Origin of the sequence: Salimicrobium flavidum, assembly GCF_900156645.1 — a bacterium.
GTDB classification, from domain to species: Bacteria; Bacillota; Bacilli; order Bacillales; family Halobacillaceae; genus Salimicrobium; species Salimicrobium flavidum.
On the sequence record NZ_FTOC01000011.1, the window covers coordinates 1 to 57,671 of the forward strand.

At 48.0% G+C, this 57,671-nt stretch carries 51 protein-coding genes and 2 riboswitches (1 of these 53 running past the window's edge); of the genes, 12 read left to right on the top strand and 39 right to left on the bottom strand.

Annotated features, from left to right (window positions below; translation table 11 throughout):
- Positions 1-239 precede the first annotated feature (239 nt).
- On the bottom strand, positions 240-404 hold the full coding sequence (locus BW944_RS12630; protein WP_084193756.1) for an IS3 family transposase: 165 nt from the start codon (positions 402-404) through the stop codon (positions 240-242).
- 169 nt (positions 405-573) lie between these two features.
- On the opposite strand from BW944_RS12630, the gene BW944_RS12635 reads away from it, so the two are divergent.
- The 3 genes from BW944_RS12635 to BW944_RS12645 all read left to right on the top strand — a co-directional run bounded on the left by BW944_RS12635 (position 574) and on the right by BW944_RS12645 (position 1,773).
- On the top strand, positions 574-837 hold the full coding sequence (locus BW944_RS12635; RefSeq protein ID WP_076560253.1) for an AbrB/MazE/SpoVT family DNA-binding domain-containing protein: 264 nt from the start codon (positions 574-576) through the stop codon (positions 835-837).
- Complete coding sequence (locus BW944_RS12640; protein ID WP_076560255.1) at positions 838-1,239, top strand: type II toxin-antitoxin system death-on-curing family toxin; 402 nt, start codon at positions 838-840, stop codon at positions 1,237-1,239. It begins immediately after the preceding gene.
- A gap of 138 nt (positions 1,240-1,377) precedes the next feature.
- Positions 1,378-1,773: a (deoxy)nucleoside triphosphate pyrophosphohydrolase gene (locus tag BW944_RS12645; protein ID WP_076560257.1), complete on the top strand. Its 396-nt coding sequence runs from the start codon at positions 1,378-1,380 to the stop codon at positions 1,771-1,773.
- Here BW944_RS12645 and BW944_RS12650 read toward each other — a convergent pair.
- On the bottom strand, positions 1,757-4,567 hold the full coding sequence (locus BW944_RS12650) for a DEAD/DEAH box helicase (RefSeq protein ID WP_076560259.1): 2,811 nt from the start codon (positions 4,565-4,567) through the stop codon (positions 1,757-1,759). The genes BW944_RS12645 and BW944_RS12650 overlap by 17 nt on opposite strands.
- A gap of 200 nt (positions 4,568-4,767) precedes the next feature.
- On the opposite strand from BW944_RS12650, the gene BW944_RS12655 reads away from it, so the two are divergent.
- From BW944_RS12655 to BW944_RS12665, 3 genes are all read left to right on the top strand, one after another.
- Positions 4,768-5,415, top strand: a complete 648-nt coding sequence (locus BW944_RS12655) for a peroxiredoxin-like family protein (protein WP_084193752.1) — start codon at positions 4,768-4,770, stop codon at positions 5,413-5,415.
- A gap of 232 nt (positions 5,416-5,647) precedes the next feature.
- Positions 5,648-6,283 carry an FMN-dependent NADH-azoreductase gene (locus BW944_RS12660; protein WP_076560261.1) on the top strand — a complete coding sequence of 212 codons (636 nt, stop codon included), beginning with the start codon at positions 5,648-5,650 and terminating at the stop codon, positions 6,281-6,283.
- Between the two features lie 269 nt (positions 6,284-6,552).
- A riboswitch (SAM riboswitch) is annotated at positions 6,553-6,659 on the top strand.
- Between the two features lie 60 nt (positions 6,660-6,719).
- Positions 6,720-6,820, top strand: a riboswitch (SAM riboswitch).
- A gap of 167 nt (positions 6,821-6,987) precedes the next feature.
- Positions 6,988-8,319: a sodium:solute symporter family protein gene (locus BW944_RS12665; RefSeq protein WP_084193753.1), complete on the top strand. Its 1,332-nt coding sequence runs from the start codon at positions 6,988-6,990 to the stop codon at positions 8,317-8,319.
- A 60-nt stretch (positions 8,320-8,379) separates the two neighbouring features.
- On the opposite strand, the gene BW944_RS12670 is transcribed toward BW944_RS12665, so the two are convergent.
- Together BW944_RS12670 and BW944_RS12675 are read right to left on the bottom strand one after the other, a co-directional pair.
- The gene (locus BW944_RS12670) at positions 8,380-9,180 is read right to left on the bottom strand and encodes an FxLYD domain-containing protein (RefSeq protein ID WP_076560263.1); all 801 of its coding nucleotides are present in this window, start codon (positions 9,178-9,180) and stop codon (positions 8,380-8,382) included.
- A gap of 13 nt (positions 9,181-9,193) precedes the next feature.
- Positions 9,194-9,535 carry a hypothetical protein gene (locus BW944_RS12675; protein ID WP_076560265.1) on the bottom strand — a complete coding sequence of 114 codons (342 nt, stop codon included), beginning with the start codon at positions 9,533-9,535 and terminating at the stop codon, positions 9,194-9,196.
- Positions 9,536-9,943: 408 nt separating this feature from the next.
- Here BW944_RS12675 and BW944_RS12680 point away from each other — a divergent pair, with 408 nt between their 5' ends.
- Entirely contained in the window at positions 9,944-11,482 is a 1,539-nt protein-coding gene (locus tag BW944_RS12680; protein WP_076560267.1) for a DUF4870 domain-containing protein, read from the top strand.
- A gap of 552 nt (positions 11,483-12,034) precedes the next feature.
- On the opposite strand, the gene BW944_RS12685 is transcribed toward BW944_RS12680, so the two are convergent.
- Positions 12,035-12,862, bottom strand: coding sequence for an ABC transporter permease (locus BW944_RS12685; protein ID WP_076560269.1), 828 nt, complete (start codon positions 12,860-12,862; stop codon positions 12,035-12,037).
- Between the two features lie 11 nt (positions 12,863-12,873).
- Positions 12,874-13,809 carry an ATP-binding cassette domain-containing protein gene (locus tag BW944_RS12690; protein ID WP_076560272.1) on the bottom strand — a complete coding sequence of 312 codons (936 nt, stop codon included), beginning with the start codon at positions 13,807-13,809 and terminating at the stop codon, positions 12,874-12,876.
- Between the two features lie 98 nt (positions 13,810-13,907).
- Between BW944_RS12690 and BW944_RS12695 the strand changes: the two genes are divergently transcribed.
- Complete coding sequence (locus tag BW944_RS12695) at positions 13,908-14,348, top strand: MarR family winged helix-turn-helix transcriptional regulator (protein WP_076560274.1); 441 nt, start codon at positions 13,908-13,910, stop codon at positions 14,346-14,348.
- A 225-nt stretch (positions 14,349-14,573) separates the two neighbouring features.
- Here BW944_RS12695 and BW944_RS12700 read toward each other — a convergent pair whose 3' ends face one another.
- The 13 genes from BW944_RS12700 to BW944_RS12755 form a co-directional block, all read right to left on the bottom strand.
- Positions 14,574-15,899, bottom strand: coding sequence for a M20/M25/M40 family metallo-hydrolase (locus tag BW944_RS12700; protein WP_076560276.1), 1,326 nt, complete (start codon positions 15,897-15,899; stop codon positions 14,574-14,576).
- Positions 15,900-15,960: 61 nt separating this feature from the next.
- Entirely contained in the window at positions 15,961-16,989 is a 1,029-nt protein-coding gene (locus BW944_RS12705; RefSeq protein WP_076560279.1) for a tetratricopeptide repeat protein, read from the bottom strand.
- Positions 16,990-17,131: 142 nt separating this feature from the next.
- A complete protein-coding gene (locus BW944_RS12710; RefSeq protein ID WP_076560281.1) occupies positions 17,132-17,398 on the bottom strand; it encodes a Txe/YoeB family addiction module toxin in 267 nt (88 codons plus the stop codon).
- Complete coding sequence (locus BW944_RS12715; RefSeq protein WP_076560283.1) at positions 17,391-17,639, bottom strand: type II toxin-antitoxin system Phd/YefM family antitoxin; 249 nt, start codon at positions 17,637-17,639, stop codon at positions 17,391-17,393. Before BW944_RS12715 ends, BW944_RS12710 begins: the two co-directional genes overlap by 8 nt.
- A 295-nt stretch (positions 17,640-17,934) precedes the next feature.
- The gene (gene thpD, locus BW944_RS12720; RefSeq protein ID WP_076560285.1) at positions 17,935-18,870 is read right to left on the bottom strand and encodes an ectoine hydroxylase; all 936 of its coding nucleotides are present in this window, start codon (positions 18,868-18,870) and stop codon (positions 17,935-17,937) included.
- 368 nt (positions 18,871-19,238) lie between these two features.
- Positions 19,239-19,655 (bottom strand): RDD family protein, encoded by a 417-nt coding sequence (locus BW944_RS12725; RefSeq protein ID WP_076560287.1) that lies wholly within the window; start codon positions 19,653-19,655, stop codon positions 19,239-19,241.
- A 267-nt stretch (positions 19,656-19,922) separates the two neighbouring features.
- Positions 19,923-21,074 (bottom strand): type III PLP-dependent enzyme, encoded by a 1,152-nt coding sequence (locus BW944_RS12730; RefSeq protein WP_076560289.1) that lies wholly within the window; start codon positions 21,072-21,074, stop codon positions 19,923-19,925.
- Positions 21,071-22,891: an IucA/IucC family protein gene (locus tag BW944_RS12735; RefSeq protein ID WP_234983181.1), complete on the bottom strand. Its 1,821-nt coding sequence runs from the start codon at positions 22,889-22,891 to the stop codon at positions 21,071-21,073. The genes BW944_RS12730 and BW944_RS12735 overlap by 4 nt, the downstream gene beginning before the upstream one ends.
- Entirely contained in the window at positions 22,857-24,629 is a 1,773-nt protein-coding gene (locus BW944_RS12740; protein WP_076560290.1) for an IucA/IucC family protein, read from the bottom strand. Before BW944_RS12740 ends, BW944_RS12735 begins: the two co-directional genes overlap by 35 nt.
- A 721-nt stretch (positions 24,630-25,350) precedes the next feature.
- Positions 25,351-26,286: an NADP-dependent oxidoreductase gene (locus BW944_RS12745; RefSeq protein WP_076560292.1), complete on the bottom strand. Its 936-nt coding sequence runs from the start codon at positions 26,284-26,286 to the stop codon at positions 25,351-25,353.
- 77 nt (positions 26,287-26,363) lie between these two features.
- The gene (locus BW944_RS12750; RefSeq protein WP_076560294.1) at positions 26,364-27,005 is read right to left on the bottom strand and encodes an O-methyltransferase; all 642 of its coding nucleotides are present in this window, start codon (positions 27,003-27,005) and stop codon (positions 26,364-26,366) included.
- A complete protein-coding gene (locus tag BW944_RS15085; RefSeq protein ID WP_159438264.1) occupies positions 27,006-27,143 on the bottom strand; it encodes a hypothetical protein in 138 nt (45 codons plus the stop codon).
- Positions 27,133-27,498, bottom strand: a complete 366-nt coding sequence (locus tag BW944_RS12755; protein ID WP_076560297.1) for an RDD family protein — start codon at positions 27,496-27,498, stop codon at positions 27,133-27,135. The genes BW944_RS15085 and BW944_RS12755 overlap by 11 nt, the downstream gene beginning before the upstream one ends.
- A gap of 150 nt (positions 27,499-27,648) precedes the next feature.
- On the opposite strand from BW944_RS12755, the gene BW944_RS12760 reads away from it, so the two are divergent.
- A complete protein-coding gene (locus BW944_RS12760; protein ID WP_076560299.1) occupies positions 27,649-28,539 on the top strand; it encodes a fructose bisphosphate aldolase in 891 nt (296 codons plus the stop codon).
- A gap of 181 nt (positions 28,540-28,720) precedes the next feature.
- On the opposite strand, the gene BW944_RS12765 is transcribed toward BW944_RS12760, so the two are convergent.
- On the bottom strand, positions 28,721-29,482 hold the full coding sequence (locus BW944_RS12765; RefSeq protein WP_076560301.1) for an SDR family NAD(P)-dependent oxidoreductase: 762 nt from the start codon (positions 29,480-29,482) through the stop codon (positions 28,721-28,723).
- A gap of 174 nt (positions 29,483-29,656) precedes the next feature.
- Between BW944_RS12765 and BW944_RS12770 the strand changes: the two genes are divergently transcribed.
- The gene (locus tag BW944_RS12770) at positions 29,657-30,253 is read left to right on the top strand and encodes a TetR/AcrR family transcriptional regulator (RefSeq protein WP_076560303.1); all 597 of its coding nucleotides are present in this window, start codon (positions 29,657-29,659) and stop codon (positions 30,251-30,253) included.
- 213 nt (positions 30,254-30,466) lie between these two features.
- On the opposite strand, the gene BW944_RS12775 is transcribed toward BW944_RS12770, so the two are convergent.
- The 15 genes from BW944_RS12775 to BW944_RS12845 all read right to left on the bottom strand — a co-directional run bounded on the left by BW944_RS12775 (position 30,467) and on the right by BW944_RS12845 (position 50,182).
- A complete protein-coding gene (locus BW944_RS12775; RefSeq protein WP_076560352.1) occupies positions 30,467-31,984 on the bottom strand; it encodes a malate:quinone oxidoreductase in 1,518 nt (505 codons plus the stop codon).
- A gap of 238 nt (positions 31,985-32,222) precedes the next feature.
- The gene (locus tag BW944_RS12780; protein ID WP_076560305.1) at positions 32,223-33,506 is read right to left on the bottom strand and encodes a GntP family permease; all 1,284 of its coding nucleotides are present in this window, start codon (positions 33,504-33,506) and stop codon (positions 32,223-32,225) included.
- Positions 33,507-33,632: 126 nt separating this feature from the next.
- Positions 33,633-34,808, bottom strand: coding sequence for a thiolase family protein (locus tag BW944_RS12785; protein ID WP_076560308.1), 1,176 nt, complete (start codon positions 34,806-34,808; stop codon positions 33,633-33,635).
- 18 nt (positions 34,809-34,826) lie between these two features.
- Positions 34,827-35,600 (bottom strand): 3-hydroxybutyrate dehydrogenase, encoded by a 774-nt coding sequence (locus BW944_RS12790; protein ID WP_076560310.1) that lies wholly within the window; start codon positions 35,598-35,600, stop codon positions 34,827-34,829.
- 15 nt (positions 35,601-35,615) lie between these two features.
- The gene (locus BW944_RS12795; protein WP_076560312.1) at positions 35,616-36,290 is read right to left on the bottom strand and encodes a 3-oxoacid CoA-transferase subunit B; all 675 of its coding nucleotides are present in this window, start codon (positions 36,288-36,290) and stop codon (positions 35,616-35,618) included.
- A 15-nt stretch (positions 36,291-36,305) separates the two neighbouring features.
- Positions 36,306-37,001 carry a CoA transferase subunit A gene (locus BW944_RS12800; RefSeq protein WP_076560314.1) on the bottom strand — a complete coding sequence of 232 codons (696 nt, stop codon included), beginning with the start codon at positions 36,999-37,001 and terminating at the stop codon, positions 36,306-36,308.
- A gap of 190 nt (positions 37,002-37,191) precedes the next feature.
- Entirely contained in the window at positions 37,192-38,550 is a 1,359-nt protein-coding gene (locus BW944_RS12805) for a sigma-54 interaction domain-containing protein (RefSeq protein ID WP_084193755.1), read from the bottom strand.
- A gap of 170 nt (positions 38,551-38,720) precedes the next feature.
- The gene (locus BW944_RS12810) at positions 38,721-38,939 is read right to left on the bottom strand and encodes a YkvS family protein (protein ID WP_076560316.1); all 219 of its coding nucleotides are present in this window, start codon (positions 38,937-38,939) and stop codon (positions 38,721-38,723) included.
- A gap of 416 nt (positions 38,940-39,355) precedes the next feature.
- Positions 39,356-41,275, bottom strand: coding sequence for a glycoside hydrolase family 13 protein (locus tag BW944_RS12815; RefSeq protein ID WP_076560318.1), 1,920 nt, complete (start codon positions 41,273-41,275; stop codon positions 39,356-39,358).
- Between the two features lie 24 nt (positions 41,276-41,299).
- On the bottom strand, positions 41,300-43,738 hold the full coding sequence (locus BW944_RS12820; RefSeq protein WP_076560320.1) for a glycogen/starch/alpha-glucan phosphorylase: 2,439 nt from the start codon (positions 43,736-43,738) through the stop codon (positions 41,300-41,302).
- A gap of 27 nt (positions 43,739-43,765) precedes the next feature.
- Entirely contained in the window at positions 43,766-45,196 is a 1,431-nt protein-coding gene (gene glgA / locus BW944_RS12825) for a glycogen synthase GlgA (protein WP_076560322.1), read from the bottom strand.
- 71 nt (positions 45,197-45,267) lie between these two features.
- Complete coding sequence (gene glgD, locus BW944_RS12830; RefSeq protein ID WP_076560324.1) at positions 45,268-46,374, bottom strand: glucose-1-phosphate adenylyltransferase subunit GlgD; 1,107 nt, start codon at positions 46,372-46,374, stop codon at positions 45,268-45,270.
- A gap of 29 nt (positions 46,375-46,403) precedes the next feature.
- Positions 46,404-47,555, bottom strand: coding sequence for a glucose-1-phosphate adenylyltransferase (locus tag BW944_RS12835; RefSeq protein ID WP_076560326.1), 1,152 nt, complete (start codon positions 47,553-47,555; stop codon positions 46,404-46,406).
- 3 nt (positions 47,556-47,558) lie between these two features.
- Positions 47,559-49,469, bottom strand: coding sequence for a 1,4-alpha-glucan branching protein GlgB (gene glgB, locus BW944_RS12840; RefSeq protein WP_076560328.1), 1,911 nt, complete (start codon positions 49,467-49,469; stop codon positions 47,559-47,561).
- A 362-nt stretch (positions 49,470-49,831) separates the two neighbouring features.
- Entirely contained in the window at positions 49,832-50,182 is a 351-nt protein-coding gene (locus tag BW944_RS12845) for a DUF3307 domain-containing protein (protein WP_076560330.1), read from the bottom strand.
- 106 nt (positions 50,183-50,288) lie between these two features.
- Here BW944_RS12845 and BW944_RS12850 point away from each other — a divergent pair, with 106 nt between their 5' ends.
- Together BW944_RS12850 and BW944_RS12855 are read left to right on the top strand one after the other, a co-directional pair.
- Positions 50,289-51,386: an HD domain-containing phosphohydrolase gene (locus BW944_RS12850; RefSeq protein WP_076560332.1), complete on the top strand. Its 1,098-nt coding sequence runs from the start codon at positions 50,289-50,291 to the stop codon at positions 51,384-51,386.
- A 14-nt stretch (positions 51,387-51,400) separates the two neighbouring features.
- Positions 51,401-53,215 (top strand): adenylate/guanylate cyclase domain-containing protein, encoded by a 1,815-nt coding sequence (locus BW944_RS12855; protein WP_076560334.1) that lies wholly within the window; start codon positions 51,401-51,403, stop codon positions 53,213-53,215.
- 366 nt (positions 53,216-53,581) lie between these two features.
- On the opposite strand, the gene BW944_RS12860 is transcribed toward BW944_RS12855, so the two are convergent.
- From BW944_RS12860 to BW944_RS12875, 4 genes are all read right to left on the bottom strand, one after another.
- Entirely contained in the window at positions 53,582-54,421 is an 840-nt protein-coding gene (locus BW944_RS12860; RefSeq protein ID WP_327291287.1) for an NAD(P)-dependent oxidoreductase, read from the bottom strand.
- A gap of 131 nt (positions 54,422-54,552) precedes the next feature.
- The gene (locus tag BW944_RS12865; protein ID WP_076560338.1) at positions 54,553-55,404 is read right to left on the bottom strand and encodes a patatin-like phospholipase family protein; all 852 of its coding nucleotides are present in this window, start codon (positions 55,402-55,404) and stop codon (positions 54,553-54,555) included.
- Between the two features lie 59 nt (positions 55,405-55,463).
- Entirely contained in the window at positions 55,464-57,002 is a 1,539-nt protein-coding gene (locus tag BW944_RS12870) for a histidine kinase N-terminal 7TM domain-containing diguanylate cyclase (protein ID WP_076560340.1), read from the bottom strand.
- A 161-nt stretch (positions 57,003-57,163) separates the two neighbouring features.
- Positions 57,164-57,671, bottom strand: partial view of a fructose-1,6-bisphosphatase gene (locus BW944_RS12875; protein WP_076560342.1) — the 3' end only. The gene runs 1,424 nt beyond the window's last position; the window shows 508 of its 1,932 coding nt (coding positions 1,425-1,932); the start codon falls outside the window, past its right edge; the stop codon is at positions 57,164-57,166.

Sequence of the window (57,671 nt, forward strand, 5' to 3'; positions counted from 1 at the left end):
CCTACGGATCCGTATGGAGTGTCGTCCGCCAGCTTAGAAATAAAAAGGAATCCTACGTTAGAGGAAGAAATCAACACATTTCATTGTGGAGAACCATATTTCTAGGGTTGTGAAATTTGAGAGAAACATACTGCTGTGAATATTCAATAAGCAAGAAAACTTGTGCAACTATCCACACTTATTACGCTTTAGTATAAATCACTCTATTTTTTCGCTCTTACTGGATTGTCAACACAAAACTAGACCATTTTGTTAAGGTGTTTCCGGCGATAAGCTGCCGGTGTAAGGTAGCCTAACGTTCCATGAATGCAGATGTTATTGTACCAATGGATATAATCGAATAAAGCCCGTTTCAGTTCATGAAAGGGTGGAAAGCGTTCACCTAAAGCTTTAAAAACGAGCAGTAGGCTTTAGCAGACCAACTAGTTAAGAACGCTTTCCATCATTGAAACTCTGCCGCAGTGGCCTAGCATTATAAAATTAAGTTATTCATGTTAATATGTAAGTACATCAGTACATCCGCATGTATAAAAATCCATAATACTAATAAACCGGAAAGGGGAATATTGCGAAATGAGTGAAATGACCGATCGTAAAAAAGAAACGCGAAAAGTCGTGCAAACAGGAAACAGTCTTGGCGTCGGTTTACCGAAGTCCATCATTGATTCCTTAGGGCTCTCCAAAGGGGATGAAATAGAATTTGAAGTCAAAGAGGATCAGATCATTTTGAACAAAAAGAAGAAATGGGAAGATGAAGTGGATACAGAACTGATCGAAATGCTCGGCGAAACGCTCAATGAGCATGATCAGGTATTCAAAAACCTGAAGGATCGATAAATGTCTTTCATTTATTTGAAAACAAAAGACGTAGCTCTAATCCACTTTATGATAATGAAAAAATATGGAGACGGCGAGCACGCTGGTATCAAAGATCAAGACATGCTCGAATCTGCGGTTCATCGACCACAACAGAGTGCCTTCGGAGATGAGGCATATCCCCGCTTAGTTGATAAAGCGGCCGCCCTGTTCGAATCCTTAGCCAGAAATCATTGCTTCCATAACGGAAACAAAAGGACGGCCCTTGCTTCCGTTGATATTTTTCTGAAGAAGAACGGCTGCAAGCTCATCCCTAATGACGAGGACATTGAGGAATTCACCGTAACTGTAGCACAGAGGGAAGTCGAGTTTAATGAAATCGTAGTGTGGTTAGAAGCCACTACAACAGAATACCGCCGTTAGAAACACAAACCGAATAGTTTTAAGAGAAACGGCGAACTACTCTATAAGCGGTTCGCCTTTGTAGTTAATTGATAATAGTCTGAATTTAAAAGTAATAATCAGGATTTACATACATATCAGATAAGGAGGACTTCTTCGATGAAAAAACAGGTCAAAGTCGTTGCAGCCATCATAGAAAACGAAAAAAACGAAATCCTCTGCGCTCTGCGCGCCCCGGACATGAGCATCCCGAATATGTGGGAATTTCCCGGTGGAAAAGTAAAGACAGAAGAGTCCCTGCAGGAAGCGCTCGAACGGGAAATCGAAGAAGAGCTCGGATGTACGATTCAGGCAGGAGACGTGTTCAACCGGAACGTTCACGAGTACGATGCGTTCATCATCGAGCTGATTGCCCTGAAAGCTACCCTACAAGCAGGAACTCCCGAGCCGAAAGAACATGCCCGCCTTATCTGGCTGAAGCGTGAGAATTTGAATTCGCTCATCTGGGCACCTGCAGATATCCCGGCTGTCGAAGAACTTACACCTTCTCGGTAAGTTCCGTATACAGCTGCTCAGGCAGCCGGTGATGCAGTTCCATCTGCACTTCAATCGGCTGCTCCCCTTGCCAGGAAAACGCATCCCCCTGTCCGATATAAATATACGGCTCGGTAATCCCGTTTTCGATCTGCTTATACTTCCTGAGGAAGAGATGCAGCCGAATTCCACGTTCACGGTTATGAAGAATATTTTTCCCGCGTTCCGACCCTTGCGTCGTACTGTTCGGTGTTTCCCACTGGAACTGGGTGCGGCTGATCAGCTTATCGTTATAATTGATGCTTTCTTTGATATCCGCTTCTTTATGAAGATCGACGAACAAGAAGTAGTCGTCCCCATTCTGCAAAAGTCCCGAACCGCGAAAAGCGGAATGGCTCTTCCGATAGTTCGACATCAACGCGGCATCCGCCATCTGATACTGCTCATACAATTTGAAATGCGGCAAGCCATAATTGTAGCTGCCAAATTCCCGTTCATACCGGAGCAGACCATATTCGAGTACATCCAACAAGTAAGCGCGATACTCTTCTTTTCCGAGCAACTTATCGAAAAGTAACGTGCGTTCGGCCACCTCTCCGTCAAAAGAGACTAGTTTCGGCGTCCGCTCCTGTTCCCGGGAATCGAAAAATTCCTGATTCACATAACGGAAAGCGTGATCCACACTCTCCTCAGGCACCTCTTTGACCCACTTCTCCATCTCCTGTTTCGCTTCTCCTATCGTCAGTAAGCGTTTATGAACGAGAGCACGCAGCACCACAAAATCGTAGCTCCGCTTCAGCGGCAGCATCGATGACAGCCATTTGAGTGTTTTTTCAAACGTTTCATCCGCCGTCAGTACTTTGAGATGATCATCCTTTTCTGCAGCAGCCACAAACTCCAGATACGTTCTCTTCTTTTTGATGAACGACACCGGATCCGGGGCGTTTTCATACGTGTAGTAATCCATCAGCCAGTGAGGCACATTGCCGGCACGGACGCGCTTGAACTCCTGGTACTGCTCGCGCAAATACTTCATCGACATGAACGATTCCTGATCGATCTGGGTGAGGATCCGTTCTTTTGAAATCTCGTCCATCTCGATATGCGTCGCTCCCGGCAGATGAACGAACCCTGTCGAAATCGCGACTTTCAGACTCTCTTTGTCATAGTAACGCTGGCCATTCAGCGCGATAGCGATAAGAAAGGTTTTGGCGTGATTGCCGATGAAATCGAGCACCGTCAAAAATTCTTTCCCCTCATGCTTACGTAAGCCCCGGCCGAGCTGCTGTATGAAAATGATCGGCGAGTTCGTCGGTCTGAGCATCAGCACCGTATTCACCGATGGAATATCCACCCCTTCGTTGAAAATATCCACCGTAAAAAGGAATTCTACCTGATCCTCCTCAGCTTCTAGACGCCGGATCGCTTCCTGACGCTCTTCGCCGGAATGACTTCCGTCAAGAGCAAGACTCGGAACCCCCCGCTTCGTGAACTCTGCTGCCATATATCTCGCGTGCTCCAGGCTGGCGCAGAAGCCAAGCCCTTTTCTTTTCTCCCCGTCGAAACCGTAGAAATTCATTTTATCAATGATGAAATCGACCCGTTCGTTCACCTTCAGACGTTTCGTAATTTCATCAATGTCATCGATGGATACATCGCTCAGGTCTACGCTATCGACATCCGTTACACCGAAATAGTGGAAAGGCACGATGATATCGTCTTCGAGTGCGTCATGGAGGCGTACTTCAAGCGCCACGTTCTGATCGAACTGTTCGAAAATCGACTGTTGGTCTCCCCGCTCCGGCGTCGCCGTCATCCCGAGTGTGAACGGGGCATCGAAGTGTTCGAACACTTCCTGATAGGTCGGCGCCGTCACGTGATGCGCCTCATCATACACAATGTAATCGAAAGCGTCCGGGTCGAACGAATCGTAGTAGTTATGAAGTGTGCGGATATTCGCAAACAGATACTCCGCTTCAAAATCTTTCTGTGTGCCTGTCAGCAGCCCGAACGATACGTCGAAGTTATGTAAGAGATACTCAAACGTCTCCTTCGCCTTCTGCAGAATCTCTTCGCGGTGTACCACAAACAACAACCGCTTCGGCCGCTCCCGGCGCACGTCAAAAGCAGCCATGTACGTCTTCCCGGTTCCGGTCGCCGCCACGACGAGCGCTTTTTCCTCCCCGATGCCGCGAAGACGGTCGAGATTTTCCATCGCTCTCGTCTGCATCGTGTTCGGTGTCACATAGGCGCTTTTTTCATAGACGAGAGACTGGCGGGTCACCGTCTGTTCCAAGTTACGGACCAGTTCTTCATAGTCATGCAGAAATTTATCATCGACCTCGTGGCTCCTGGCCCATAGCTGATTGAATTCATCGAGCACCCGGTCCATGAAGGTGTCTTTTTCCTTTGAAATGATCTCCACATTCCACTCGATATTACTCTTCAGCGCGTGCTGCGTAATGTTCGAGGAGCCGATGATCACCTTGTAGAAATCGTCATATTCGAATATGTATGCTTTCGTATGGAAACCTGTCTTATCAGTAACGAACACTTTCGACTCGATCGCCGGGAACTCACGAAGTTTCCTGAGCGCTTCCGGGTCGGTGAAATTCAAGTATGTAGAGGTCAGAATTTTTCCTTTCGTCCCTGCCGTCTCCGCTTCTTTCAGTGTATCGAGCAGCAGCTGCAGGCCGCTGAAATTGAGGAAAGCGACGCTGAAGTAAAAAGAGCGGCACGTCTCGATCGATGTTTTCAACTCCTGGAATAAGTTATTCGAATCATTATTTAAAATCAATCTCGGTTCATTCGTCATTTGATCACCCCTACACTTTGGAAATAAGTTGCACTAATTTTACAGGAAATGTTTTGATCGATCAATGTAGTGCGTTCTGTTGTATCCCTAACGAAGACCGGATGAAACAGTTTGTTTTATTCGTACATCTCTATCAGTTACAGTGAACATACACTTTTAAATAGGCTTGAACAGAGCTTTGAAATGAAGGAGAGATTCACGTGAAAACGGAAATGCTCGAGAAGTACGATCAGTATATCGAAAAGTTCAAAAAGAACGCAGACCAGGATACACAGAACAAGATGAAAAAAGCGATCGAAGAATTGGAGAATTCCGAGGAAGGCGAAGGATTGAATTCCGGAGAGAAAGCTCCTAATTTCAGACTTCCGGACGCCAAAGGGCAAACGGTCGAGCTTTATGATCAGTTAAAGCAGGGACCTGTCATCCTCACCTTCTATCGCGGTGGATGGTGCCCTTACTGTAACATGGAACTGCGCGAATACCAGCAGATCATCGATGACATCCATGACGAAGGCGCAGAATTGATCGCGGTGAGTCCTGAAGTACCGGATCAGTCTCTATCCACGAAGGAAAAGAACGAACTGGAGTACCACGTACTCAGTGACGTCGGCAACGAAGTCACTTCCGACTATAATCTCGTCTATCAGCTTCCGGACTATCTGATTGAAGTCTACAAAAACAAGGGCCTCGACGTAGATAACCACAACGGGGATGACGAGTGGAAACTTCCCGTTTCCGCTACGTATATCATCAACACAGATGGCACGATCATTTTCGATTACACGAAAGCGGATTACAAAGATCGGGCAGAGCCTTCCGAAGTACTAAAAGAACTGAAACAAGCCTGACATATCAAAAGGAGGCACGTATGCAGCGTGCCTCCTTTTGTATATTTTTTTACTGGAATCAGATTCAATCCACACATTTTTACCCCCGTTAAAAAGGGAATTGTTTGAACAAAACCATTACTTATTACTCTTTCTGGAGAAGAAAACGTTTTCCCCATATGAAATGTTGGATTCGAGATTTCAGAAACTATTACAATAGTCGTTGTGACTTACAGAACAGGAGGAAGATAATATGAACGTATTAGTAGTTAAAGCAAATAACAGACCAGATGGAATTTCCACAAGAATGTACAACACGTTCCTCGAACAAATAGAACAGAACGAGGAACTGAATATAAACACGTATGACCTTTTCGAAGAGGATATGCCTTATTTCGGCCAGGATCTCTTCAGCGCCCTCGGCAAAATGCAGGAAGGCGTCGAATTGAACGACACGGAATCCCGTCTACTCCAGGCGAAACAGAAAGCGAAAGACCTGATCAGTGACGCGGACGTCGTCGTACTCGCATTCCCGCTCTGGAACTTCACCGTTCCTGCGAAGATGCAGACGTTCATCGACTATCTCGCGGAAGCAGGATTTTCTTTCCGCTATACGCCGGAAGGCCAGCACCAGCCGCTTCTCACCGACAAACGCGTCATCATGCTGAACGCCCGTGGCGGCAATTACTCCGCTCCGGAGATGCAGCCGGTTGAGATGGCCGTAAATTATGTCCGTAATATCTTCGGCATGCATTTCGGTATGGATATCAGAGAAGAAGTCGTCATCGAAGGCCACAATGCGAATCCTGCTGAAGCGGAATCCATCGTGAATGAAGGTCTCGAAGACGTGAAGAAAGCAGCTCAGAATCTCGCTTATCAGAACACGTAACTCCTGATTTCAGTTAAAGAGGAGCTAATCTTAGGGTCCCCTCTATTTTTGGATCACTGAACGCCATTTTATAAAAGAAAAACAAAGAACCCCCGTGCCAAGGAACAAGTATGTTCCCTTCCACGGGGATTCTTTTTTCTAAAGGAAAATAGCAGAGATACCATCCTTACACTCACTGATCCGATTAAATTTTCTGACTTTTCTTTCATTCGTCATTAACATAAAAACTCTCCCTTGCTATGATTGTCATTAATTAAATAACGGACGTATTCTTATCCAGAGAGGTGGAGGGACTGGCCCTGCGAAACCCGGCAACCGCTACATATGTAGCAAGGTGCCAAATCCTACTGAGCTTCAAGGCTCGGGAAGATAAGAGAAACTTAGCTTTCTTGCCTCTCTACTTAATTCGTTAGAGAGATTTTTAATTTCATATGATAACTTATCCAGAGCGGCGGAGGGACTGGCCCTACGATGCCCGGCAACCTATCAGAACGATAAGGTACTAAATCCAGCAGGAGAAACCCTGGAAGATAAGTCGAGACGAACCTCTTCTTAACTTTCAGGAGAGGTTTTTTTATTAGATTCATTTAACGGTTGAACGTAAGAGCAAAAGGGTGGGAACGCCTGCGGGACTAGCACGAACCGAAAATCACCCGAATCGACCAACGAGAGATTCGGGAAGTTGAGGTCGCGCCCGCGGCAAAGTGAACCCCTGGCTCGTCGGGGCGAGCTTCGCAACTTCCTATGCCAGTGCTAACCTGTTCATCGGGGTGCCGGGCCTCGCCTATCAGTACGGCACCGCGGTACTCTGGTACACGCTCGGCTGTTTCGGCGTATCATGGTTGGCTCTCCTTCTCTTCGCTAAAACCTTTTGGTGTTACGGCAGAGACTTTGGCCGTGTCTCGACGCTTCCGGAGTGGCTCGGAAAACGGTATAACTCCAAAGCGCTTCAGGCTCTCGTCTCTTTGCTTATTTTATTCAACGTCTATTATATCGTCGGCCAAAACGTCGGCCTTGCAACGATTTTTGAAACCGTCATCGGAGTAACAATCACCATTCTGTACATCGGCCTCGGCGGAGCTTACGCGCAAATCGTGACGGATGGTATCCAGGGGATTTTCATGGCTATCACTTCCGTGTTCGTTGCCCTCTCCTTTTTATGGACCATCGGTGGCGGATGGAATGTGTTCGGTGAACTGACCAGTCAGCTCGCTTCCATCAACCCGGACTTGACCTCAGCTGTCGCAAACAGTGGACCTTACAACAGTGTGCTCGCCATCATGGCTGTTCAGTTTCTGTTATTCAGTTTCGTTCTGATGCCGCACCTCCTGAACAAAGTACTTTCGATCGAGACGGAAAAAGAATTGGCGCCGTTCACTCTTTCAGCGGGTATCGTGCTTTTTGTCATTTCGACACTCATGGTGCTCGGCGGCCTGGGCGCCCGTGTTCTTTTCCCAGCCCTGCAGAGTGCTGATGCGGCTATTCCGATGTATATCATCGAAGCGTTCCCTGCTGTCATTGCCACGCTTATGATCGTCGGAATCGTTTCCGCGATTCTGTCGAGTACGGACAGCCTGTATCTCGGGATTACGACCAGCATCGGGAACGATCTGTATCGCGTCGTCGCTCCATTTTTGTCGAAGAAAACACTTACGCCGGCCCAGCTGGATAAAAGAGCACTGAACGTTGCCAAAGGATCGCTCGTTATCATCGGGATGCTGTCGCTTTACTTCTCCCTCGAGCGTCCGGATTCCCTGTCGATTCTGATCCAGTTCAGCTTCTCGGCGATTCTCTCAGGAATCCTCGCGCCGATCAGCCTCGGATATATCTGGAGTCGGGGCAATAACTACGGAGCCATCGCTGCTCTCATTACAGGAGCATCCATGTATGTCCTGTTCACGAGTATGAACCTGATTGCGAACATTTACCTGGCTATGTTCTTCAGCTCGTTGGCCTCTTTTGCTGTGATGTTCGTCGTAAGCATTCTGACTGCGAAACAGGCAGTATCAGAAAAAGAATTGAGAAAAACAGTCTGACTAAGAGAAGAAGCAATCGGGCCAGAGGCCGATTGCTTCTTTTTCAGGTTAAATTTAATTCTAGAAACCCCAATCCCAGCCAAATGCTTTCACTTCTACGTTTGCAACCTGACCGGCATGCTCAGGAGGGATCTCCGGATAGGTCAATTCGAACCCTGCTTCACTTCCGTCGTTCACACTGACCGTCAGACTCTCGTTCAGTACTCCAAGCAGCGAGCCGTCTTCCGCATAGAGCGCCGCTGCAATCCTGATATCATCCTGCATCTCCCCAGTGGTGTTGGTTACTGTGCCCGTAACACGATAAGGGATGTACTCATCTCCAGCACTATGATTCACGCCGGACACTTCCATCAGGTTAGGGTCCGCATCAGCAGAGGCTTCTTCATATTCAAAATTATAAGTGGTTTGGGTATATTCTGCAGGATCGGTTACAGCATCCAAGGTAGTCGTCTGAGATACGAAAGCTTTCTCCCCCGGCATAAGTATATCCGGAGTGGTGTAATTCATGCTATCTGTTCCGAGCACCGTTCCTTCTTCATCCTGAAAATTCATCTGTACTTCCCCTACGGTGACCGGTGTATTTCCGGTATTCTCAAGTACTGCAGAAGAGTGAATCCAGACCGAATCTATCGAATCTTTCCAAGCTCCACCTGTCTGAGCTGTAATTTCCAAGGATACATTCACTTCTTCTTCCTGCTCCTCCGGCTTGTCTCCAGCTTCATCCGCCTGCACTTCTTCTGTTTCGGAGGACTCATTTTCCGATTCACTGCCAGTCGTCTCACCCGCCATATCTTCCCCGGAGCCGCAAGCTGCGAGAAAAACTAACCCTATCAAGACAATAAAGACCATCAATTTTTTCATAAGTTTTCCCCTCTCAGGCAGCAGTCTGCTGCGTTTTCTCTTTACGAAGAATGCCCATCAAGCCTGCGGGTACAAGGAGAAGAGCCGGTATTACTCCAAACAGACTGATGGAAATAAGAATGGCTATTCCACTGATCAGCATAATCCATCCCCCAAGTTTCGCTTTGAATTTTACGAGAATGGCACCGATGAGGGCCAGACTGCTGAATAAAAATGCGCTGACTCCCAATCCGCCGATTTCACTCGTCTCGTTGAATGCTGCATCGACAGAACCTATGAATAAAGCGAAGAATGCTCCTCCGAACCCGATAAGCCCCCCAATAATCCCAAGCGCCAACTCTGTCGTTCTATTCATCCGATATCCATCCTTTCCAATATTTGATAACTCTATTATAATTGTAATGTTCTGAAATATCGACGTGTATATTCAGGGGTCTCCATTTATTTGTCCACACTTGAAAAACGTACTTGACTTTAGGTTGGATGCTATTATTGCAATATCGATTTCCACTCGGGAATCATTAAAAAGTACCGCTCCCGACAATAAAACGTACTAACTTCTTTAAATAACGTTTCCTGAATCGGGAGTACCCTTTATGCTGGGATAAAGAAGATAACATCACCTCCCGTCAAACTCATTCATAAAATTACATAATATTGAAACTTTCTTCCCAGTTCATCGTATTACACTAGTAGGAACTCAGAATCGTCCCTACCTATTTATTTCGGTCTATTTCGGCGCAACACCACAGGAGGTAAAAAAGTGAAAAAATACTGGACCCTGCCGCTCTTGGTAGTCATGATCGGCATCGCATTCTTAGCATTTCAAAATTATCAGGAAGCTTCCACGCCTCCTTCCGACTCCTGGAGCCGGGAAGCGCAGATAGCCACATCTACCGTGCGCTCCGGGCTGGATGGGAAACAGACAGATGAAGGTGTACGACTAGCCCATTTCACGGATGATGCCTTGAATCTCCATACCTACGACGAGGGACTGAACAGTACGAAAGAGAAGAGTATACCTGTTCAAAGCACGAAAGGGGCCGAAGTTTTTACAGGAAATACATACTCGATCTATTACGCCGGAGGGGGGTTGTACCGGTCCGATACTGAAGAACAGCTGGCCCGCTCCGAAGTCTTCCTTCCTACAGAAAACGGAGTCGTCTACGTGGAAGAACAAACAGCTAGGTATATGGATGGAGATACGCTTGAGACGACGATCATAGCGGAAAATGTTTCCGATTCCTCTTCCTTACAAGCTTATGACTCCGAAGAAGGACTGGTTGTTTCCATCAGCGAAGCGGAAGATAATGATATTTTCACTACGGTCTATCAAAGGAACGGGGAGAAGATATCTGTTCTTGAAGAAATGGACATCGAACTCTCGCCTTCTCTTAAAATGGAGGAGGTGTATCCCCTTGTTCAGAACGGGAGCGCCAAACTTCTAGTCAGTGCTGTCCCGGCCTTCACCCGATCTTCCGGGGAGAAGAGTTTTTTCCTTACCGAAGAAGAAGGAGACGGTACCCCTTTGGTATCCATAAGTTTTCCCGACCCGCAGGTGGAGGGCTCCTCTCTTCAGGAAGTGGAGGATCTCCTTGTTTTCTCGAAAAACGGCCTACCTACCTTCCTTTTCCGGGCTCAAGGGTATACGGAAACGAAAACAGGGGGTACAGAAGCATTCAACATATATGAAGGGACCACCGAGAACGGAAGCCTTTCGATCACCAGACTCAGCAATACTCCACGTTTATCCGTGAATCCTGAGATGGTGAATGATGGGATGGTCGCATGGCTCGATATCGGAGCGGACACGAACACCGTTTTCATGGCGGCATCCGATGAACACGAATCGTTCCCTGCTCCGGCCATCACAGGAGACACCCTCCTCCGTACCGCCGGAAAAACCCTATCTATGCTGACGACAGGGTTGATGACGATATTTCTCACCGTACTCTGGTACGCGCCTCCCCTTCTCCTGATAGGAGCCTGGATGTTCCGGCGTCGTAACCCGTTCGATGATGAAAAAGAATGGTCCTTTTACGTATCGGTGGCTTTCTATACGGCAGTAGCTTTGCTGTTTCATCAGCATTTATTCAAATCTCAGGTCCTTGCTGAATTGCCGGAGTTTCTCGGTTTCCCGGGCAGCCCGTTCGTGTTGATCATAGGCTTTTCTCTCGTGGCCTTCGGAATAGTGAAAGTCTCAGGGATGGAAAAATGGTGGAGCATCCCCGGAAGAGTCGCTTACTTTATCGGACTCCACGTACTATTCATGACCGTTTATGTGGGTCCTTATCTCTTTTGAACGTTTCACGTGGAACAAATGAAAAGTGGAGACGCCCGTTCAGAAGCTCTAATATAAGCGGGTGAGCCTGGATTCGGGTGTTCTTACCCGAGACAGGGTTAGTCGCTTATATTACGGGCTTTTGGGCGTCGCAACTGGACAAAGAAAAGCGGAGTCCTCCTGCTTAGAAGCTATAGGATAAGTGGACGGGCTTGGCTTCGAGCGAATTTTCTCGAAACAGGGCTGACCACTTATCCTACGAGCTTCTGGAGGATGCAGCTAGACAAAGAAAAATGAAAAACTCCTATTGGCAATACTCGCACAAGCATAATCCTCAGTAGAAAGACGTATTATTTTCTAAACTTAGTGAGCGATAACATGAATTGCTGAGGAGAAAATTTATTTATAGAAACGAAATTTCTATATAGAGTAATAAAGGGGAGACATTCGGTAGTTCTTGAATATCTCCTCTTCTTTCAATGTATTTTCCTTTCGTTCCCTATGTGTACATACCAATATAAATAATCCATTAGAAAAACGCAGCCGATATATCGACTGCGTTTCTTGAAGTCCTCAGGCATTCGCCCGCTGGAAGCTGAATGTCGCAAACAGTACAAGTACCGCTGCGAACCCTGCGATGAAAAGAACTTCCGCGAACATCGTCACTTCCTGCCCGAGCACGGTAAGGTTTAGTCCCATCGCATCAAGCACAGGTGCCGGTATATTTTCTACATCGATCATAATTTTTTTCATTACATCCACCCCGTACGTGACCGGGTTGATTTTAACCACTACGTCCATCCAGGCCGGCATATTACTGACTGGAAACAACGCCCCTGAAAGGAAAATCATCGGCATGACGAGGATCTGTACCGTCAACTGGAACCCTTGCGTCGACCGGATGATACTGGCAAACAACAGCCCGAGTCCTGACAGAGCACACCCGAGCAGGAACATGAACGGAATGACCTGGACCAGTGCCATGATATTGTAGGACAATCCGAGGAACGGAATGAGAAAAAACAGGATGATCCCCTGGATGGTCGCAATCGTCGCCGCCCCCAGCATCTTCCCGATCGCGATGCTGACACGGGAAATCGGCGATACGAGAATCTCTTTCATATAACCGAAATCCTTATCCTCGATGACGGACATCGCCGAGAAAATCGACGTCATCAAAAGGGTCATCGCTACAATTCCCGGAAATACGAATTCCACATAGTTGAACCCTTCTGTCCCTTCCGGCATATTCCCGGCCATCATCGTTTCCATCGAACCGCTCATTCCTCCGCCGAAAATCAGCAGAAACAATATCGGCATCGAGAACGAACCGATCAGACGGGCCCGGTCCCGGAAAAATTTCGTCAAATCCCTTTGCCAAATCGCAAGTATACCTTCCATATCTACCCCTCCTATTCTTTCGCGTCCCCGATTTTTCTTCCGGTGAAAGCGAGAAATACATCATTGAGCGTCGGTTTCCGGATATTGAGTCTGGTGATCGGAATCTCCAACGTTTTGATGAAGGAGGAAATGAACGCGTCACTGCTTTCGACTTTCAAATGAATCGTGTCGCCTTCCACGCTCACTTCCGCTCCACTTACCTTTTCATCAATTTCCCTGAGCGCCTGATCATTATCTTCCGTCGAAAGTTCGATCATATCTCCGCCGAGCTGATCCTTGAGCGCCGTCGGAGAATCTATCGCGATGATGTCCCCCTGGTCCATAATGGCGACGCGGTCACTGATTTCCGCTTCATCAAGGTAATGCGTAGTGAGGAACATCGTAATGCCCTCTTTCTTTTTCAGCTTCAATATATACTCCCACAAATGGGAACGCGTCTGTGGATCGAGTCCGACCGTCGGCTCATCGAGAAACAGCACTTTCGGATAATGCAGCAGCCCGCGAGCGATTTCCAGGCGACGCTTCATCCCTCCGGAAAACGTTTCGACCCGCTGCTTACTTACTTCTACCAGATCGACGATTTCAAGGACTTCCCGGATGCGTTCCTGACGCTTGTCTTTCGGAACTTTATAAAAACGGCAGTGGAGCATCAGGTTTTCATTGGCCGTCAGTTTTTCATCAAGCGTATTTTCCTGGAAAATGATACCGATGCTCGCACGCACCTTATCTTTATCCTTTTTGACATCATATCCGTTGATTGTAATGCTTCCGGATGTCGGTTTAAGCATCGTACAGATCATATTGATGGTCGTACTTTTCCCCGCCCCGTTCGGACCGAGAAAACCGAAAATCTCTCCTTCTTCCACTTCGAAGTTGATAGCTTTCACCGCTTCGGTCTGTTTATATGTTTTCGTGAGATCTTTTACAGAAATGATCGGGTTACTCATAATTACTCCCCCTGAACGTAAATAGTTATGATATAATAACTATTAATTATTATCCACTTTTGCCCGTCAAAAGTCAAAAAGAAAGGAGCATCCTATATATGGCAACCGATAACGAACTCGTCGACCGTATTCTGAGTGTACTTCCGGCCTTGCCGAAGAAACTGTTCGGAGATATCCAGCCGTTTCAGGAGAGTGACCTGCACCCGACCCACGTTCACATCCTCCACATCATCGAGCAGGAGGGAGCCGTTCCGATGAAGACAGTCGCTCAGAAGCTGTCGATCAAAAAATCGAACCTCACCCCTCTCGTCCGGAAACTTATCGAGCACGGCCTTCTCGAAAAAACAAAAAAGGCGGAAGACCGCCGCATCACTCTCGTTCAGCTCACGGAGGAAGGCACCTCGTTTCTCAGGGATAAAAAAAGACATATGGAAGATCAGCTCCGCGAGCGTCTGGATACTTTGTCTGCAGAGGATCGTCAGAAGCTTCATGACAATTTTACTCAATTGTCGGTAATACTTGAGAAAATGAACCGATAATCCTGTCGTTATTGCGACGTTCGCGGAAGTACACTGGGTGCGAACGTCTTCATTCATCTCTTTGTGCTACGTTCGTGAAGTGCCAGGCTGTGCAAACGTAGCACAATTTTATTTTACGGTAAGTTCGTGCTTCATCTACGAGCTCGAACGTCGCAATACGAAGCCTCCCCCCGGGGGTTCCATGCCAAAAAATAAGACCCGGCACACGGCCGGGTCTCCTCCAAGTCACACACTTATCCTGCTCTTTCTGTTCATCAAACGCTGCAGCGAGCGATTCTCCCTCAATAGCCTTTTCACCAGTTCCACCGTTTCGAGACAAGCATCCACATTCAAGGTTTCCGCAACCGTATGCTCATTCCTGTATCCCACGGAAAGATTCACCGTTTCTATACCAGCTTCTGCCCACACACGCGCATCGCTACTTCCTCTTTCGACAGGAGACCAGCCGTTCCCTGCTGTCCTCTTCACCCAGGAAGCGAAGCGGCGCGTACAAAAATCAACGCCCCCTCCACGAACTACAACATCCCCGGCCCCGCGGCGGTCGAGGACAAAAGCTGCGTCCACTCCCCACAGAAAGACAGGATTCACGTTCCGACTTCCCCTGAGACCGATTTCCTCTTCAACGGTAAAGGCGATTTTAAGCGTACCGTCAAAATAATTGCCGACGTGACGAAGCACTTCGAGAATGACAGCGACTCCGGCACGATCATCCGCGCCGAGAATCCCCTCCTCCGAACTCCATTCGCTTCCCTTCTTCAAAATCGAGCGTCCAGGTACTATTCCATCGACCGTGTCCAGGTGCGCATTCAGCAGTACCACCGGCCCTCTCCCGCTTCCGCACACTTTCCTGGCCAACAGATTCCCATACTCATCGACGACCAAATCATCGACGAGCGGTTCAATATCTTCTTTTACGAAGTGACGGATGTCCTCTTCTTCTCCGCTCGTACCAGGAATCATCAGCAGTTTCTCGAGTTTTTCTTCAAAAGGATGGCGCCTTTTCTCTTCTCGGATATCTACTATCTTTTCAATATCATCCATCTCACTTATTTCTTTGGCACACGCTGTAAGTTCCGCCAGGCCAGCATTGATTCTAATACCTTCCCTCGTGACTCTTGCGCGTTTTCCGAAAAAGGCTTCCAATAGTCGGACAGCAGACACTGTCGTTTCCCTGTCCACGAAATCCAGATGAGCTGGCCGTTTCCCGTGGCCATCACAGCTGAACACCGTTTCCAGTCCAAGCCGATTCAGCTGAGTGACGAGCCCGCTGATATGCGTGTCCAGTTGCCGAAGAGTCGGGTTGCCTGCAATCATTTCCGCTTGTCCGCGTCCCGGCACATTCAGCGCGTCCACCCACTTCTTCTCCATTACCGGGGGCTGGAGGAGCCGAATACCATTCGATTCAAGTTCGTACCGCACTCCGAGTCTATCCAGCACTTCAAGGGCGAAGCGGATGTTCTCATTCTTTTCGTGCTCCCAGGAAAATACGTCCGGCTCTTTTTCCGTCACGTTGAATCCGTACCCCACGAATAGCTGTTTCCACGTTTTCATCAGGCATCCTCTCCTTTAATCGGGATACCTGAATAATACCATTATTCCCGTGACACCCCTGTCACGCTTTCCAACTCAACGCATGAAAAGATTCATCGGCTCTATGGACGATGACATAAGAAGGTTTAGGGTCGATGACATATTCGTGCTCTTTGGAGGTATTGGAATCCTGACGCTTAGAAACTATAACCCCTCCCATCCCCACATCCTCAAGTCTCCAGTTTAATCGGCTGATTCGTTGTCGCAAGGTTGTCTGCTGCACTTCACCCCACTCCCCCACGAGATTGCCGAAAATCCTTCTGTTGAGTGGACGAACTTCGGAATACTGGAGAAGATAAAACAAAACTTCTCCATCATCTTTACTCAGATTTCTGACCTCCCCGTTATAGGTAACATTTATAGTTCGATCTTCAAAAGACAAATACAAAACACCCGGTACATCTTCAATCGATAGTTCCTCCATCTCTTTGTAAGAAATAAATGTCTCCCCCTCGTTCGTACGTTTTATGAATGCATTTTTCTCTAAATACTCATCTGTATTCATCATTTTTTCATACAACTCATGTACCTGGGCAGACTCCAGCGGGTCGTATCTTCCTTCCATATCAAGGTTCTTCATTTGTTCATGGGTTGCATAAATGACATGCAGTTCGCTATTGATCAAGTATAAATGGGCGTAATACAGCTGACGCTCACCCAGCTGGAAACGTCTCGCTTCTTCCTGAAAACGGAGAGCTTCGGAAAAATGGTACCCCGCTTCAGTGAAACGCTCCTGCCGGTAGTAAAGAAAGCCGAGCCGGTAATGAGCAAGCGGAAGCCGGAAGTCGAAATGTAACGCCTGTTTCAGGGAATCGATCGCTTCGTTATCCTTCTTCTCATGCAGCATTTTCAAATTTGAACCGTGTTCGACAAGATAATAAACGAGTTTTTCCTCCACATCGGCGGCCGCATCCCTGTCCTTTTCCTTTCTCAATTGCTGCCTCAGCTTCCTATATAGATCTATGAGATGATAATATCCTCCTTTTTCCTCTTCCAGGTTCCTTTTCGCTTCCCGGATTTCTTCGATGATATCGTCACTGCTTCTCGGCACAGTTTCATCCCTCCCCGTCTATTCTTACTTTTTCTATTCCCTGAAACTCATTAAAAAAAGACATATTCAGGCAGAAAACTTCTCCCTGAATATGTCTTTGCTCACCTTGCGACAGATGATGAGTAAAAATAAGCTTTGTATACTAATAATGGTACCTGCATGCAATGATACTGATTTGATCTTCTTCTACGGTGTAAACTAATCGATGTTCAATATCAATGCGACGACTATAAAAGCCGGCTAAATTCCCCTTTAATTTTTCCGGCTTGCCAATGCCATCTAAAGCCCCATCCCTATCGATGCTCTTAATCAGTTGATTAATTCTTTTCAGCATTTTTTTATCTTTGATTTGCCAGTATTGATAGTCCTTAAAAGCATTGTGAGTGAATAAGACATTCAACTTACTCATCGATATCTACGCTGGTGGTTTGTTCCTGATTTAATTGATCCATCGATTCTGAGAGATGTTTGGCGTTGCTCGGATTGTTTAATAGATAGATGGTTTCCAGATATTGATTGTATTCTTCCTCAGAGATGAGTACAGCGTTTTTTTCTTTAGTCGTGATGGTCACCGCTTCTTTATCTTCATTGACTTTATCAATCAATCCTTTGAAGTTCTTTCTAGCATTTGAATAATTCATAACCGTCATTATTATCGTCTCCTTTATTATTATTGTACAGCAAAATGTACAATTCGTCTATTTCATTGACATCCGGACCTCTTAAGAAGGACATGTTCAGATAGCGGCAATCGTCCCCGGAAATAGGGGCGGGGACTCATCCCTGCCCATTTTCAATGGTCCTGAAGCCAGGCGTACAAGGAGGCGAGGAAGGACCACCACATTCGTAAATAAGACGCATACCTCTCATACGGAGGCATGCGTCTTTTTTTAAGGGAAGTGGTCTCCCGATTATTCTATATAACCGCTGCGTTGATGCTTCCTGTTATTTGGAGGTGGAAGCCTCTTCCTTCAGGGATCCGGATTGTGGCTTAATAGGAGAAGTGTTTTCCCGGTTAGCCAGAAATTCCGGACGCGGTGCTGTGCCGCTGAACGGTTCCACAAGCTTGTTCTCAACCGAGTTGAATACGAAGAAAACGTTGCTGCGAGGGTAAGGGGAGATATTCCCGGCAGAGCCGTGCATCGTATTACAGTCGAAAAAGAGAACAGACCCTGCAGGCCCGGTCGCGCGGTCAATCTGTCCGCCGGCCTGTTCCGTGAGCCATTCCATACTTTCATTATCCGGTACACCGGTCTCCTGTTTTTTCAGTGACTGTTTAAAGTTATCTTCAGGCGTAGTGCCCGGGCAGGAAACATACCATTTCTGTGAGCCCGGGATGAGCATAAGGGGACCGTTGAACTCATAGTTGTCCGTAAGAATGATAGAGCAGCTGAGCGCCCGCATATTCGGCATGCCGTCTTCCATATGCCACGTTTCGAAGTCCGAATGCCAATAAAATTCTTTACCTTTGAAGCCGGGTTTGAAGTTTATCCGGGATTGCATCATGTAGACATCGCTACCGAGAATCTGCTGGGCTGCCTTGACGATACGCTCATTTTTCGAAAGCATTTCGAAAAATCCGCTGTCTTTGTGTATCTCGAATACAGAGCGGACTTCATTGCTGTTCGGCTCCTTAATGACGTCCGGTGCATCACGGTTTTCATTTTCCTTCATCGTTTTACGAAGCTCTTCTTTCATCAGCTGAACTTCCTCAGCAGTGAAAAGATTCTGTAGCATGATGTAGCCATTCTCATCATAAAAGTTTAAGTCTTTCTCTTCTAAAGGACCGTCGTGTTCGGAACCGCCATGAACGACAGGGTCCTTCCGATCCATAATCTCCTTGTGATCTCCTTGCCTGGACGGATACTCATCCATCGCCATACCTTCATTCCTCCTTTAGTATTTTTCACAAAAGAGAAAGCCGTACTTCACAGCGCTTTTGTATTGAAAAGTATAAAGTGAGCTTATTTCAGAGAGAAAGCCTTTCATAAAACTTGAGACAGCAAAACCAAAAGCTCGATGTTTTACTTGAAGCAGGAACAACCCGACTTTTGGCTATTCGGTAAGCAAGTCTTATATAATTGATGCTGGCAGCGCGCATGTACGGAACTTTCACTCCTGTGTGCTTTTCCTCCTTACTTAGAGGAACCATTTCAAATCTTCCCGCTTATTTGAATTATAAACATTATTTTGCAAAATAGTAAGCTGATAATCATCCGACTGCTATTTTACTTAATGACTGACCTTGCTCATTTATCAATACTTACATATGTACCTCCGACAATATCGTGGATGGCTCTCTTATCTTCCCGGTAAGCTACCATGAACATACTGATCACGAGCGACAGCCCCAACGTAAGAATAGCAATCATATGGAACCCTACCGCTTCCCGCATAAATGCATCGGAAATCGTTACATTAAGGTCGCTTCCGTGTTTCTTCATTCGAATCCTGCGCATCTTCTTCCCTAGTACGTGCCCTTTGCATATTGGCGGAATAAGAATAAGATAAAACAGATAAAAGAAGTCCCACCCCACAGCATTGCTCCATGTCAATCCGGTTTCTCCTGTGAAGAGATAGGTAACTCCGACTCCTGCAATGACTATGAGGATTACATCCAAAAATTTTGCTGAGATTCTGGTTCGAAGCGTGGCCGGATTTTTCATATACTCTCTCCATTTCTATTTACTACTCTGCTCCTATTTTAAAGGAAACTACGGTTTTCTTCTACTTCGTGTTCCATACAAAAAACCCCTCAGCAAGATGCTGAAAGGTCCTCAACGCTTATACTTCTATAACGAAAGCAAGGTATACAAAGAAACGGCTAAAGCGATTAGACTGATAATCAATGAAATAGTCAGCATGGACTCCTTCATTATCCTGTGAATTTTTCGCTCCACCTTTACCATCGATGATTCAAAAAAGCATCAGTTTCACTTGATATAGACGTGTTCCGGGTGCGGGTGACTGAGAAAATCGTGATGCGAAATCGTCCATGCATACGCTCCGGCATGAGTGAACACGACGACATCACCGGCACGAAGGCGGTATACATACTCCCCGCGTACGAGCAGATCGTTCGGGGTACACAGCTCCCCTGCAATAACGACTTCCGTTTCTTCCACTCCGGGGCGTTCAAATGGATACGGCCAGACTTCCCGTGGTTCCACGTAAAACGGATGGCTTATTTTCCACGCTGCCGGCAGTCGCAGATGATGACTACCTCCCCGCACTACTGCAAAGTTCCTGCCGTGATTTTCTTTGACATCCACCACTTCCGTTATATAATACCCGCATTCCGCGGTCATATAACGGCCTGCCTCAAGGATCAGCTCATGACCTTTTGTGTCGATATCCGTTAATCCTATAGCGAAAGCGTCCCAATCGAAAGGGTCGTATGGGTTCCAGTAATTGATGCCGAAGCCTCCTCCGAGGTCGATGATGGACGTATCGAGCTCGTAATCGTTTCGCCATTGCAGTGATTTTTCCACCGAAAGCTTCGCAAACGCCACATGAGCCTCTGCAGACAGATTGTTCGACATAGCGTGGAAATGGAACCCTCTGATTCCTATGTACGGGGAATCGAGCGCTTCTTCGATGAGTGCCGGAATCCGTTTTTCTTCCACGCCGAACTGGGTCGGGACCCCGGACATCTTCAGGCGGCTGTCAGAGACGTTGTCCGCCAGATTGACGCGGAGGAGCACTTCGGCGGTCGTGTCCATCTCACGGGCGAGATGATCGAGACGCCTCAACTCATGAAAACTTTCCACGTTCAGCATCATCCCGGGCTCCTTCAAGGCACGGCGAAGTTCTTCTTCCTTTTTCGCCGGTCCCCCGAAAACCCGCGGGCCGCTCCCGGCTTTATCCATTTCCCCCGCGGAGGCGACTTCGAATCCGTCCACGACCGGGGCTAGGGTCTGGAGTATTTCAGCATCCGGATTCGCTTTTACTGCATAATATAGCCGGCAGTTCTCCGGTAATTTTTCATTCATCGATTCCGCCCGTCGCCTCAGACCCTTCAGGTCATAGACATACGCACAAATCGGGCTTTCATGACTGTCGATATATTCCCTTACTTCTTTCATCCTTCTTCTCCTTCGTACAGTGGATTCGATACTTCACTGAACCATTCTTCTTTCTCTCCGTAAAGACGCATTTTCGTAAGCGACTTATGCATTACGGTTTTCTGTTTCAAAAAATCACGGTCGATCTCCGCTTCTTCCGGTACTTCTTCTCCCATGCGGCTGCACGTCTCCCCGCAGATCTCTTTCACGATCAGCCAAAAATCCTCCTCTTCTGTGCCGGTCTCTTCGACGAGCTGACGGATGATTTCCCCGATATGATTCTGGAAGACCGAATAATAAAGCTTATGATGCATCGCCGCAACATCTTCGGTCACGGAGACCGATCCTTCCATGAAATCCGGACGATACCCGCGGGCTTCGAGACGCTGTTTGTAAAAACGGGTCCCGCCCCAGTCACGGAAAAAGAAACGGGTCAGGTGCCCGTTCCGGAAGACCGGGACGCTGTTTTGCAGATGTCCCTCCAGCGCTACCCCGTATTTGATCATAAGGGTGAGGTACGGAGGGAGGATCGTCCGGGCATATTCCCGGAAAAAAGCCGGAGCGGCGTCTTCCGGCGACATGTTTTCCGCTACGGCAAATTCCCGGACTCGCCTTTGGAGGACCGTGCCTTTTTTATCCGGGTCGTCTGCATAAAGCGCCATGCCGGCGATCGCTTCTTCGCCTTCTTCAAGAAACGGGTCGATATCTTCTCTCATCAGCATCGTCAGATTCCTTTTCTTCAACGTATCCTCCGAATCGAACGAACCTCCTCCTAGCTCATAGAGGGGGACGAATCCGTCAAAAGATTCCCGGTCGAAAATCGTCTGCAGCAATTCGCTCACCACCGCTGCATTGCCGGCTGTCTGCGGAGAAATGGAACGCACGGTCGAAGTCATCTGACTGTTGACGGCCAGTTTCAGTGCAGGCCCGCTCCCGGAAGCGGGGACGACCGTCCGGAAAGAGGACGTCGCTTTTGCAGGAAGCGATACGTCCTCAAGAAGCAGCACATCTCCTTCCGCAATCTCTCCTTCATAAATCGAGGGGATCGCATGGAAGTACTGCCATTCGTGAATGGGGACGAGTACGAACTCCTCAGCCTGATACCCCCGGTTAGTCAGCTCCTTTTGCCCTTGTTCAAAAAGGTCCGGGTAGTAGGTCTGCACCGGCTCCGGTTCATTTGATTTCCACAAACTCTTCCGGACCGCCACGAACCGGACGGGGAACGTATGGCCGAATTCCGGAGAGTAACGGAATGCGTCTTTGTAGGACAGACCCAGCTTCGTTTTCGCTCCCGGGTGCAGGTGATGCCCCTCGGTGACCAGCTGTTCGAAAAACAGACTCCCTTTCTCCTCTCCGATTCCGCTTAAGGAACGGGCTGCATAGGCAAGAGTCAGGTTCGCCGTTCCGTTGTCGAGTTCTTCCTGGAAACGCCCGAGGTTCGGGTACTCTTCTTTCGAAAACAGCCACCCGGCCAGTTCGGAAGCAGTCTGAACCACGGTTTCACGCTGGTCATCGATTCGGATGATATTACCGTTCGTTTCGATCCGGTTGAAAGCATAGACCGCGCGTATCGGAATCACAATCGAATACTCCGGAAAACGCAGCACTTTTTGAATGAGCCGGCCATCTTCTGCATGCACATCCTCTGCTTTTTCGTACAGCCCTTCCCGTAATACGGCGGAGGCCATTTTATGCAGAATGCCGTTTCGGCCGGCAGAGATATAACGGAGGAACTGCGGGGCATAATGCGGCTTATCCCGTTCCAGAAAACGGAGGCATTTCTTTTCTTCTTCCATCATTTTGTCAGTAGCCAGAGACTGGATCGGATGGACCATCATGAGCAAGTTCCTCCTTTTGGAATGGATTCGGAGCATCGACGAACGCATAATCCGTGAACTGATCGGATAATCTCATCCGTACCAGGGATTTCATGCGACTTCTGTTTTTTAGCAGTCTTTCCTTATCCCGGCGCGCAGCTTCCGTGTCCATCGATGCGAAACTATCCTCGAGCACCTGACGGACCGCCTGCCACATCCGGTTCTCCGGAATGTTGAGTCTGCGGGCGAGGGCGATGATGATTTCTCCGAGATGGTTGTGAAAAGTGGCGTGGGAAAAAATATCCGTCATTTCTTCTTCTCTGTCAGTGAGAAGGTTCGTCGCTGGATCGATCGGCGCTTCTTCGAAATGACGGTCTAGACGCTCCGGTAAAATGCGTACGCCTCCGCAGTCCCGGAGATCGACGCGATGCGGGCGCCCTTTTTTGAAAATGATCACCGCATTCTGCAGGTGTGCTTCCATAGCGATGCCGTACTCGCTCATCAGCCTTGTAATGCCGGGTAGAAGAATCCGGGCGTAGGAGTCGATGAAAGCGACAGCCGCTTCTTCCGTACGTGCTCCCGTGAACTCCTCCGCGAGAAGCTTACCGGTGACCGGGGATTCCGAAATCAGTGCCGCTGCCGGCATCGCGACTTCGCCTTCCTCCAGGGACGCTTCCGGGTTCTCCCGGAGAATCGCAGCTATATTTTTTTCAAAAAACGAGCGATCCTCCTGCTGGTCCGGCACGTAGTGAATGCCGGCGATGTCTCCGGAGATGGTCGTCGTCCTGCTTATTCGTTCGTCTTTTTCCAATATTTTTCCGAGAAGCTCGGCCATGATCGGGCCGTTCTTCGTCGAAGCGGCGGATACCGTACGCACGGCGCTCGTCATCTGTACGTTCAGCGCTGTTTTGATATGAGGCGCACCGTAAAAGAGAGGTGCCATCGTCCGGAACGACATGAGTGCGGCCGTCGGAATCCGGGCACCCAGCGGAACCATCGTTTTCTCTTGCAACTCCCGGTGGTAGTATTCCGGCAGTGTGTGCTCCGCCTGCCATGGATGAAGCGGGATGAGGCGATATTCCCTGTCTAAAGAATCGAACTCCTCTTTCACCTCCGGGTAGGAAGTGAGCAGCGATTCTGTCATGCCGGTACCAAAAGGAGCGGTTTCGGAGGTCTTTTCCTGGGCGACCGCCAGTGGCACAAGGCCGGGAGTTGCTCCCCATTCAGGCGCATATCGCTTCGCCTCTTCCGGACTCATCGACAATCTCGTCCTAGCCCCCGGGTGTGTCGTGTGCCCGGTGATGATCCACTGTTCAAAAAAGACGAGCGGGGAGAAGGAGGAGTCTTCTGTTTTTCTCCGGAGGACATACTCCCACGTGTTTTCATCTGGGCGAGGAGCCGGGAGTTCCTGCTTCCGTTTTTCGAACGCTTCAAGCGCGGAGGCATAGTTCAACGCACTGTTCATCATCTCCCTGACGAACACCTCATTCCGAAAGCCGAGAATCATAAGCAGCTGCTCCATCCGCTCGATGACCTGTCTCTCGCCGGAGGACGCGATGTATACTGGAGGGTCCTGGATATCAACGTGCCCGAGTATGTACGTGTGGCTGATCGGGACTTCGACGACGCCTCCTTTGGGGACATCGATCTCGATCCCCGTGTCTGTTCTGTTATAGGCTACGAGGTTCTCGCGCAGGATGCTTTGCAGTAGCAAACGAAAAATATAACGTTCCGCTACCTGTTCGTGACTCACACTCATACTTTCATCTCCTGTCTCTTTCTTCTAACAAAACTATTCCCGAAATACAGATGAAATAACCAAAAAGAAAAGTGGAATCACCCTGTTTAGAAACCTAAGTCATAAGTAAGTCGGTCAGACGAAAGGCGGTCTTCCTTTCTCTTATCCGACTTACTTATGGCTCGGGTTTCTGGGTGATGCAACTAGACAAGAAAAGTGGAATCACCCTGTTGAAAATGGACGAACTTGGCTTCAGCTCCAATTGTAATCCTGAAGCCTTGTGCGACATTCAGAAGAAAAAAGAAACGTGAACGTCGCAGAACTTTTCTTATCGCTCCCTTCAACAGAAGCTGCCTCCGCTGAACAGGTCGAAACGGAAACTAATGCGACACTCAGTGAAAGAAATTACACTGAACGTCGCACAATCCACGTTGTTCGATCCAATCAATCGGAACTATCACAGATGAGTGTCCGGGATTATTGCTTTTGCCCTGAGTTCGGATCGTCTGCAAGCGTCCGACCTCCAGAATCCTTCCATTTGCGAGGAGCTCAGCACTCCTTCACCCATCCCGAGCTCCCCCGTCACATGATAAATGGGGAGCTCAGCGATCAAATGGACCGCTGACCTCCACATAAAACCCCGAATTCACTCCGCCCCTTCGGAATTATCACAGATTGAGTGTCCGGGATCGTTCCCTTTTCATACAGAAAGAGCAGAGTTTCCCCTGCTCTTCTGGAATTACTACTCGACGTTGATAACGATTTTGCCTTTGGCGTGATGCGTTTCACTCAATCCATGCGCATCCTGCAATCCTTGAGCTGTGAGAGGATAGCGATGGCCGATGTGAGCCTTCACTTTTCCGGATTCCATCAGGTCAGCGATTTCTTTCAGCTGATCGCCGTCCGGCTCGAGCCAGAAGGACGTCGCTTCGATGTTTTTCGCTTTTGCCTTCTCTTCATCCGGCTGACCGGCGATAGTTACGAGACGACCGCCATCTTTCAGGACATCGAAGGCCTTATCGAGGATATCGCCGCCGAGCGTATCGAACACGACATCATAATCGTTCAGCACTTCGGCAAAGTCCTGCTCCGTATAGTCGATCACTTCGTCAGCGCCGAGAGATTTAAGGAAATTTACATTTCTCGTACTTCCGGTCGTTGCGACATAGGCGCCTTTTTCTTTGGCGAACTGGATGGCAAAGGATCCGACACCGCCAGCTCCAGCCTGGATCAGTACTTTTTCACCTTTTTGGACCTTCGTCACATCCGTCAGACACTGCCAAGCAGTGAGTCCGACAAGTGGTGTCGCCGCTCCTTCTTCAAACGTAACGTTCTCCGGAAGCGGAGCCAGCAGGTGTTCAGCGACTACCGTGTACTCGGCATATGTGCCTTTTCTGGTCAGATCGGGGCGGGAGAAAACGCGGTCTCCTTTTTCATAAGAAGTGACTCCCTCGCCGGTTTCTTCTACAATACCGGCTACGTCCCAGCCGAGAATGATCGGAAATTCGAAATCGAGCATCTGCTGAAGATACCCTTCCCGCAGTTTCCAGTCGATCGGGTTGATGGAAGTGGCTTTCACCTGTACGAGCACTTCCCCTTTTCCAGGCTTCGGTGTTTCTATTTCCTGTTCCGTCAGTTGTTCTTTATGACCATATTCGTTAATTACGATAGCTTTCATTTCATTCACTCCTTTTTAAGTAGGACTCTATATTGAAAATTAGAGCAAACACTCGCCAAAGTCAAAAGTCCTGCACTTTACCTCTTTTTCACCCGACTGACAGTCAGCCCGTCTCCGATCGGTATGAGTATGGACTCAAGCTCCGGATGGTCAGCGACCAGCTGGTTGAATTTTCTCATGTCTTCGGTGTAGCTTTTCGGTTCCACGCTTTCATCCGCCACACTCCCCCGGGCAAGCACGTTATCCGCCACAATGATCGCTCCCGACTTGGCTATAGGAAGGCAGCCTTCCAGGTAATTCGCATAATTCCCTTTGTCGGCATCTATGAAGAAAAAGTCGAACCGCTCCTCCCTTGCCTGGAGCGTTTCCATCCCCTCGAGCGCCGGCCCGGTGAGATAAGATACCTGAGAGCCGAAACCCGCTTTTTTCAGGTTTTCTCTGGCCACTTCCGCAAATGATTCTTTCAGCTCAAGCGATACCAGTTCTCCTCTGTCCCCGAAGCCGCGGGCAAGACAGATGCCGCTGTACCCTCCGAGGGCTCCGATTTCCAGTACTTTTTCCGCTCCGTTCATCTGTACGAGCATCGTCAGCAGTTTGCCGGCGGAGGGGGACACCGAAATCTCCGGCATCCCGTGCTCCGTGATGGACCGCTTCACTTCTTCCAGTACGTCGTCTTCCGGTTGAAACACGTGATCGATATAGTCATTGACTATTTTCATTCATTCCCCTCCTCTGTTGAATAATAGGTCATCCATCTTTTTTTGTGCCGGCTCAGGAAGCGTGCGGTAAACAAGCCCCCTGCAAGCCATATCCATGACTCCTGCCAAAAGCAGAAGCACACCAATTCTATACATCATTATATTCACCCTTTTCCCATACTATTGTTCCTGCGGCTATGTCATACAAGTTCTGCGACCGCAACACTGCTATCCGGAATCCTTTTTCATCTGTGACACGGAGTCCCATCTTTCTTTTTCCCCATGTCGCCTGGTGGGCAGAGGCTTCCATCAGACAAAAATACAGAACCACCGGAAGCGTCAGAAAAAAGAATCCCGTGCCCTGCGCGACGAGAGGAGAATGAGAAAATAAACCTGTGAAAAATCCCCGGAATAGCATCGACGCTCCGCCGAGCACCACGATTCCGTAAATAAGTATGAGCACATAATCCAGAAAAAAAGCAAAAATTCTTTTTTGAAATGCCGCTCCCTTCAAAACCGCTTCCCCTCCCCTCGCAACGCCTGCTGATTTCAGTATACTACATAAAGGAAACGCTTACTTTCACCGGAAAGTTTCGAACCGCTTCATGAGTGCAGAGTAGCGTGTTATAATCAAGGGAGGATTACTAAAGAAGGAGTGAATAGAATGAATCAACAGCAGTATGAACAAATGAAAAATAGTGGCGGCTTCATCGCAGCACTGGACCAAAGTGGCGGAAGTACACCGAAAGCACTTGCTGCATATGGCGTAGCTGAGGACCAGTATTCCAACGAGGAAGAAATGTTCAACCTTGTACATGAAATGAGAACACGCATCATTACATCTCCTGCATTCAGTTCCGACAAAATCATCGGTTCGATCCTTTTCGAACAGACGATGGACAGTAAAATCGAAGGACAGTACACAGGTGACTATCTCGCTTCTATAGGCATCGTCCCTTTCCTTAAGATCGACAGCGGTCTTGCAGAGAAAACTAACGGCGTACAGCTGATGAAGCCGATCAAAGACCTCGATGAAAAACTTCGTCGCGGCAACGAGCGTAACATCTTCGGTACGAAAGAGCGTTCTGTCGTTCATGAGCCTAACCAGGAAGGTATCAAAGAACTCGTGAAGCAGCAGTTCGAAGTAGCTGAAAAAGTATTGAGCTATGACATGGTACCGATTGTCGAGCCTGAAGTGGACATCGACAGCTCGGACAAAGTGAAATCCGAAGAGATTCTTAAAGTAGAACTTAAGAAATATCTCGATGAGCTCCCGGAAGGTAAGAACGTTATGCTCAAACTTACTATTCCTACAAACGCTAATACGTACAAAGAGCTTACCGGACACCCGCGTGTCCTTCGTGTAGTAGCTCTTTCCGGCGGGTATTCCCGTGACGAAGCGAACGCGAAACTCAAAGAAAACGACAACATGATCGCAAGCTTCTCCCGTGCGCTCGTTACAGACGTAAACGTGAAGCAGTCCGATGAAGAGTTCAACGCTACTCTTCAAAAAGCAGTAGATTCTATCTACGACGCTTCTGTTAATAAAAAATAAGTAAGATACAAAAAACCTGTCCTTCCCGGACAGGTTTTTTAGTCTATAACGCGGTATGAGGACGTTTCGGACTTTTGTGCGGACCTTCTCCACAGTTATGCGGACCTGTACGGCTTTTATGAGGACATTTCCACCAAAAGTGAGGACCTTCACGAATTTGTGAAGGTCCTCTTTTTCTTTTTTAGTTAGGGTTCATACCACCGTCGATCGTGTAGTGACTGCTGGTGATATAGGAAGCTTTATCAGAAGCAAGAAACAGCACAAGGTTCGCGATTTCTTCTGCTTCCGCATAGCGGCCCATGGGAATCGCAGCTGATTGCTGTTCTTTAGCTGCTTCGGCATTGTCAGGGTTCATTCCTTTTTCAATCGAACGCATCATATTTGTATCAACCGGTGCCGGGCAGACGGAATTGACGCGGATTCCTTTATCTAAAGCTTCAAGCGCAGCTGTTTTCGTTAGACCGATAACCGCGTGTTTCGACGCGATGTATGGTGACATCCCCGGAGCTCCGATTAGACCTGCAACGGATGCCGTGTTCACTATGGCGCCTCCACCATTCTTCTCCATAACAGGCATGACGTGCTTCAGCCCATGGAAGACACCTTTCACATTGACACCAAGCACAGCATCCACATCGCTGCTTTCCTGCTCGGTGATCATGGCGAATTTTCCGTCGATGCCGGCGTTGTTAAAGAAGACATCAATGCCACCGAGCTTGTCTTCTGCTTCTTTAACGTACCCTTTCACATCGTCTTCTTTTGTAACGTCCGCTTTGAACGTATACACATCGCCGCTAAGATCATTTTTCACATCTTTGAGTGCATCTTCATTCATGTCTACGAGTAGCACTTTTGCACCTTCATCAAGAAACTGTGTGGCTACCGCTTTTCCGATACCGCCTGCGCCTCCGGTAATTACGACTGCTTTGCCTTTAAAACTCATAAAAAACCACCTCTCTATTGAAAAAATAGTTAATTCTTATTCCTTCAAAAGTAACCGCTTACAATTCAAGCTTATATGATGAGAAAGGAAACTACAATGTGCAATAATGTACATAGTGTTCCTTATTGGACACAAAACGCTTATCTGTTGAATAAAAGTTGGGAGGTTCCTCATATGACAAGCCATTATCCGGACAAACGGGTCCAGCGGACGAAAGTAAATCTGCAGGATGCACTCATTACCCTTCTTGAAGAAAAAGAATTAGCTACAATCCATATTACGGAAATTACGGAACTGGCAAATTACAATAGAGGCACCTTTTACACCCACTATGACTCGAAAGAAGAATTGCTCGATGAAACGATTGATGACCTGCTGACGGAGATGGAAAATTACTTCCGTTCCCCCTATTCAGGCAGCACAGTCATTGATCTGTACGATTTCGACCCGACTTCCCTCACACTCTTCGATCACTTTCAGGAAAAAGAGAAATACTACAAAACTCTGCTTCACAAAAACACGAACTGGCGGTTCCGGGAAAAAATGAGTGATCGTCTTGAGATAATGTTCCGCCAGGAGTTCGATTTCTCGATCGAGGAGGACCCATCCATCGATTTATCACTCTTCCGCACGTATCGCATTCATGGAATCATCGGTTTGATCCTGAACTGGATCGAACAGGACTTCGAACCGTCCGCCGAGTACATGAAAGAGCAGTTGATTTACATCCTCCGCTTCCATACCCCGACGATCCAGGTGCGTAAAAATTAAATTGATTTGCGCGACGTTCACGGAGGTGAGTCTTCCCTCAACTTCCCGGTAAGTGCCCGTTGCCCCCGGTCACACGGTTGTTTGACTGTTGACCGTCGCAATTTACACAAAAACGAGACAATCAGCCCTCTGCACCACTTCCGAAAGTCGCACAAACAACTCTGCCCAAAAGAAAAACCCTCTCCCGGCCCACAAGCCGGAAGAGGGATCTGATCAGGTAGCGCTCGTTTCTTTGCGTCCTACGAGATTCAATGTTTTTGTCGTATATTCCTGTATTTCATCAATCAGCTGCGGATCATCCGCAAGCGTCACGCCGTACGACGGTACCATTTCTTTGATTTTCGGTTCCCATTCCTGTAAACGTTCCGGGAAACATGCTCCCATCAGATCGAACATGATCGATACAGCTGTGGACGCACCCGGAGAAGCTCCGAGAAGTGCTGCAATCGAACCGTCTCCTGCTGTTACAAGTTCCGTTCCGAACTGAAGGGTGCCTTTCCCTTCTTCATCCGTATCTTTCAACACCTGCACGCGCTGACCGGCTGTCACCAGTTCCCAGTCATCTGCTTTCGCATCAGGAACGAATTCGCGTAACGCTTCTACGCGCTGTTCTTTCGACAAGAGAACCTGCTGGATCAGATACTTCGTCAGCGGCATGTTTTTCGCTCCTGCCGCTACCATCGTCACCAGGTTATCCCGCTTCACGGAAGAAAGGAGATCCATAAGCGAGCCCGTCTTCTGGAATTTCGGAGAGAAACCTGCGAACGGTCCGAACAGCAGCGTTTCCTTTCCATCGATGAAGCGCGTGTCCAGGTGAGGCACGGACATCGGCGGCGCTCCGACCGGTGCTTTGCTGTAAACCTTTCCGCGGTGCTGCTTCACCACTTCCGGATTATCGCAAACGAGGAACTGCCCGCTGACCGGGAATCCACCGAATCCCTGGCCTTCCGGGACGCCGGATTTCTGAAGAAGGTGGAGACTTCCTCCGCCGCCTCCGATGAATACAAACGGCGCCTGGTGATGTTCGATACGTCCTTCGTTCTGATTATTAACCTGAACTTCCCAGCCCCCGTCTTCTGTACGAACGAGATCGGTGACTTCCTGATTGTAGCTGATGTCCACGTTCCCGGTGCTTGCGTGATCGAAAAGTACGCTTGTAAGCACGCCGAAATTGACATCCGTCCCGGAATCGATTTTCGTAGCGGCTACCGCCTCGCTTTCCGGACGATCTTTCATCATGAGCGGCATCCATTTTTGAAGCGTTTCGCGGTCTTGTGCATACTTCATTCCTTCAAATAAAGGGTGCGCTGTCATTTTTTCGAAGCGCTTTCTCAGAAAATCTACATGATCCTCTCCGCGTACGAAACTGATATGCGGAACCGGCTGGATGAATGACTGCGGATTGTTGATGAGTCCCCGTTCCACCAGATAAGACCAGAACTGCTTGGAAACTTCATATTTTTCGTTGATGCTTATGGCCTTGCTGATATCCACCGAACCGTCTTCCTGTTCCTTCGTATAGTTCAGTTCACACAAAGCGGCGTGCCCTGTGCCCGCGTTATTCCATACGTTAGAGCCTTCTTTTCCCGGCTGGTCGAGCCGTTCGAATACTTTGATATTCCACTCCGGAGCCAGCTCCTTCAGCATGGCAGCCAACGTCGCACTCATGATACCGGCACCGATCAAAATAACGTCTGTTTTCGTATGCTGTTTACTCATATCTTCGATCATACTCCCTATGTAATGAAGAAAAGATGTAACGCTTTCAAAAACGCCTTGAAAGAACATACATCTTTCCCTGTATATTTTTATTCCATAAACAGTTTACCACTATTACCAGTAAAATTAAATAATCCAAATTTGAAACCCTTTCATAAGAAAAGCAGAGAAGTCCGCTTAGAAGTTCCGGCCTAAGCAGACCGGGCAGACAAAACAGAAAGCGTCCAAGTGAATACCCGGACGCTCCTTCTTACAAAATACCGATTGAATTCAATAGAATGACGACTGCCACGGAAATGATCGGGATAAGAATAGCCACTACGAAAATATCGCGGTAACTATCCTTATGTGTCATTCCGGTAATAGCGAAAAGCGTAAGTACTGCTCCGTTATGCGGAAGAGCATCCAACCCTCCGGAAGAAAGAGACGCAACCCTGTGGAAAGCCTCAGGGCTGATCCCGGTTTCCATAGCTATCTCATAATATTTGGAACCGAGAGCTTCCAGGGCGATCCCCATCCCGCCGGATGCAGAACCGGTTGCTCCGGCAAGAATGTTTACAGCAACCGCTTCTGAGATAAGCGGGTTTCCTTTCACTCCCATCAACAACTCCGTCAAACGCTCAAAACCCGGAACTTCTCTCACAACAGTCCCGAATCCGACTGCCGCACTCGTGTTGATGATTGCGAGAACCGAACCGCTTGCCCCTTTATTCATAGATGGGACGAACTTTGCGTATTTCGCGACATTCAACAGCATAATCAAAACGATTCCCGAGATCAGCGCCGTAACGATATCCCACTTCAACAGATTTAGCGTTAGCAACACTGTCAAAAGAGGCAGGATTGATAAGAAGAAAGGAGGGACCTTATCGTCTTCTTTCAATTCTTCCTTTCCTTCAGGTTCAATGAACGTTTCTCCATTGTCCCGGAGCTTCTGTTCTCTCTTACGTAAGTATAAATATCCTCCGACTGCCATAATGATGCCGGCTATAACTCCCATAACAGGTGCCGCCATGGCGTCTGTCTCAAAATACTCTATCGGGATGAGGTTCTGTATCTGCGGCGAACCCGGCAGCGCTGTCATAGTAAATGTAAAAGCTCCCAGTGCTACAGTAGCAGGTATAAGCTTTCTGCTGATGTCAGCTTCACGGAACAAAGACAAAGCCAAAGGGTAGACAGCGAACACTACAACGAAAAGACTTACCCCTCCATAAGTCAAAACAGCTGCCGATACAAGCACACCGAGAATCGCACGTTTCGTTCCGATGACCTTCGTAAAGGCAACCGCGACGGAGCGTGCCATTCCTGTATCCTCCATCAATTTACCGAAAATAGCGCCGAGCATGAAGACAGGAAACCACGACTTTGCAAAGTTGACGAAGCCTCCCATATACGTATCTTTATACGCATCCAGTATATCAAGGCCTCCCGTGAGGGCTACGACACCTGCAGCAATCGGAGCAACCCAGATAATAGACCAGCCGATATAAGCGAGTGTCATCAAAACGATAAGGCCCAGTAAAATTCCAAACATTGTATTACTCCTCTCCTATTTCATCTCTTGAAGTTCGTCCCTTTACGCAAGACTCTGTCCATGTTTTCGTTGCTGCCACAAGCCATCAGTTTGAACAGAGTCTTGCGATAATAGGGTCTATACCGTTCACACTTCCACAAGCATGGCGATTCCCTGTCCTCCGCCGATACATAAGGACGCGATTCCGTACGTCAGTCCGCGGTTCTTCAACTCTCTGATAAGGGTATAAAGGACGCGGGTACCGCTTGCACCGACCGGGTGTCCGAGAGCGATCGCACCACCATTCACATTGACTTTCTCCCTGTCCAGTCCGAGTTCTTTTTCCACTGCGAGGTATTGAGCTGCGAACGCTTCATTCACTTCAATCAGATCGATATCCTCCAAAGCCATTCCTGTTTTCTCGAGAACCTGACGAATAGCAGGGACCGGACCTATGCCCATAATAGAAGGATCCACTCCGGCAACGCTCCAGCCATGGATTTTTGCAATCGCATCTTTCCCTTGAGCAGTTACATAATCTTCAGAGGCGACAACGACCGCCCCCGCGCCATCATTGATCCCACTCGCATTACCACCGGTGACGGTTCCATCTTTTTGGAAAGCCGGTTTCAACTTTCCAAGTGTTTCGACAGTCGTATCTTCCCGGATATGTTCATCAGTATCTACAACGTTCGTGCCTTTTCTCGTCTTTATTTCAACGGGAGCGATTTCTTCAGAAAAACGTCCTTCCCTCGTTGCTTTTACAGCACGCTGGTTACTGAGAGCAGCGTACTCGTCCTGTTGTTCACGGCTGATTCCGTATTTCTTCGAAAGATTTTCCGCCGTTACTCCCATATCGATGCCGGCATATTCATCTGTGAGTGCTGCCCACAACATGTCATCGAGCTTCGGAGGCTGAAGTTTGGTTCCGAAACGACTGCCGTGGAGAGCGAAAGGAGCAAGGCTCATGCTGTCTACGCCTCCTGCAAGAGCTATGTGACCTTCTCCGAGCTGAATGGATTGGGCCGCCGAAACGATTGATTGGAGACCTGATCCGCACAGACGGTTCACCGCAAAAGCCGGGCCCTCCATACCCACCCCAGTTTCCAAAGCGATATGTCTGGCTAAATAAGGAGCGTTTTTGGATGAATGGATAACATTTCCCATCACCGTGTATTCGATATCCTCTGCTTTCACGCCACTTCTTGCAATAGCTTCTTTACTTGCCGTAACACCGAGGTGAGTTGGGTTCACATCTTTCAGGGCACCTCCGAAACTTCCAAAAGGAGTGCGTGCTCCTTCCAATATATATACGGGCTTCATCTGTATTCTCTCCTTTCCTTATTGAGCGGTATATCCACCATCAATGACGACTGCCTGTCCGGTTACTCCTTTGGCCTTATCACTGGCCAGAAACAGAGCATAGTCCGCCACTTCCTGCACGGTTAAAAGTCTTTTCTGAGGAACGAGAGGATAAATGACATCCTCGAGCACACTTTCTAAAGACTTATTACGGTTTTCCGCCAGGTCTTCGAGCTGATTTCGTACAAGCGGCGTGTCCACGTACCCTGGGCACAAAGCGTTTACCGTAATCCCGTGCTCCGCCCCTTCAAGTGCTGTAACTTTCGTAAGACCGATTACGCCATGTTTCGAACTGTTGTAAGCAGCTTTCCCTGCGAATCCGACAAGTCCGTTTATCGAGGCCATGTTCAAAATCCGGCCGCTTCCCTGCTTTTTCATAATGGGGAATGCGTGCTTGATGGACATGAACGGAGCAACCAGCATCACCCTGTTGATCAATTCGAATTTCTCCGTCGGAAAATCTTCGATCGAAGCAACGTGCTGCAACCCGGCGTTATTAATCAGTACATCCAGGCGTCCATATACTTCTACGACATGATCGATTGCTCCCTGGATCTGGTCTTCCTTCGTCACATCACAAATGATACCTTCGCTTTCGAACCCTTTCTCTTTCAGGGTCTCTGCCGCTTCTTTGACTTTCCCTTCGTTAATATCACTGAGGACGACAGTCGCACCTTCTCTCGCGAAAACCTCCCCGACTTCATAACCGATGCCACTGGCTGCCCCTGTTATAAAAACGATTTGTCCCTTCATAACTGACTCCTCCTATCAATAACTTTTTTCAAGCAGGGACTCGCTGATGATCAGAGGTGCTCCCGTGCTTTCCTTGATTTCTTCTACCGTGAATCCTTCTGCGACTTCTGTAAGGACGAGCCCTTTATCCGTAACATCGATGACGGCACGGTCTGTCACTATCCGATCCACGACTCCCCTGCCGGTTAGCGGTAACGTACATTCTTTCAATATTTTCGGTGTACCGTGTTTACTGACGTGATTCATAATGATCACGATTTTTTTCGCACCATGGACAATATCCATAGCTCCGCCCATTCCTTTGATCACCTTCCCGGGGATCATCCAATTAGCGAGATCCCCATTCTCTGCGACTTCCATCCCGCCAAGAATGGCTAGATCCAAGTGTTCCCCGCGGATCATAGCGAACGATTCGGCACTGCTGCAATAAGAGGCACTGATCGAAGCCGTCACCGTCTCTTTTCCTGCATTGATCAGATCAGGGTCCACTTCCCCCTCATGTGGAGAACGTCCTATCCCGAGCAGTCCATTTTCTGACTGTAGGACCATTTTTTTATCTTCCTGGATATGATTCGCTACCATCGTCGGCATACCGATACCCAAATTTACATAGAAACCGCTTTCAATTTCACGTTCAGCTCTTTTCGCTATTTTTTCTCTTTGCAATGCTTTATCCTGTTGCACACTCATGTCCAAACCTCCTTTTTATGCTTTCTGACGGATCGTCAGACGCTCTATACGTTTCTCCTGTTTGCCTTCGATGAGACTTTGCACATAGATCCCAGGTGTATGGATCTGGTCTCCATCCATCTCACCCTCCTCCACTAACTCTTCCACTTCCGCAATCGTCACCTTGCCGGCAGCTGCTATTTCAGGGTTGAAGTTCCGGGCTGTCTTATTATAGATAAGGTTTCCGAAGCTGTCTCCTTTCGCAGCACGTACAAGACTCACATCAGCTGTGAGGGCTTCCTGCAGTAAGTATTCCTGTCCGTCGAATTCACGTACTTCTTTTCCTTCAGCAATCGGCGTCCCGACACCAGCCGGCGTATAAAAAGCAGGAATGCCTGCTCCTCCGGCACGAATCCGCTCTGCGAGAGACCCCTGGGGAGTCAGCTCCACTTCCAATTCCCCTTGCAGCACCTGACGTTCGAATTCTTTGTTCTCACCAACATAAGAGCCAATCATTTTATCAATCTGTTTATTTTCCAGTAATAGTCCAAGACCCCAATCATCGACTCCGCAATTGTTGGAAATAACGGTCAGATGCTTAGCACCGGATCCGGCGATGGCGAGAATAAGGTTCTCCGGAATCCCTACCAGTCCGAACCCTCCTACCATAATCGTCGAGTAATCTTCGATTTGATTCACTGCATCATCAAATTGTGTATATATCTTTTTCATGTTGCCCACTCCCTTCTTCCTTATATATGCAAGATTCGTGCCAACTTTTCACGCCCGCCTTATCAACCCTTGGACCGGGGTATTTTCCGGAATTGCGGAAACGCTTACAAAAACTATTTTAAGAACCCTTTCATAACCATAAAAAAACCATTCTGGAATTGCGGAAAATGTTCCGTATTTCCGGAATGGTTTATATCCCATATTTTTTAGCTTTTTCATATAGACTCGTCTTCCCTATGCCGAGACGCCTGGCAGCTTCCACCTTATCCCCTTCTGTACGTCCGAGGGTCTGTTCAATCGTTTCTTTCTCGACCCGTTCCAGAATCCCTTTCAGATCTTCTTGCTTCACGAGCGATGACGACCTGATATGAGAAGGGATATTCCTGATTTCAATATTCTCTCCTTCTGTCAGTTGAACCGCCGATTCTATCGTGTTTTCGAGTTCTCTGATATTCCCCGGCCACATGTAACCCTCAAGCACTTCAAATACTGCTTCCGATATTCCATGAATCCTTTTGCCGGTATTTTTATCTGCTTTGGTAAGCATATACCTGGCCAGAAGACGTATGTCCTCCGGGCGTTCCCGGAGAGGCGGGATGTCGATGGAAATAACATTGATTCGGTAATAGAGGTCTTCACGAAATTTCTGCTCCTTGATCAGCTCTTCAAGAGGCTGATTCGTAGCCGCCACCACCCGGACATTCACCGTCTGCGTGGATTCGGCTCCCAAGGCTTCCACTTCCCCTTCCTGAAGAGCCCTGAGGATTTTCACCTGGGCATGCAGCGGCATATCCCCGATTTCATCGAGAAAAAGGGTTCCCCCATCCGCAAGCTGGAATTTCCCTTCTTTCCCGCCTTTTTTAGCTCCTGTGAAAGCTCCTTCTACATAACCGAACAGCTCCGCTTCGAATAATTGCTCAGGAATCGCTGCGCAGTTAACCTTCACGAACGTGTTCATACTCCGTTCACTCAAGTTATGAAGGCTATGCGCAAATAATTCTTTCCCCGTCCCGCTTTCTCCTCTGAGCAATACAGAAACGTCTCCTGTCGCTGTCTTCTTCACGGTTTCCTTCACATCCATCATCTTCGGAGAATGCGAAATGATATCATGAAGAGAATAAACCGCCCCGGTCTTCTGATTGAACTTCCGTCTGTACGATTCGAGTTCGAGCAACAGTTCTTTTACGTTACTGTTCATGATTTTCCACTCGTCTGTATCTCGGAACAGAACCATGCCGAGCGCTCCGACCAGTCTCCCGTCCGCCCAGAGAGGAATACGGTTCGCGATCATATAATCCCCGCGTATATATTGAAGATCAGCGACTTCTTCCTGACCGGTTTCTACAACTATATGCATGCGGCTATTTTCTATAATTTCTGTCACATGACGTCCGACTGCCAGTTTCCTATCTATATCAAGGAAACCCGCATATCCCTGATTCAAATAAGTGATGACCCCTTTTTCATCGACGATGACGAAACAATGATCCGTATTCCCGAAAAGCGTTTCAAACACATTATTATTCTGTTCATCGAACACCGGTAACATAGCATCCCTCTTTTAATAACGTTTTCTAAAAGTTTATCACTTTCCTTACAGATGACCAAATACCGGAGGGTTCCGATCTTTTGACGAACGTTCAAAACAAAAAAACCTGCCGTAATGATTTTCCCGGCAGGTGTACATTCATTTTTTCATGTGTACCGGAGCACTTACGTTCACGAAGAACGGGAGATGATCCGATAATTGCTATGATTTACACAGGTAAGATAGGAGGAGTTCTCCCGCTCCGGAAGTTTCTCCATGACTCTCAAGTCCACAATAACCGAATTTGCACACCCCGATGGCACCACTTTTCCGGTCCACGTTTCGTTTTTCCGTGTAAACGTTACGATATCTCCGATTTGAGCCAGTTGACTCTCATTGATCGTCGTCATCTATACGTCTCCCCTTCTGTCATTTTTTATAATTTTAAATGGGAGCGTTTTCAAAATCAAGTAAAAACTTATCAAAATACCGGAAAAAGTAAAAAGAAAAAGAAATATCCTTTTTCTGATATATATGTACCGGAGACTATGTATATGTATAGACTTCCTGATCAAGGAGAAAGAATATTCCCCCATGCCAACGAAGTATGGAATATGCATAACGCTTATACAGTAGGAGGTGGTATGCGGGGTATTCAAAAAGAAACCCTGGTACAGGAAGACCCAGCGACGGCTTAAGAAATTGTCAGACAGGAGACCGGTCTTCCATGGATTATGTAAATATCCATGCGTAGCCCGGCGTAATGCAAAAAGGCACACCGTTTGCAGGTGCGCCTTTTGTTCTCGTATCGTTTGTTCCTTTACAATTAATGCATATGCCGGAGCAGCATGCTTTCAGACGGACCTAATTTCACCTTCAGCTCGCCCTCTTTCGCCTTGAAGACGCGCTTTTTATTCTCCATGTGCTGCCACTTCCCTTTTTTCACCCTTACCGTAACTTTCCGGTCTTCACTGAAATGGCGGTTGAACAGATAAATCATATGTTCCTCACCCGCACTTCCGCCGAAATTGTCGACGCCGTTTTCAGTCCACCGTTCAAAGGAATATACGTCCTGGTGAGGGGAATGAGATTTCCAGTAGCCGGTACGTAACGCCGAATGCTCGCGGCGCCATTTCCCTATTTTCTTATACCAATCTACGAGACTGTCATCTTCCCGGCCCCATGGATAAGGCTTACGGTTGTCCGGGTCCTCGCCGCCGGTCAGCCCGGCCTCATCCCCGTAATAAAGCGAAGGTACTCCCGGAAACGTATAGAGCCACAAGCTGAGTGCTTTCACCTGGGCATCCACGATGGCCGCTTTATTATACACTCCCATATCTTCCGGCAAAAATAAGTCGAGCATCGTCTTGACCCGTTCCACGTCATGGCTCGATAACATGTTCATCAGTGCATAGAAGTAATGCTTCGGATAGTGTTCGCTTAGCGTCAACAATCGTCGTTCGACGTCCGCGGCATCAGCACCCCCGTTCATGAAAGCCAGCATCAGCCCTCTTAACGGATAGTTCATCACCGAATCCAACACACCCCCAAGCAGATAATCTCTCCGCTTGCCGTGGCCGATTTTTGTCGTGGCATCTTCCCATACTTCTCCCAGCAGAACACTGGACGCATCTTCTTTTTTCAACTGCTGGTAGATTTGTTTGATCATATCATCGGTCAGTTCATCGGCAACATCAAGGCGCCAATGCTTTAGCCCGTGTTTTTGCCAATACTTGATCACACTATCATCTTCATGGATGAGGAAGTCACGGTAGCTTTCGTCGTCTTTATCGACGGTAGGAAGTGTGCCGACGCCCCACCATGATTCATATTTATCCGGATGGTTATGGAACATGTACCAGGAATAATAAGGCGATTCTTTCGATTGATAGGCGCCCAGGGAATCATACTGGTCGCGTTGGTTGAAGTAGATACTGTTGCTACCGGTATGGTTGAAGACACCATCCAGCATAATTTCAATGCCGCGCTCCTTCGCTTTCCGGGTCAGTTCCGCTAAATCTTCATTACTGCCAAGCAACTGATCGACCTTGTGATAATCGCCTGTGTCATATCGGTGGTTGCTTTCTGCTTCAAAAACGGGGTTCAGGTAGATCACCGTGACCCCGAGCGACTCGATGTAATCGAGTTTTTCCATGATCCCCCGGATATTCCCGCCGAAGAAATCCCAGCGGACGACCGCACCATGTTCATCCCGGATATAAAACGGATCATTTTCCCAATGGCTGTGCATCAGACTGGTCGCCGGAGCTTTTGCAAGGTCACGTCCCCCTGCTGCATAGAAGCGATCGGGGAAAATCTGATAGATGGTCCCATGCTTCCACCACGTCGGTGTTTCGTAGGCAGGATCATATACAGTGATCTGCCAGGAGGGCGGCACCTGCTCATAAATGACACCTGCCCCGCTTTCTTCGATCTGCCGTCGTCCGTAGAAAAATTCGCCATCCTCAAGCTTAATTTCAAAATAATACCAGACCAGCTGGGGTTCTTCCGGCATGACGATGGTCGTCTCATATCCGAAAAACTGATGCTGGTCTGCATATATGTCCATTTCCTGCGTCTCTTCTTTATCCGTTTTATCCAAAATGTAATGAAGGATGACGCTTGAAATACTGTAGTGATTATGGATATCGATGGTTAGTGTGACATTCGATCCCTTCGGTGCAGCGCCGAAGGGATCGCGATATTGTAATTGAAAGCTGTCATGATAAACGTCATTCGATTTCATACTGCGTCCTCCCCCCTTCATCGATCACTTCACCATGTTCCCCGGTCCGATTCGCCAGATGTCCGACGCGTATTCCTGAATGGTACGGTCACTCGAAAATTTTCCAGCATGAGCGATATTGATCAGACACTTCCTGTTCCAGACCTGTTTATCCCGGTAATCGAAGTCGATCTGCTGCTGAGCAGCGACATAAGCTCTGAAATCTTTCAGCACAAAAAATTCATCGTTATGGTGCACGAGCGAATCGTAGATTTCCTGAAACTCCGTATCGCCTTTTGAAAAAGGACTGTAATGAATCAGCTGATCAACAGTTTGTCGGACAATGTCGTCTGTTTCGTAAATCTGCTTCGCCGAGTAGCCGCCGGACCGATAATATTCCAGAACTTCCTCTGAGCTTAACCCGAATGTGTAAATATTGTCACTACCGACAAGCTCGTGAATCTCCACGTTGGCGCCATCCATCGTTCCAAGCGTCACGGCTCCGTTCATCATCAGTTTCATGTTACCCGTACCGGAAGCTTCCTTGCTTGCCGTGGAAATCTGTTCACTGACATCGGCTGCGGGGATGATTCGTTCCGCAAGGGAAACTGAATAATTCTCCAAAAAAACGACTTTAAGCTTTCCGCTTACTACTGGATCATTATTCACCACATCAGCTATCGTATTGATCAGCTTGATGATTTTCTTGGCATAATGGTAGCTTTGTGCCGCTTTCGCTCCGAAAATGAACGTCCTCGGCGTCATATCGAGGGATGGATCCATTTTGATTCTGTTATACAGATGCATGATATGAAGGGCATTCAGGAGCTGACGCTTATACCCATGCAGACGCTTAATATGGACATCAAAGATCGATTGAGGGTCAAGGGTGATGCCTTTTGTCGCGTATACCCAGGAAGCGAAGGCTTCTTTGTTCTGTTGCTTAATTGTCTGGATCCGCTCCAACACCTCTCTATCGTCCTGATAGGCAAGCAGATCCGTCAGCCGCCCGGGGTCATCGATCCAGTGTTCACCGATCGTGTCTGTAATAAGATCAGCCAGAGGGTTATTGGCATGCATCAGCCAGCGTCTGTGGGTAATGCCGTTCGTCTTGTTGTTGAATCGATCCGGAAACGTATCGTGAAAAATTTTCATTTCCCGCTTCTTCAGAATCTCCGTATGCAGCTTTGCCACTCCATTGATGCTATGACTGCCAACAATCGATAGATGTGCCATTTTCACCTGGCCATCAGCAATAATAGCAAGTTCGGCGATCCGATCGAATTCTCCGGGATATTGCTCCCATAACGATTGGCAGAACCGCTCGTTGATTTCTTCTATGATCATGAAAATCCGTGGCAGCAACGACCGGACCATATCGACAGGCCACGATTCGAGCGCCTCACTGAGAGTCGTATGGTTGGTGTAGGAAACGGAGGCTGTGGTGATCTCCCACGCTTCTTCCCATCCCATCTGTTTGTCATCCATCAAAATCCGCATCAGTTCCGGTATGACCATCGCCGGATGGGTGTCATTGATATGAAGCGCTACTTTTTCAAGAAACGCAGTCCAGGGGAGCCCCAGCTGTTCAAAAGTACGCACAGCGCTCTGCACTCCCGCCGAAACCAGAAAGTATTCCTGTTTCAATCTTAGCCGTTTTCCTTCTTCGTGGGAGTCATCGGGATACAGGAATTCCGATATCTCTTCCAGGGAGCGCTTATGGTGAAGGAAATTTCCGAATTCCTCCTGCTTTGCCGCTTTCCTGATCGTATCATCCATGTTGGCTTCCACGGACCAGAGACGCAGCGTGTTAATGGTTTCATTATTGTAACCGATAACCGGTACATCGTAAGGAATGGCCTGGACCTGTTCATAATCATGATGGTCAAAATGAAGACCCCCCTCCTCATCCTCACTCGATGATACATGGCCGCGGAATCGTACCTCTACAGCTTCTTCCGGCCGGCGTATCTCCCAGACGAATTCACGGGACAACCATAAATCAGGTAATTCGACCTGATTGCCATCGATGAACTGCTGATCGAACATCCCGTATTTATAACGGATTCCATAGCCATGACCGGCAAGACCCAACGAGGCAAGCGAATCCAGAAAACAGGCGGCCAGCCTGCCGAGGCCCCCGTTGCCAAGTCCTGCATCGCTTTCTTCTTCCTCCACTCGATTCAGGTCGAATCCTAAGTCCTGCAAACCTTCCGAGACGATACCGAGCATCTTCATGTTCAACAGATTATTCCCCAACAACCTTCCGATCAGAAACTCCATCGAAAAATAGTACACCTGTTTTTCTTTATTTTGTACATAACGTTGATCGGTAGCCAACCATTTTTTTCCGATCTTTTCACGTAAGAGTGAACCAAGAGCTCTATAAGCATCCACCTCTGTAGCGGTTTTGACTGTCTTGCTGAGCTCAGCTTCGAGCTTCTGGGAAAATGCCTGCTTGAATTCCTCTTTATCGCTGAACATTTATGTTCTCCTCCAATTTATCGAGCCCTATTCCATAGCCTGCGTATACACTTCAAGATACTGGCGTGCAGAATATTTCCAGGGAAATAGACTTTTCGTAATATTTTTAATGAGCGGTTTCCACAACTCTTTATCCTGATACAATTCCAGAGAGCGTCGGATGGTGAAAAGCATATCATGGGCGTTGTAATTCGCAAATGAGAAGCCGTTCCCTTGCCCGGTCTGTTCATTGTACGGCTGTACAGTATCAGCAAGACCTCCTGTTTCCCGGACGATAGGGACAGACAGGTAGCGTAATGCGATCAATTGTCCGATGCCGCACGGTTCGAACCTCGACGGCATCAGGAAGAGATCACTCGCTGCATACACTTGACGGGAAAAGGATTCACTGAAGAAAATATTCGCGGACATCTTCGATGGATACTTCGACTGCGCCCACCCGAACATATGTTCATAATCGCTGTCACCCGTCCCCAATACAACGAGCTGGATATCTTCCGTATCCAGCAGTTCATCAATGACCCTGGCAATCAAATCGAACCCTTTCTGCTCCACAAGCCGTGAAACGATGCCGATCATCGGCACGTCGCTCCGCACCGGCAGACCCAGTTCTTTTTGCAGCCAGAGTTTATTATGGCATTTTTTCGTAAGAGAACTTCGGTAGGGGAAAGCGAGCGCTTCATCATTCATCGGATCATAATCTTTGATATTGATTCCATTTACGATGCCGGACAGCCGGCCCGACTTGCTCCGCAACACTCCGTCCAGGTTTTCCCCGTAGTAAGGGGTCTGAATCTCCTTTGCATACGTTTCACTGACCGTGGTGATATAGTTAGCGAAGTTCAACGCCCCCTTCATGAAGTTGATGTCTCCGTAAAACTCCAGCCCTTCCGGGGACATCATACGCTCGTCCAACTCCATCAAGTCATATAGAACTTCTGACGAGAAAATCCCCTGGTATTTCAGATTATGGATGGTGAAGACCGTTTTCATATCCTGAAAGACAGGGTGCTCTTTGTAATGGGTGTGAAGGAACACAGGGATCAATCCCGTCTGCCAGTCATGGCAATGGATGAGATCAGGTGTCCAATCCAGCTCCTTGATCATTTCCATTACGGCACGGTTGAAAAACACGAACCGTTCCGCTTCATCTTCGTACCCATACAAATTCGAGCGCTTGAAATAATATTCATTATCAATAAAATAGACGGTTACGCCGTTATGTTCGATGGTCTCGATACCGGCATACTGGTTACGCCAGCCGAGCGTCACGTTCAATTCCATCAGATGATTCATTTCTGTTTTCCATTCATCACTGATTTCCTCGTATTTCGGAAGGACGATTCGTACGTCCTCCCCCTGCTCCTGCAGTGCCTGCGGAAGCGACCCCAGTACATCTGCAAGCCCGCCCGTTTTGATGAATGGGGTACATTCGGACCCTGTCATCAATATTTTCATCCTGTTCACTCCTTTCTACCTGTTCATTTCATCACATGCAGATATAAGGGCCTTTTGCTTACAGAAGATCCTTACATGGAAACCCGTTTCGCCACGACAAAAGGCTTCTCAGGAGCTCCGACCAGCGTACGGCTGTCAGAAATATGACAGCTCTTATCCAAAATGACGTTTTCCAAGACCGCATTGCTGTCGATTTCACAGCGCTGCATAATGATCGAGTTTTTGACCACTGCTCCTTTGCCCACTTTTACTCCCCGGAACAAAATACTGTCTTCCACATGCCCCTCAATGACACATCCATTGGCCACCAGAGCGTTCGTCACTTTCGAACTTTCCGAATACTTTGTCGGAGGCTCATTTTTCACCTTCGTGAAAATAGGTGTTTCTTCTTTGAACAGATCTTCATGATCAATCTCATTCAGCAGTCTCTTACTATGACGATAGTAGCTTTCGATCGAATTGATCAGTGCATGCGTTCCTTCGTATTCATACGCATGAACGTGGATGTTCGGCAACTGTGCTTTGATGCCGTCGAGGAACAGGTGGGAACAGCCGTGAGCGATGCAATCTTCCACCATCTCATATAGATATTCCTTTTTCAGAATGAACATGTCCATATAAACATTATCTCCGCGTTGGTCGTTATTGATATCCGTAACACGGCCACTTTCATCGATAGCCAGTTTATGGGTCCGCTTATGCTCGGGATGAAGCTCCTCCACTTTTTTATAAACGACTGTCACATCTGCCCCCGAGTCTTTGTGCTCCTCCAATACATCGCGGAAGTTGATGTTACAGATATTCTGTGTCCCTGAGACGACGACATAGTCTGCAAGCGTACGGGTGATGAAATCGATATTGTTATGAAAATGCTGGAGATCGCCTTTTGAAATATCTGTCGGGTCGTTCCAGTCTGGGGGAAGGATAAACAGCCCCCCCTCTTTACGATCCAAATCCCAGGCTTTCCCCTGCTCCAGATGATCCATCAGTGACCGGTACTTTCTTCTGGCGAAAACAGCGATCGAACCGATTCGGGAATTGCTCATATTGGAGATGGTGAAATCGATCATTCGGTAGCGTCCGGCAAATGGAACAGCGGCACTGCACCGGAAATACGTCAGTTCATCTAATACATCCTGCTCATGGTCCAAATTAATGATTCCAGCTATACGGTCCATCGATTAGCCCCCTTCTATTTTATGCAAAGTTATAAATAACTTTTTGCGATAACGCTATCTTCATCTGCAACTAATGTAATATCGCTGTCAGGTGAGGTGTCGCCGATGACCTCCCCGTCTTCGATGACGCTCTCGGCAGAGATGATTGCCCGGTTGATGGTGACATTCTTTCCGATTTCAGCTCCCGCCATGATGACCGAGTCACGTATGATCGAACCTTTCTGGACATGCACTCCACCGAAGATGACGGAATGATCGATGGTGCCATGAATATGACACCCTTCACTAATCAGCGAGTTGTGTACAACCGCTTCGTGAGCGATATACTGAGGAGGCTGGTTCTGATTTTTCGAATAGATGCGCCAGGAGCGGTCATTCAGGTCGAGTTCAGAGGAATCTTCCAGCAAATCCATATTGGCTTCCCACAAACTCGCGACCGTCCCGACGTCCTTCCAGTAGCCGTCGAAGGTGTAGGCCATCATCTTCCTGTCGTCTCCGAGCATCGCCGGGATGATATCTTTTCCGAAGTCATGGGAAGAATCCTCAGCTCCGGCATCATCAATCAGGAAGCGTTTCAAGGCGTCCCAACGGAAAATGTATACACCCATCGAAGCTAAATTACTCTTTGGATGTTCCGGCTTTTCATCGAATTCCATAATCACACCCTCGTCGTTGGTGTTCATCAGACCGAACCGGCTCGCTTCCTTCCACGGAACTTCTATGACTGAAATGGTCGCATCTGCGCCGCTTGCCTTGTGATAATCAAGCATATCGCCGTAATCCATTTTGTAGATATGGTCTCCGGAGAGAATAAGTACATGATCCGGGTCATATTGATTGAGGAATTTGATATTCCGATAAATGGCATTGGCGGTTCCCGTATACCATCCTCCTCCTTCTTCCGACTGGACGTATGGTGGCAGCACGGAAACGCCGCCGTATTTACGATCAAGGTCCCAGGCACTTCCAATGCCGATGTAGCTATTCAGAATCAATGGTTCGTACTGGGTGAGCACCCCTACCGTATCAATGCCTGAGTTGGTACAGTTGCTCAATGGAAAATCAATGATCCGGTACTTCCCGCCAAAGTAAACGGCAGGTTTTGCAATCTGCTTCGTGAGTGATTTCAGCCTCGTTCCCTGACCCCCGGCCAAAAGCATTGCTACACATTCTTTTTTCATGATTTACTCCCCCTTCGATCCATCGGTTTTTTTCCAAAAAGTTACCGCAAGCGGTGGTATCGTCATTTTGATATGATGTTCCTGCCCTTGCCATGGTTCCGGAGTAGATGATGCTTTCAGTCCATTCCGCTGTCCGGAGCCCCCAAAATGTTCCGCATCACTATTGAATATTTCCTCGAATTCTCCAGGGTGTGGAACACCGACTTTGTAGTCGTGATAAACGACCGGAGTAAAATTGCACACAACCAGAACTTGATCTTTCGGGTTCCGGCTGCACCGTATAAATGAGAGGACACTCTGCTCAAAATTATGGGGATCGATCCACGAGAACCCATCTTCATGATGGTCCAATTCCCATAATGCCGGCATGTCTTTGTAGAATTGATGCAGTTGCTTCACAAAGCTCAGTGTCGAGTCGTGGGAATCATACTCCAGCAAATCCCAGTCGAGCTCCCCTATGTCTTTCCATTCATCGAATTGACCGAATTCCGAGCCCATGAACAAAAGCTTTTTACCGGGATGGGCGTACATGAATGCCAGAAAAGCCCGCAGGTTTGCAAACTTCTGCCAGTAGTCTCCCGGCATCTTGTTCAACAATGATTTCTTACCATGGACTACTTCATCATGAGAGATAGGGAGGACGAAATTCTCGGAAAAAGCATAGAACAACGAAAACGTAATGAGGTTATGATTGTATTTACGGAACACCGGATCCATTTCCATATAACGGAGCATATCGTTCATCCAGCCCATGTTCCATTTATAGTTGAAACCGAGACCGCCGATATAAGTCGGTGCACTGACGAGTGGATAGGACGTAGATTCCTCTGCCATCATCAATACGTTCGGGACTTCTTCAAAAATCGCTTCATTCATCTTTTTGATGAACGCGATCGCTTCGAGATTCTCCCTTCCTCCATGCTCGTTCGGTTCCCATTCATCGTTTTCTTTACCGAAATCAAGGTAAAGCATGCTGGCTACCGCATCGACTCGCAAACCGTCGAGGTGGAACTCCTTCAGCCAATAAATCGCATTGGAAATGAGAAAGCTCTGTACTTCTTCGCGCCCGAAGTCGAATGTTAACGTCCCCCATTGCGGCTTCTCCGCTTTCAATTCATTCGCGTATTCATAGAGGGCCTCTCCGTCAAACCGGCGCAGGCCGTGCGCATCTTTACAGAAGTGACCCGGGACCCAGTCCAGAATGACACCAAGTCCATGCTGGTGGCACTGATCGACGAAGTAACGGAAATCATCCGGTGTTCCATAGCGGGACGTGACCGCATAATAACCTGTAATCTGATAGCCCCACGAGCGATCGAAAGGATGCTCCGTTATCGGAAGCAGTTCGATATGGGTATAGCCCAGTTCTTTTACGTAGGGAATGATTTCATCTGCATAATCCCGGTAATTGTAATAGACTTCCGGTTCGACATTCTTCCATGATCCTAAATGCAGTTCATAGATGGACATAGGCGATTCATAGACATTCATCTCGTCGCGGCGCTTCATCCATAAATCATCGTTCCATCGGTAATTGTTATCCAGAGGATAAACAACCGAGGCGGTATCCGGCCGCAACTCACTGGAAAAGGCATAAGGATCTGCCTTCAGCTGCAGATGTCCGTGGGGAGTGAGTATTTCATACTTATAAATCTCCCCTTTTTCAAGATGAGGGATGAAGGTATGCCAGATTCCATTTTCGTTCCATTTCTTCATCGGATGTTCCCTGCCATCCCAATCGTTGAAGTCCCCTACCACACTGACCTGCCTGGCATTCGGTGCCCAGACCATGAACCTGGTACCAGTGTTTCCATTCTGTGTATCTCCATGTGCCCCGAGAAGTTCATAGCTGTATCGGAGGTTCCCCTGATGGAATAAATAAACGTCATGCTCTAAAGCGGTAAAATCTGACAATCTACCACTACCCTTCTGATTGGTTTCAAACCCGTACAAGTAATCTTATAATACTAGCATATAAGGTTCTAAACACGATTACAATTATTTTTATGCTAATTTTCTGATATTTTTTGCCGAAATTATTGGCTCTGTTAAAGCCTGTTGCCCGTTTTCAACGCTTCAGGCGGACGCTTTCCGCGGGCAACGCTTCAGTCTCCTCGTTTCACTGCGGGGTCTTCATCCGTTGCTGTTCCCGCTGGAGTCGCCGCCTGCCTCTATCCAGATAGATCAAACAACCAGTCCCCTCCGAATATTCAACATATTTCTTCCCTGGAGATCACTAACAACTGCCTCTTTTTTGACGATAATAAACACAATGACTACAGTTGATAATGCAACACGATCGCCAGTATCAAAATATGAAAAACCTGATCGACCATAATACATAGCCATCCGAGTTCAGGATCTCTGTTTCGCATAATCGTCCGGCTCCACCAGGCGACAAACGTCCGACGATCAAGAATTACATGCGTTATCCAGATGAAGGCGAACCCCCAGCCACCTACCTCTACTTCTCCCCACAGAGAAGCGAGAAGGATGAAAAATGTGTATACTGTAGAATGGACGAGAAGTGCCGATAATCGTTCCGCTTTATGTACAGCCATCCACTTCGTCTGGAAAAGATAATCTCCGAACAGATGACCGATCAGCATATAGCTGAATGGACTCATGAAACCAGTCCTCCTAAATTGAAATTTCGCACTTTTTTCCTGATCATTAAGATATACTAATCATATAAGAATAATAATCTTTTGTATATACGGAAGGAGTACATCTATGACAACCACACATAAGCTGACTACCATCCTTTCCTATATTGCAGGGATATCCGGTGAAAGTGATCTACACAAAACACTGATGCAACTTGCAAACTTAGGGAAAGATCTTGCTTCCGCCGACCGCTGCACCGTCTGGATTCTCGATGAAAAAGCAGATGAACTATGGACGACTACAGCCCACGGAGTACAAGAACTACGCATTCCGGCTAATTCCGGCCTAGTCGGTACATCGATCAGCACCGGGGACATCGTCCATGTCGAAAATGCCTACGAAGACGAACGGTTCAACTCCGCCGTCGATGTCCACACCGGCTACTCGACGAAATCGATTTTATGCGTACCTTTCATGGATTCGGATGGAAAATATATAGGAGCTTTCCAGGCCATCAACAAAATGCCGGAAGGGCAGCCCTTCAACGAAGAAGATAAAGAAATCGTTCGACTTGCGGCGTCTTACGCCGGCAACGCTCTCGATTCCAAACTTCTCCACGAAGAACTTGTCGCAACCCAGAAGGAAATTCTCGAAACGATGGGACAAATCGGGGAAAGCCGCTCCCGCGAGACAGGCCATCACGTCAAACGGGTCGCCCTCTACTCCTATCGACTCGCCCTCCTCGCCGGCCTCCCTGAACAGGAAGCGAAGCTGTTGATGTCCGCTTCTCCTATGCACGATATCGGAAAGGTCGCCATCCCCGACCACCTTTTGTTGAAACCGGGGGGACTTACCGATGAAGAATTTGAACAAATGAAAGAACATACGGAAATCGGTTATCACATATTCCGTCACTCCACGAAGGAATTGCTTCAGGCCGCCGCCCGTATCGCTTACGAACATCATGAAAAATGGGACGGAAGCGGTTATCCGCAAGGGCTCAAAGGAGAGAACATCCATATTTTCGGGCGGATTACCGCGATCGCCGATGTCTTCGATGCTCTCGGCAGTGACCGCGTCTATAAAAAAGCCTGGCCCGACCACAAAATATTGAATCATTTCCGGGAACAGATCGGTCGCCATTTCGACCCTAAGCTGATGAACATCTTTCTCGCCCATTTCGACCACTTCCGACAAATAAGGGATGAATACTCATCCGCCTGAAGGAGTAGAGCCCCATGACCCAGGACAAAACGATTCATTACGAAGAAGAAAAGAGTATAGAACTGCCTGTACACACACTTTGGGAACTTCTATCGGATACCAACCATCTCAATCATTATATCGGTCTTTTTCCCGTGACATTCTCCCCTTTCCGTAAAGAAAATGGAACATTTTATCGAAAAGCCTATGCTAAGGCATTCGGGCTTATACCGGTCGAATGGAGGGAACAGACTTTTTCCTGGGTAAGAGATCAGTGGTATGAAGTAGAGAGGGTTTATGAGACGGGGCCTGTCGAACGAGTCGTCTGGCAGGTACACACGGAAGAAATAGATGCGAAAAGGAGCATGCTGAAATTGAAGGGATTCTTCACCTACCGGAATATCCTCGGTCAAGTGATGCTTTCACGGGTCATTCTCCCCCAATTGAGGAAAACGTTCGATTATGCGACGACATTCGAGAGCAATCGCGAGCAGTCGATTCCCCGGCCACAGGCAACGAAGAAGATTGAAGCGGACCAGGAACTTTTGGTAAATCGAACGGAGGAATTGAAGAAAGAAGAGGTTCAGTCGGATATGGTGGAGCAGCTCCAATCGGATATCCTTCATCTCGACAATGAAGAGGTTAGCGCCATCCGTCCCTATCGCTGGGCGGAAACCTATGGCTGGAACCGCAGGGAAACAGTACAGCTTTATCTGTTGGCGACGAAAGCAGGTATCCTCGAGCAGCACTGGAGTATGCTCTGCCCGAACTGTCGTGTACCTAAAGCTACCGTCTCCTCCATGAAAGACATTCCGAATCAGGTCCACTGTGATTTATGCGGCTTGGATTATGATGTCGATTTCGATAGGCTGATCGAGATGCAGTTCCGCCCCCATGCCTCTATCCGGAAGGTCGAAGAGGAGATCTACTGTCTGAACGGGCCGATGAACGCTCCTCATATCATCGCTCAGTTCCGTATCTCCCCGGGCACTTCTGACGTGATGCTACCGTCTCCGGAATCGCCGGTGCGCTTCCGGGTGCTCGGACACAATTTCACGGCCGGTTACATGCGGGAAGTGACTAAGGAAAATGCGAGCATGACAGTGACTGGCGATAGTTTTGATGCAGAATTCTACAATGCTGCAGACTCCCTTACTATCCATAACCACAACGAGGAAGAAATCGTCCTCGTCCTTGAGGAAACGGCTTGGGACGATGATGCACTGACAGCACGGGAACTGACCTCTCTGCAACTGTTCCGTGACCTGTTTGCGACGGAAGTGCTCTCCCCCGACCAGGAAATTCACGTCAGCAATATGACGATTCTTTTTACCGATCTCAAAGCATCGACGACCATGTACGAGAAAGTCGGGGACGCACCCGCTTATGCCGATATCCGCAAACATTTCGATTTTATAAGGAAGTATGTCCAAAAGGCGGACGGGGCCATTGTCAAAACGATCGGTGATTCTGTCATGGCTGCTTTCACGAGAGAAACGGATGCTTTCCAGGCAGCCATGAACATCCAGGCTCACATCAATGTGTTACGCCAGGATGTCGAAGAGCCGCTCCGCATAAAAATCGGACTGCACAGCGGCCCGGTCATCGCAGTGAACGCCAACGACCTTCTCGACTATTTCGGACGCACCGTGAACCTCGCTTCACGCATTGAACAGGAAAGCGACGGGGATGACGTAGTACTCTCTTCCGAACTGTTCGATTCCATTTCTATAGATATGGAACCGTGGCAAGACAAGTGGGAAGTAGACAGAAATACCGCCACCCTCCATGGATTTGAAAACAACGTAGAAATTGTACATGTAAAACGAAAAGCGGAAACTTCCGTTTAGAAGCACTGGCATAAGCAGGAAGCTTACTTTTTAGGTGGTCTTGCCTGAAAATAAGATTACTGCTTATGACATGAGCTTCTGGAAGTTGCAGCTAGACAAAAAAGCGGAAGCTCCCGTTTAGAAATACTGGCATAAGCAGAACGGTCAGATGGAAGGTGCCCTTCCCTTTCGCTGATCCGGACTGCTTATGACACGAATTTCTGGGAGCTGGAGCTAGACAAAAAAGCGGAAAAGCCCGTTTAGAAATACTGGCATAAGCATACTGAAAAAGCCTCCTGTTGAGTATGATTACGCATACTCAACAGGAGGCTTTTTTATACGAAATCTTTCTTGAATGTTCCCCCTCGAGAAGAAGGCATGCCGCGCTCAGGACTTCTTCCTTTCCCGCATAGCTTCGAACAGCCTCGTCGAAGCCAAAGCATTCAAAGGCAAAGAAACATCGTTGTTTATCCCTTCCTTATAAGCAGCAGTGAGATCTTTCTGCAGTATAGAAAGCGTAGCATCGGTTGTCCACTCGGATACAGTATCCCAGTTCCGGACGACCCAACTGTCTCCGGTACTCGCCTGAAGCAATTTCAATAATTCTTCCTGAGGCAGGTCGTATTTTTTCGCCAGCTCAAGACCTTCCGCCACAGCATTCACATTGATCCCCAACACCATGTTGTTGATCAGCTTGGCTGCCTGGCTGTTCCCTGGGTCTTCTCCGTAATAGAACGTTTCAGAACCGATGACGTCAAAAATCGGCTGGAGGGATTTTACGATTTTTTCAGGACCTGAAGTCATAATCGACAAAGTACCGGACTCGGCTCCCGCTACACCTCCACTCAGACCTGCATCCACTATATTCATATCACTTTCTTCCCGTACTTTTTCACTTAATTGACGCATCGACTCAGGATCGAGGGTACTCATGACAATAATGGTCTTACCTGCCTGTTCCGCATCTGACAGGCCCCCGTCCCCGAAAATGATATCTATGTTCTGCTCATAGTTTCGGACCATGGATATGATCGCCTCATCCACTTTTTCGGCCATTTCCTTCATACTATAAACCATGGTGATGCCTTCTGCTTCCGCTTTCTCATACACACCTTGGAACGCATCGTAGCCGATGATTTCAAATCCGGCTTTTTTCAAAGTGATTGCCACCTGGAAACCCATTGCACCGAGACCTGCAACACCTACCCTTTTGTTCATCATCTCCACCTCCTTTTTCCGGTATGTACCCGTAATGATACGTGTATAGTCACCCGGTTCCCATTCACAAGACGGGGGAGGAGAGTTTTTGAGCTGTCTCTTCCCACAAAAAAGACAGGAGACCGAAGTGGTGACCTGTCTTATCCTTTCAAAAATTCCTGCAGCGCTGATTCGCGTTCTCGCGCATCCGCCATCCCCCGTTGATAGAGAGAATTGAGCTTACCTTGATTCCGTTCCACACGACTGACACCCGGAGGGGAAGAGGGAGACACGACGAAAACGTTCCCCTTCCGTTCTTCCTCCCGGATATAGGAAAGCGTCTCATTGTACACTTTATGACGCTTATCCATCGCCTTCAGCAGCCCCGGATACTCCCGGTACTTTCTCCTCATATACCAGCCCACCGATTGCGGTTTTTTGAAGTAATCCCTGGTCTGGGTGAGGATGACTACGTTCTTCCTGTTGCCCTGGCGGATGGACTGCATAATCGGAATAGGATCGGCGATTCCTCCATCCATGAGCATCCGGTCGGCAAAAGGCACGGCCGGTGCCACCATCGGCAGGGAACTCGACGCCCGCATGAGTGTCAGCATGTCATCGTTGTATTCTTTTTTATCGAAATAAAGCGCTTCTCCGGTGATACAGTCTGTAGTGCCGACGACGAATTCCTCCTCCGCTTTCTCGAATGTCTGATAATCAAAAGGTTCCAGACTATTCGGCAATGTATCAAATAGAAAATCCATCCCGAACAGCTGACGCTTTTGAATCAGGTTGCGAAGAGACAGGTAATCGGGATGTTTCACATAGTCGACGAGGACGGCTCGGTTGCGGTCCAGCTGTCTGGAGACATATGAGGACCCGTTACAGGCCCCGGCTGAGACCCCGATGACATAAGGGAGATAAATGCCCGTTTCCATCAAGTGACGCAACACCCCCGCTGTATAAATACCACGGCTCCCGCCACCTTCGAGTACTAATCCGGTCTGTTCCATATTATTCCTCCTGCTTCTTCTTTCATTCTACTCCTTTCCTTTTCTCTTTTTCAACTCTTTCACGATACTTCATGATTGCTCAGAGCCACCTGGTCCCGACCGTTATGCTTCGCCTCATACATCGCCTGATCCGCGCAGTGATACACTTTCTCGAACGCCTCTCCCGACCTGAACCTGTGAATGCCGACACTGACGGTGACATCTCCATCAATGGCGTCATTAATATTTCTGCTTTCTCTTTTCAGAGACTCCCGGAAACGATCCACTCGTTCTTTCACCTCATCCGGATTCCCGCTCATCAGTATCCCGAATTCTTCACCCCCGAGACGGGTCACTACTTCCCCTTCTTCCCGGAAATGTATTTGCAGCATCCGTGCCATATACGTAAGCATCTCATCTCCGAGGACATGGCCGTACCGGTCATTGAACTTTTTGAAAAAATCGATATCCATAAGAACAAAAACCCGCTCCGCTCCACTTTCGATTTTTTTATATTCGTTCAGAAAAGCTATCCTGTTCATCAGACCCGTCAATGGGTCGAGGGAGGCCATGATTTCGAGTTTCTGTTCAATCTCCTTTTTATCCGTCACGTCTTTGAAAACGACGAGGAAAAGGGGGAGCGACTTCTCCTTCAGCCTGGTTACTGTAATATCATAATAGCGCTCCTTCCTTTCCGCAGAAAAAGCCGTGTCGACTCTCTGTTCCATAGCCCGTACGAACCCCGGGAAGTCTTCGAAAATCACTCTGGCCTCTCTGCGCAAAAGGTCTTTGGGATCCAACTCTTCGGCATTGCTATGACCGGCGATATCACAAATCGCACGGTTCACCTCTACGATATACCCGCCATCATCAATAAGCATGATGCCTTCGGACATATTTTCGATCACCATCTGTCTGGACACCGGCCAAACGGTATTGAAGTCCCTGTTTTTGTTTATGATAATCAACAAAAGGGCCATCGAACCATAAGATAAAGCGAACAAAGCCGGAATCTCCAGACCTAATAATGGCAGGACTGTAATACTTAATAGCGGAAGCACCATGACCATCGCCGACAGCCCATGTGTCAGACGGTACTGTCTCGGAATGTCGAACATGTTCCGGATCAGCAGGAATATCGTCAAAAGGGATATCACATAAGAATAGGAACCGAGAAAGGAACTGAGAGTCGAAGTCTCTACGGATACTTCGGTATAGTTCCACACCGTTTCCACGGAGATACTCTGCCTCATCCATCCATGGAAGGAATCCGTGAACAAAAGAGCAGCGTCAATGATGGAAGGTACAGCCAGTACCGCTACAAGGCGTATCGTTTTCCATCCCTCTTCTCTGTAAAGCTCCTTCGCGTATCCGAACAAGAGGAGCGGAACAAAAATGAGAGGGATCTGCTGCAGGTTCCGTAATGTAATCATGGTGGCCCTGTCGTTATTCAATAGTTCGAACACTGTCAAAATGATGAAAGCTCCCGTCAGGCCTGCTGCTAAAGCGAGAAAGCTTCTGAGCAGTTTGCGGGGAGGTTTCAGAAGTGCTGCAGATATGAACAGCGTACTTATACCGAGAATCATTAGGAGAAAGATGTAGGGATCGATATAGTTCATTCTCTGTTCCTCCGTTCTTTGTAGTCCTTTTATATCATAATACCACAAATCACCGAATAATTTGAATTTGAGAGGAAATTAAATCCGTAAAACAAAAATTATGTACATTTTTTTGAGTACCCTATATAAAAATATAGAAAAAGAGCGGCGCAGGGCCGCTCTCATTTCATATATCTCGCCTTAAGTAAATAACGAAGAGTGTCGATCTGCCCCATGATTTCCGTACCTATATTCGTCTCTCTTACCATCTTTCTCTCGAGCTCTTTATCGACAAGGCGCCTTACGGACAGAACGTCTATCCCGTCACTCAGCACTTCCTGTTTCGAGCTGAACTTCTGATGGGCGACCAGCTGCATCCCGAAGGAGTTGAAAAGCAGCGTATACCCGGCGATGCCCGTGGTAGACTGATAGGCTTTCGAGAAACCACCGTCGATGACGACCATCTTCCCGCCGGCCTTCACCGGATTCTCCCCTTCGATCTCCTTCACCGGCGTGTGTCCATTGATGATATGTCCCTGATCCGGATCAAGGTCGAAATCCTCAAGCATCTTGCGGCACACCTCTTCATTTTCACGCAGGTAGTAATACGGGTTCTTTTCTTCTTTATGGGTGGATTTATCTTTGATGAAATAACGTTCGAACGTCGTCATTTCACGTTTCCCGAAAAGC

Coding starts and splice junctions, on each gene's coding strand:
- BW944_RS12635 (WP_076560253.1), top strand. CDS start 574: ATGAGTGAAATGACCGATCGTAAAAAAGAAACGCGAAAAGTCGTGCAA.
- BW944_RS12640 (WP_076560255.1), top strand. CDS start 838: ATGTCTTTCATTTATTTGAAAACAAAAGACGTAGCTCTAATCCACTTT.
- BW944_RS12645 (WP_076560257.1), top strand. CDS start 1,378: ATGAAAAAACAGGTCAAAGTCGTTGCAGCCATCATAGAAAACGAAAAA.
- BW944_RS12650 (WP_076560259.1), bottom strand. CDS start 4,567: ATGACGAATGAACCGAGATTGATTTTAAATAATGATTCGAATAACTTA.
- BW944_RS12660 (WP_076560261.1), top strand. CDS start 5,648: ATGAACGTATTAGTAGTTAAAGCAAATAACAGACCAGATGGAATTTCC.
- BW944_RS12670 (WP_076560263.1), bottom strand. CDS start 9,180: ATGAAAAAATTGATGGTCTTTATTGTCTTGATAGGGTTAGTTTTTCTC.
- BW944_RS12675 (WP_076560265.1), bottom strand. CDS start 9,535: ATGAATAGAACGACAGAGTTGGCGCTTGGGATTATTGGGGGGCTTATC.
- BW944_RS12685 (WP_076560269.1), bottom strand. CDS start 12,862: ATGGAAGGTATACTTGCGATTTGGCAAAGGGATTTGACGAAATTTTTC.
- BW944_RS12690 (WP_076560272.1), bottom strand. CDS start 13,809: ATGAGTAACCCGATCATTTCTGTAAAAGATCTCACGAAAACATATAAA.
- BW944_RS12695 (WP_076560274.1), top strand. CDS start 13,908: ATGGCAACCGATAACGAACTCGTCGACCGTATTCTGAGTGTACTTCCG.
- BW944_RS12700 (WP_076560276.1), bottom strand. CDS start 15,899: ATGAAAACGTGGAAACAGCTATTCGTGGGGTACGGATTCAACGTGACG.
- BW944_RS12710 (WP_076560281.1), bottom strand. CDS start 17,398: ATGAGTAAGTTGAATGTCTTATTCACTCACAATGCTTTTAAGGACTAT.
- BW944_RS12715 (WP_076560283.1), bottom strand. CDS start 17,639: ATGACGGTTATGAATTATTCAAATGCTAGAAAGAACTTCAAAGGATTG.
- thpD (WP_076560285.1), bottom strand. CDS start 18,870: ATGGCGATGGATGAGTATCCGTCCAGGCAAGGAGATCACAAGGAGATT.
- BW944_RS12725 (WP_076560287.1), bottom strand. CDS start 19,655: ATGAAAAATCCGGCCACGCTTCGAACCAGAATCTCAGCAAAATTTTTG.
- BW944_RS12730 (WP_076560289.1), bottom strand. CDS start 21,074: ATGAAAGAAGTAAGGGAATATATCGACAGTCATGAAAGCCCGATTTGT.
- BW944_RS12735 (WP_234983181.1), bottom strand. CDS start 22,891: ATGATGGTCCATCCGATCCAGTCTCTGGCTACTGACAAAATGATGGAA.
- BW944_RS12740 (WP_076560290.1), bottom strand. CDS start 24,629: ATGAGTGTGAGTCACGAACAGGTAGCGGAACGTTATATTTTTCGTTTG.
- BW944_RS12745 (WP_076560292.1), bottom strand. CDS start 26,286: ATGAAAGCTATCGTAATTAACGAATATGGTCATAAAGAACAACTGACG.
- BW944_RS12750 (WP_076560294.1), bottom strand. CDS start 27,005: ATGAAAATAGTCAATGACTATATCGATCACGTGTTTCAACCGGAAGAC.
- BW944_RS15085 (WP_159438264.1), bottom strand. CDS start 27,143: ATGATGTATAGAATTGGTGTGCTTCTGCTTTTGGCAGGAGTCATGGAT.
- BW944_RS12760 (WP_076560299.1), top strand. CDS start 27,649: ATGAATCAACAGCAGTATGAACAAATGAAAAATAGTGGCGGCTTCATC.
- BW944_RS12765 (WP_076560301.1), bottom strand. CDS start 29,482: ATGAGTTTTAAAGGCAAAGCAGTCGTAATTACCGGAGGCGCAGGCGGT.
- BW944_RS12770 (WP_076560303.1), top strand. CDS start 29,657: ATGACAAGCCATTATCCGGACAAACGGGTCCAGCGGACGAAAGTAAAT.
- BW944_RS12775 (WP_076560352.1), bottom strand. CDS start 31,984: ATGATCGAAGATATGAGTAAACAGCATACGAAAACAGACGTTATTTTG.
- BW944_RS12780 (WP_076560305.1), bottom strand. CDS start 33,506: ATGTTTGGAATTTTACTGGGCCTTATCGTTTTGATGACACTCGCTTAT.
- BW944_RS12785 (WP_076560308.1), bottom strand. CDS start 34,808: ATGAAGCCCGTATATATATTGGAAGGAGCACGCACTCCTTTTGGAAGT.
- BW944_RS12790 (WP_076560310.1), bottom strand. CDS start 35,600: ATGAAGGGACAAATCGTTTTTATAACAGGGGCAGCCAGTGGCATCGGT.
- BW944_RS12795 (WP_076560312.1), bottom strand. CDS start 36,290: ATGAGTGTGCAACAGGATAAAGCATTGCAAAGAGAAAAAATAGCGAAA.
- BW944_RS12800 (WP_076560314.1), bottom strand. CDS start 37,001: ATGAAAAAGATATATACACAATTTGATGATGCAGTGAATCAAATCGAA.
- BW944_RS12805 (WP_084193755.1), bottom strand. CDS start 38,550: ATGTTACCGGTGTTCGATGAACAGAATAATAATGTGTTTGAAACGCTT.
- BW944_RS12810 (WP_076560316.1), bottom strand. CDS start 38,939: ATGACGACGATCAATGAGAGTCAACTGGCTCAAATCGGAGATATCGTA.
- BW944_RS12815 (WP_076560318.1), bottom strand. CDS start 41,275: ATGAAATCGAATGACGTTTATCATGACAGCTTTCAATTACAATATCGC.
- BW944_RS12820 (WP_076560320.1), bottom strand. CDS start 43,738: ATGTTCAGCGATAAAGAGGAATTCAAGCAGGCATTTTCCCAGAAGCTC.
- glgA (WP_076560322.1), bottom strand. CDS start 45,196: ATGAAAATATTGATGACAGGGTCCGAATGTACCCCATTCATCAAAACG.
- glgD (WP_076560324.1), bottom strand. CDS start 46,374: ATGGACCGTATAGCTGGAATCATTAATTTGGACCATGAGCAGGATGTA.
- BW944_RS12835 (WP_076560326.1), bottom strand. CDS start 47,555: ATGAAAAAAGAATGTGTAGCAATGCTTTTGGCCGGGGGTCAGGGAACG.
- BW944_RS12845 (WP_076560330.1), bottom strand. CDS start 50,182: ATGAGTCCATTCAGCTATATGCTGATCGGTCATCTGTTCGGAGATTAT.
- BW944_RS12850 (WP_076560332.1), top strand. CDS start 50,289: ATGACAACCACACATAAGCTGACTACCATCCTTTCCTATATTGCAGGG.
- BW944_RS12855 (WP_076560334.1), top strand. CDS start 51,401: ATGACCCAGGACAAAACGATTCATTACGAAGAAGAAAAGAGTATAGAA.
- BW944_RS12865 (WP_076560338.1), bottom strand. CDS start 55,404: ATGGAACAGACCGGATTAGTACTCGAAGGTGGCGGGAGCCGTGGTATT.
- BW944_RS12870 (WP_076560340.1), bottom strand. CDS start 57,002: ATGAACTATATCGATCCCTACATCTTTCTCCTAATGATTCTCGGTATA.